Source organism: Tessaracoccus palaemonis (assembly GCF_019316905.1).
In the GTDB taxonomy this organism is placed as follows: Bacteria; Actinomycetota; Actinomycetes; order Propionibacteriales; family Propionibacteriaceae; genus Arachnia; species Arachnia palaemonis.
Genome location: NZ_CP079216.1, coordinates 1,261,325 through 1,316,837, shown reverse-complemented (window position 1 = coordinate 1,316,837; position 55,513 = coordinate 1,261,325). Strand labels below are relative to the sequence as shown.

Sequence of the window (55,513 nt, the reverse complement as noted above, 5' to 3'; positions counted from 1 at the left end):
GTACCTGCTCGTCGAGCTGGGCCGGGGTCAGCTTGCGCGCGAAGATCCCGACCGGGGGCTGCACCGCGTGCACGATCTCCAGCTTGTCCGTGAAGCGCTCGCACTGCTCGAACGCTGCCTCGAGGGTCGCCTCGGAGCCGGGGTCGGTCTGCAGGCCGACGCCGATGATGCCCTTCTGGCCGACGGGGTCAGGGTGCGCGGCCGCGGAGATGACGACGACGGGGCACGAGGCGTTGGCGACGACCGCGACCGATGTGGAGCCGACGAACATGCGCTCGAGGCCGGAGGCGGCGCGGCGACCCACGATGATGAGGTCGGCGACCTCGGACAGGCGTGCCATGACGCCGCCCGGAGAGCCCATCACCACCTCGGTGCGGATGCGGTCGGCGGGCAGGCCCGCCTCAAGGGCGATGCCCTTAGCCTGCTCGTTGGCGGTGACGCCGGCGGCCTGCAGCACCTCCGGGTCGTAGACGACGCCCCAGGCGCCGGCCATCAGCGTGTCGTCGACCGCGTTGACGAGCAGCAGCTCTCCGTCGCGGCGCAGCGCCGCCCCGGTGCCGAACCTGACGGCGCGCAGGCCGTCGTCGCTGCCGTCGACGCCGACGACGATCAGAGGTTGGGTCTTCTCAGTCATGGTGGGGCTCCTCACTCCTCACGGTCCCGGACAGGACACGTCCATCGATGCTGGTCGCGGTCACGGCGATCCCGACGGTGCGGTCGTCGGCCAGCCAGCTCACGCTGTCCGCCTCGACCGGCCCCGTGGTGCCGCGCACGAGCACCGACCAGCCCACAGCCGTCTCCTCGTCGATCTGATCGACCTGGAACGCCACGTCCGTCGGCTGCGTCAACGACGCGAGCACGGTACCGGGTGCGGTGTGGAAGACGATCTGTCGCCCATCAGAGAGGAAGTTGACGGGAACCACGGTGAGGCCGTCCACCGCCGCCCAGGCGAGCCGCCCGACGCGCACGTCGGCCAGCAGCGACCAGCACTCGTCGCCATCGAGCCGGGAGAAGTACGTCACAGGTTCCTGCATGCCCCAACCCTAGCGCTACCGGCCCGCTTGTCAGGAGACCTGGAAGGTGGTGCGTCCGCCCAGCTTGCTGGCCAGCGCGTCGTCGATGCCGTCGGCGATGCGGCTGAGCACCCGCAACGCCTGCTGCAGGTGGGCCGGGACGAAGGGCTGGGTCGGCACGGACAGCTGGACGAACACGCGGTCGCGGTGCAGGGCGAAGCGGCCGTAGCGCGACTCGACATTCAGGTCGTTGAGGACCTCGCACGCCCGGGATCTCCCGACGACGTCGTGGACGATCGCGGAGAAGAGCAGCAGTTCCTGCGCGTCGGGGGTCGTCCGGAGGAAGACCATGGTCGAGCCGACGCGGATAGCGATGTCCCCCTGCTCGTTGCGCAGCGGCGGATGCTTGAACAGGCGGCGCAGCTCGACCTCGACGAACTGGTCGAGCTCCGCCTTGCTGCCCGGCTTGAGCGGCTTCTCGGCCTTGGTAAGGGCGCGGGGCTCCAGCGGCGTCCAGTGCGTCTGCACCTGCAGGATCTCGGCGAGTTGGTCGGGCTCGAGGAAGACGGGGTGAAGCACGTCGAACACGTCGGCGAGCGTCGCGCGGGCCAGCTCCGCCAGCGCCGCGGAGTCCGCCTGGTCCGCCTCGGTGTGGAACGAGGGGACCTCGGCGGTCGGCGCCGCCCAGCCTAGGGCCTCGAGCTTGGCGGCCTGGGCCGCGCCCGCGCCGGAGGCGTCGACGGGGCGCGTCACGAACGCGCTCACCACGCCGGACCGCCGCACGGAGAACCGGATGCCCGGCCTGGGGCTGGGCACCGTCGAGGCAACGGAGATCGTGAGGTCGGCCGTGGAGTCCATCACGGACAGGACCTCGTCCAGGCGGCGCGCGAACTCGTCCCACGCCTCCCGCTGCGTGTCATCGAAGTCGAAGTCGAAGTCCATGTTGTCTGTCACGCGCCACCTCCACACTCAACCTAACGCACCCGGGGCGGCTTCACCGGCGACGTCTGCCCGCGGCAGGACCGGCCCGGCACCCGGCCCGGGAACGACACGACGTAGTATCCAACGCATGGACAGCTCCGCAGTCGAGACCCCCGCCGCGCCCGGACACCCCTTCGGCCACCCCGGCGGGCACCCCGGTGGCCACCCGGGCGGGCACCCCCACACCGCCCGCAAGGGCGTCGTCCGGACGCTGCACCACGATCCGGGCGAGCGCCCGCACGTGCTGGTCTGGGAGGTCACCCGGGCCTGCCAGCTCGCCTGCCGCCACTGCCGCGCCGACGCCTTCACGAAGGCGGACCCGCGCCAGCTCACCACCGCGGAGGGCAAGGCACTGCTCGACGACTTCGCCTCCTACGGGACGCCGCGGCCCATCGTGATCCTGTCCGGCGGCGACGCGTTCGAGCGCGACGACCTGGAGGAGCTCATCGCGTACGGCACCTCGATCGGCCTGCCGATGGCGCTGTCGCCGTCGGTCACCCCCCTGCTGACAGACGAGCGCCTCGCCTCGGTCCGCGAGGCCGGCGTCAAGGCATTCTCCATCTCGCTCGACGGCGCGACCGCCGAGACCCACGACTCCTTCCGCGGCATCGACGGCACCTTCGCCGACTCACTGGAGGCGGCGAAGCTCGTCGTCAAGCACGGCTTCCGGTTCCAGGTGAACACCACGATCTGCCGCAACAACGTCCACGAGCTCCCGCAGATCCTGAAGACGGTCATGGAGATGGGCGCCCACATGTGGTACCTGCTCTTCCTCGTCCCGATGGGCCGCGGATCGAACCTCGAGCCGCTGAGCCCCGAGGAGATGGAGGACGTGCTGCACTGGCTGCACGACGTCTCCGACCGCATCGCAGTGAAGGTGACCGAGGCCCCCAACTACCGCCGCGTCGCCATCCAGCGCGACGACGCGCGCGCCGCCGGGAAGCCGATGCCGCCCACGGGCGAGCTGCACGCACGGCTGGAGGCCGAGACCGAGGCACTGCTGGGCGAGGTGCTGGAGCGCCGTCCCCCGCGCCCGCCGATCGGGGTCAACTCGGGGCGCGGCTTCGCGTTCGTCGACCACATCGGCGACGTCTACCCGTCGGGCTTCCTGTCCTACAACTGCGGCTCGGTGAAGGAGCGCCCGTTCCACGAGATCTACGCCACGGCCCCGATGATGCAGGCGCTGCGCGACCCGTCCGGCTACTCCGGCAAGTGCGGCGTGTGCGAGTTCAACTGGATCTGCGGCGGCTCGCGCGCCCGCGCCAACGCCATGCTGGGCGACCCTCTGGCGAGCGATCCGACCTGCATCTGGCAGCCGGAGGCCTGGCACCCGGAGTCTCAGGAGGCCTGAGCGCCCCTCGCGTCGCACAGCAGCCCGGCCGCCGTCTCGAGCCCCTCGACGGCCTCGTCGGGAGACACGCGCGTGAGGGCGAAGGCCGAGACAACCAGGCCGGTGACGGCGTCGGACAGACGACCGCGGCGGGCCGGGGGCAGCCCCGGGAGGTACGCGTCGACCCCGCGGCCGAGCGCGCCGCGCAGCTCGGCGCGGTACGCGGTCACGACCCGGGCGACTGCCGCGTCGTCGCCGAGCGACCCCGTCGCGGAGTTGATCAGGAGGCAGCCGCTCGCCGAGACGGGTGATCGGCGCAGCGCGTCGGCGAGCCCCGAGAGGTAGTCGAGGATCGCGTCGGGCGCGACCCTCTCCCTCGTCAACGGCACCAGCCGGGGCCGGACGATCTCGTCGAGGTAGCTCTCGACCGCCGCGTCATAGAGGCCACGCTTGGAGCCGAAGGCGTGGTAGAGGCTGGACCTGGCCAGCCCGGTCGCCTCCTCGAGCTCCGGCAGCGACGCGCCCTCGTAGCCCGTGCGCCAGAACACGCCGCGCGCCGCGCGGACCACCTCGCCCCTGTCGTATGTCGGCGTCCTGCCCATGGCCGCCTCCTCACTGCTTTTTGTGGATCGACCGGTTCAGTATATATAGTGGATCGAGCAGTCCACAATCGTGTCCATCCATGGGAGCCATCGTGATCGTCCCCGGCCTCGTGCTCGCCGCCCTTGCGGCGGCCCTGCACGTCTTCATCTTCTACCTCGAGTCGCTGGCCTGGACGACCGCCCGGGCGCGCGCCGTGTTCGGCACCTCCGAGGAGGAGGCTGCGGCCACCCGCGAGCTCGCCTTCAACCAGGGCTTCTACAACCTCTTCCTCGCGGCGGTGACCGGCATCGGCATCGTCGCCTGGGCGGCGGGCAGCGGCGTCGTCGGAGCCTCCCTCATGCTCGCCGGCATTGGCTCCATGGCGGCCGCCGCGCTCGTCCTGTTCCTCTCCAGCCCCGACAAGCGGCCCGCCGCGGTGAAGCAGGGCACCCTGCCGCTGCTCGCCGTGGTTGTGCTGGTCCTCGCACTCACCCTCTGACCCCAGGAGTTCCTTTCATGAGCACCGCAGCAAGCACCCAGATCCACCTCGCCTCCCGCCCCGAGGGGTGGCCGACGCCGGAGAACTTCCGGACCGTCCGCGTCACCCTGCCGGAGCTGGCCCCCGGCCAGGTCCGCGTCGCCAACGCCTTCGTCTCGGTCGACCCGTACATGCGTGGCCGGATGAACGAGGGCCGCAGCTACGTCGCGCCCTACGCGCTGGGCGCCACCATCACCGGCGGCGCGGTGGGCCGCGTCCTCGAGTCCGCCGCCGACGCCGTTCCGGTCGGGGCCGTCGTGCTGCACCAGCACGGCTGGTCGAACGTGGTGCAGGACGACGCCGCCACGTTCCAGGTCATCCCTGAGCTGCCGGGCGTGCCCCTGTCGCTGCGGCTGCACATCCTCGGCATGACCGGCCTGACCGCCTACGTCGGCCTGACCCGCATCGCGTCGCTGCAGCCCGGCGAGACCGTCTTCGTCTCGGGCGCCGCGGGCGCGGTCGGCTCCGCCGTCGGGCAGCTGGCCCGCCTGCTGGGCGCCTCCCGCGTCATCGGCTCGGCGGGGTCGGCCGCCAAGGTCGCCCTGCTGACGGGGAAGTACGGCTTCGACGAGGCCTTCAACTACCACGACGGTGACGTCTCGGAACTGCTCACCCAGGCGGCCCCCGACGGCATCGACGTCTACTTCGACAACGTCGGCGGCGACCACCTCACCGCAGCCCTCGATGCCTTCAACGACGGCGGCCGCGCTGCGCTGTGCGGCGCGATCTCCACCTACAACGCCGAAGGCCCCGTCCCCGGCCCGGACAACATGTCCAACATCGTCACGCGCGGCCTGACGCTGCGCGGCTTCACGCTCGGCAACCACCTCGACCTGGCGGGCGAGTTCCAGCAGCGGATGGCCGGCTGGTTCGCAGAGGGCCGGATCGCCTACGACGAGACCATCGTCGACGGCATCGAGGGCACCGTCGAGGCGTTCCTCGCCATGATGCGCGGCGCGAACGTCGGCAAGATGCTGGTGCGCGTCGGCTGACGCGGCAGGATGGGGTCCATGATCCTGATCCTCGGCGGCACGGTCGAGGGGCGGCTCCTCGCCGACGCCCTCGCCGGCCTCGGCGCACCCCACCTGCTGTCGCTGGCCGGCCGGACCGCCTCGGCCCCGGCCGCCGGCCCGGTCAGGGTCGGCGGCTTCGGCGGGGTCGACGGGCTGACGGACTTCCTCCGGGGGAACGACGTCACCGTGGTGGTCGACGCCACACACCCGTTCGCCGCGACCATGAGCCGGAACGCGGCCGACGCCTGCCGGGCCGCGGGCGTCCCGCTGATCCGCGTCGAGCGGCCCGGCTGGGCGAGCCACGAGGGCGCCGCGGCCTGGACCTGGGTCGACGACCACCCCGCCGCCGCGGCCGCCGTGCTGGGCCTGGGCGCGAGGCGCCCGCTGCTGACGGTCGGCCGGCTGCACACGCTCGACTACTCCCCCGCCCTCGACGCCCTGCCCGTCCTGGCCCGGGTCACCGAGCCGCCCGACGACGACCTGCCCGCCGCCTGGCGGCTGCTGGTGTCCCGCGGCCCGTTCACCCCGGCCGGCGAGGCCCTCCTGTTCGCCCGCGAGGGCATCGACTGCCTGGTCACGAAGGACTCGGGCGGCGGCTCGACGGCCCCGAAGCTCGACGCGGCCAGGGAGGCAGGGGCGGCCGTGGTGATCGTGCGCCGCGCCCCCGGCCCCGCCGGGGTGCGGACCGTCGGCTCGGTCGAGGAGTGCCTGCAGCTGCTTGAAAGATTCACGAGCGCGTAACACAAGCGACGCCGTCGGCTTTGTAGTGTTCGACGCATGCTCGAAGCCGTCGACCCCTTCATCGGCACCGCGGGCGTCTCGCTGCCCGCGCCGACCGGCCTGGCCGCCTCCTGGTGGTGGCCGAAGCCCCAGGTGGGCAACACCCACCCCGGCGCCACCTACCCGTTCGGGATGGTGTCCGCCTGCTCCTACTCCGGCGGCTACCCGACGGGCTACGGCCCGTACGAGCTGGGCACGGAGGGGCGGCCGGTCCCGATGATGGCCGACCTCCGCGCCTCGGGGTTCACGCACTTCCAGCAGTCCGGCACCGGGGCCATCCGCAAGTACTACAACTACTTCCGCGTGACGCCCATGGTGCAGAGCCTCGACGAGCTCGGCCGCTCCTGGGAGATCGTCGAGGAGGAGGCCTCCCCCGGCTACTACCGGGCCGTCCTGTCGTCGGGCATCACCGCGGAGATCACCGTCGGCCCGAAGTCCGCCGTGCACCGCTACACCTTCCCGCGCGCGCAGGACGCCCGCGTCGTCGTCGACCTGTCGCACGGCGGGCTGGGCATCCCCTACGGCTCCACGGTGCCGCTGCGCGCGTCGCTGGAGCTGCTCGCCCCGGGGGTCGCGTGTGGGGAGATCGTCGTCGAGGGCGCACCCCTGGCGGTGCATCTGGAAATCGACAACCCGGCGATGCGCCAGCTGCTCTGGTACGACCGCCGCCTGATGCCCGGCGGCTCGCGGATCGACTTCTCCGACATCAGGCCGACGACGCTGAGGCCGTTCGGGCTGCTGTTCACCGGGCCGGCCGATGCCGGCCAGACCGTGGAGCTCAGGATGGGCTTCTCGCTGCGCGGCACCCAGCGGGCCCGGGAGAACATGCTCGCCGACTGCGGGGACCACGCACCGTCGTTCGAACGCCGCCGGTCGACGACGTCGGCGGAGTGGGCCCGCCACGTCGACGCGGTGCGGGTCGACACGCCGTCCGACGAGCGGCGTACCGTGATGGCCACCGCCGTCTACCACTCGCTGATCAAGCCGTGCTCGGCCCCGGACGAGTCGCCGTTCTGGCCCAACGACGGCCCGTTCATGTACGACATCTCGACGATGTGGGACATGTACCGCACGCAGTTCCCGCTCGTGACGACGCTGCGCCCCGACATCTCGGTCGACCTGGCCAACGCGCTGCTGCGGGTCTGCGAGGAGGAGGGCAACTTCCCCGTCGGCTACCGCATGGCCCGCGGCGCCGACCGCTTCTCCCGGCAGGCCAGCGCGCTCGCCCACACGCTGCTCGCCGACCTGTGCGCGCTCGGCGCGACCGGCATCGACTGGAACTGGGCGCTGGTGCACATGGTCGCCGACCTGCGGCGGACCTACGGCGAGGAGTACATCCTGGGCGGCATCACGCACCCGATCACGCACGTGCTCGACCTCGCGTTCGGCTACTGGTGCACCGCGCTGGTGGCCCGGCGCCAGCGAGACGGGAAGCTGGCCGACGAGCTGGCCGCGCTGTCCAACGGGTGGCCCGCCGCCTTCGACCCCGCGACCGGGCTGCTTCGCTCCTCCACGTTCTACGAGGGCACGACCTGGAACTACTCGTTCAGGCTGCTGCACGACATGGAGAAGCGGATCGCCGACGTCGGCGGGGACGATGCCTTCGTCGCGCTGCTCGACCGGTTCTTCGGCTACGGCGCCGACCCCGTCGCCCAGCCCGGGCAGCGGCCCGGCAGGGCCGAGCTGGAGGCCGGCTACGCGCTGGGCCGCTTCGAGGGCCTCAACAACGAGCCGGACATGGACGCCCCCTGGGCCTACACCTACGCGGGGCGGCCGGACCGCACCGCGGAGGTCGTGCACGCCGGGGTGCACCAGATGTTCGGCACCGGGCGCGGCGGCCTGCCGGGCAACGACGACTCGGGCGGCCTGTCGTCCTGGTACGTGTGGGCCTCGCTCGGCCTGTTCCCCGTCGCCGGCCAGAACCTCGTCCTGCTCAATGCGCCCTCGTGGCGCGACGCCGAGCTCGACGTGCCGGGCGGGACGTTCGCGATCCGCACCCGCGACTTCCGGGAGCCGACGCCGGCCGGCCCGCCGCAGTACGTGCAGTCCATGACGCTCGACGGCAGGCCGCTCGACCGCGCCTGGCTCACCATGGACCGTCTCCACCGGGGCGGCGAGCTCGTCGTCACGCTCGGCGACCGGCCGAGCGCGTGGGCGACCGGCTCCAGACCGCCGTCCAGACCCCTGCCCGTGCCGCCGGCCTCCGTGCTCGGCGACCGTTCCACCGCCCCCCTCGACGCCCCGGGAGAACCCACATGGCCGAAGTGAACCTCGACCGCTACCGCCGCCTCGTGATCGTGGTGCGCGCCGACCCGGTCATCTGCGGGCACTCCGTCGAGGCCCGGAACCTGGCGGAGGCCGCCCTCGTGCGGGGCTTCGAGGACGTGCGCATCGTCACCTGGCCCATCGACCGGCTGGAGGCCTCCGGCCTGCCGCTGAAGCCGCTCGAACACCTGCTGCCGTACAGCCCCGGCATCACCGTCGAGCGGCCCGGGCCCGTCGGCGACTACCGCGTGGTCGACGGCCGCTACACCGGCGGCGTCGTCGGCCGACTCGTCGAGCTGTTCACCGACGGCGTCCCGACGGTGTGCCTGTCGCTCTACCTCACGCCCCACACCATCGCGGTACAGGAGGCCGTCACTGCGGCGCGTCGGACCGGGCTGCCGGTCGACGTGCTGACCATCGCCGAGGCCGTCGGCTCCGACATCACCAACGTCGTGCGCACGGCCGTGGCCGAGCACCGCTACGGCGCCGCGGCCCACGTGCTGGCCACCTACCTGGCCAGCGACTGCTGCCTCGCGGTGTCGCACTACACCAAGGAGGTCATCGTCGCGGCCGCCGAGGAGGTCGACGCCGGGCTCGGCACCTCGTTCGCCGCGCAGTGCGCAGAGCGGGTCGGCATCTCCTACCCGGCCCTCGACGTCGCCAGCTACCTGGGCCACGACCCGCTGGAGGGCCGCGAGGTCCTCACCAGGCGCGGCCTGCCCGGCGGCCCGTACGTGCTGTTCCTGTCCCGCCTGACCGACGCGAAGGGCGTGCCGGATCTCGTCGCCGGCTACGAGCGCAGCGGCATCGTCGGCCGTGCCCGGCTCGTCATCGCCGGGCGCGGGCCGCAGGAGCAGCAGATCAAGGAACTGGCGGCCGCGTCGCCGCTGGCTGACCACATCTCGGTGCTGACCGACGTCGACGACGAGGAGAAGCCGTTCCTGATGGCCGGGGCGCTCGCGTTCTGCCTCCCGACGCTGCCGCGTCCCGAGTTCATCGAGACGTTCGGCATCGCGCTGGTGGAGAAGATGCTCGCCGGCGGCGGACCGGTCATCACGACGACGACCGGCGGCGTGCCGGAGGCCGTCGGCGACACGGCCATGATCGTGCCGGTGCAGGACCCGGACGCCATCGCCGTGGCGCTGCGCCGGGCGGTCGACATGTCCGACGGGGAGCGCTCGGCCTGGGAGGACCGGGCACGCGCCTACGCGCTGCAGTTCGACCGCGCCGTCGTGCTCGACCGGATGCTGGAGCAGGCGCTCAGTCCAGCCCCAGCTTCGCCACGTCACCGATGATGGCGATGGCCGGCGGCTGCACGTCGTTGGCCCGTGCCACGTCGCCGATCGAGGCCAGCGTGCTGACCCAGGCGGCCTGATTCTCGGTCGAGCCCTCCTGCACGATGGCCGCCGGCGTGTCGGCGGGCATGCCCGCGTCCTGCAGGCGGGTCGCGATGGCGCCGAGGTTCTTGACGGCCATCAGCAGCACGAGCGTCGTGTGGCCCTTGGCCAGCGCGTCCCACGCGATGGTGGAGCGGGGGTCGTCCGGCGGCACGTGGCCGCTGACGACGGTGAAGCCCTGCGACAGCGAGCGGTGCGTGACCGGGATGCCGGCCAGCGCCGGCACCGAGACCGCGGAGGTGACGCCGGGGATGACCCGCACGGGCACGCCGGCCTCGACGCAGGCCTGCCACTCCTCGCCGCCGCGGCCGAACACGAAGGAGTCGCCGCCCTTGAGGCGGACGACCTTCAGCCCCTTGCGGGCCCGGTCGATGAGGATCTCGTTGATCCGCTCCTGGGGGGTGAAGGCGCCGCGCGGGATCTTGCCAACGTTGACCCGCTCCGCGCCCTCGGGCGCCTGGTCGAGGACCTCGAGCGGGCCGAGCCGGTCGTGCACGAGCACGTCGGCCTGCTGCACGGCCCGCAGTCCGGCGACCGTGAGCAGGTCGGGGTCGCCGGGACCGCCTCCCACCAGCACGACCTCGCCGGGGATCAGTTCTCGTTGCATGCGTCTTCCTTGATGTCGAGCAGGGCGGCTGTCAGCCCCGCGTGGGTGGATGCGTCCCGTGCCGCCAACCGTAGCCAGGTCGGCCCGAGCCCGGGGAAGGTCTCCCCGCGCCTGACCGCGAACCCGCGTCGGGCCAGCGGCTCCCGGAGCGAGCCGGGGGCGATCGCGGCCGTGTCGACGAGCACGAAGGGCGCCACTCCGGGCACGGGGCGCAGGCCGATGTCCGTCAGACGGGCGACCAGGTCGGCGCGGGCGGCGGCACCCTCGCGGGCCAACCGGTCCGCGTCGCGCCTGCGTTCGTCGGCCAGACACGCGACGGTCGCGGCGACCGCGGGCGTGGAGACGGACCACGGGGCCTGCTGGGCCGCGAGCCGGGTGATGAGCGCCGGGTCGCCGACGACGTAGCCGACGCGCAGCCCGGCGAGCGCCCAGGTCTTGGTGAGCGAGCGGAGCACGAGGCGGCCGGCCATGTCGGGCGCGATGAGCGTCTCGGGCTCTCCGGGGATCGTGTCGCCGAAGGCCTCGTCGACGACCAGAACGCCGGCGTCGAGCGCGAGCAGGTCGCCGCGACGGTGCAGCACGCCGGTCGGGTTGGTGGGGTTGCCGACGACGATCAGGTCGGCGGCCGGCACGCGGGCGGGGTCGAGGCGGAACCCGTCGGCCGCGGCCAGCACGTGGCGGGCGGGGGTCCGCCCGGCGGCGAGCAGCGCGGCCTCCGGCTCGGTGAACTGGGGATGCACCACGAGCGAGGTGCCGGGAAGCGCCCGGGCGACGAGCGTGAAGGCCTCGGCGGCGCCGGCCACGGGCAGCACCATGGCCTCGTCGACGCCGTGGTGGCGGGCGATCGCCGCCCGCGCCGGGGCAGGGTCGGGGTAGGCGGCCCAGTCGGCGTCGCGGACGATGGCCTCGACGAGCCAGGCGGGCGTGCTCGGCTGGCGGACGTTGACGGCGAGGTCCACCAGGCCCGGGGCGGTGTCGCGGTCGCCGTGGTGGAGCAGGTCGGGCGCCGGTCGTTGGGCGTACCCGTGCACGGCGTCGGCGAAGCGCTGCGCGAGCTGCGGAGCTCCGGCCCAGTGGGTGTGGAGGTAGGAGGCGTGCAGGGTGGCGGAGGCGACGCCGTCGGGGCGGCCGTCGAGCAGCCACGCCGGCGGGTCGCCCGCGTCGCAGTGGGTCCGGTGGAACTCGTGGCCCGTCACCGTCTCGCCGACCCGGCCGAGCAGCGTGTCGCGTCCCGTCGTGGCCGAGCGGTAGCCCATGGTCAGTCGTGCGGTCATGGCCGAGGTGTGCGGGAGCGCCCCGACCATCGGGTGGCCGTCGAGCTCGCGGCAGAGGTACAGCAGGCCGGCGCACTCGGCGACGGTCGGCATGCCGTCGGCGACCGCTTCGCGCACAGCCTCGCGCAGCGAGGCGTTGCCGGCCAGGTCCGTGGCGTGCATCTCGGGGAATCCACCGCCGATCCACAGTCCGGCGGCGCCCTCGGGCAGGGCGGTGTCGGTCATGGGGTCGAAGGTGACGGGGAGGCAGCCGGCGGCCCGGAGGAGCTCGTCCGTCTCGGGGTAGCGGAACGTGAAGGCGCGACCACCGGCGACTGCGACGACCGGGCGGCGGTCCGACGGCGGGGAGACGACGGCGGCCGGGTCCCAGGGCGTCGCCTCCAGCGGGCCGGCCGTCCCGGCGATCCGTCGCAGCGCGTCGAGGTCGAGGTGCTCGGCGACGACGGCCCCCATCGCCTGGATGCCGGCATCGTCGCGCTCGGCGGCGGGCACGAGGCCGAGGTGGCGCGAGGGCGCCTCGATGTCGAGTTTGCGGGGCAGCACCCCGAGGACGGGGATGCCGAGCGGCGCCAGCGAGTCGCGGATCTCGGCCTCGTGGCGCGGGCTGCCGACCTGGTTCAGCACCACGCCGGCGATGCGGATCGTGGGGTCGAAGGAGGCCATGCCGAGCACGAGTGCGCCGACGCTGCGGGACGTGTGGCGGGCATCGACCACCAGCAGGACAGGTGCGTCGATGAGGCGGGCGACGTGGGCCGTGCTGGCGAACCCGCCGGTCCCGAGCTGCCCGTCGAACAGCCCCATCACGCCCTCGACGATCGCGATGTCGGCGTCCGCGGAGCCGTGTTCGAACAGGGGCGCGATGAGTTCCTCGCCGCAGAGGAACGGGTCGAGGTTGCGGCCGGGGCGGCCGGCGGCGAGCGTGTGGTAGCCGGGGTCGATGTAGTCGGGCCCGACCTTGAACGGTGCGACGCGGGTGCCGCGCGACGCGAGCGCCGCCATCACGCCGGTCGCGACGGTGGTCTTGCCGTGGCCGGAGGCCGGCGCGGCGATGACGACGCGGGGGATGCTCACCATTCGATGCCCGCCTGCCCGCGCTGCCCGTTGTCGAAGGGGTGCTTGATCTTGCGCATCTCGGTGACGAGGTCGGCGACGTCGACGATGGCCTGCGGGCAGCGCCTGCCGGTGATCACGACGTGCTGCGTGCCCGGCCTGGCCCGGAGCGCCTCGGCCACCTCGTCGGCGTCGATCCAGCCCCAATCCATCGGGTAGGTGAACTCGTCGAGGATCCAGAGGCGGTGGCGCTGCTCCGCGAGGCCCTCGCGGATGTACTCCCAGCCCTCGACCGCGGCCTCCCGCGCCTCCACCTGCTGCCCGTCGCCCCGGCGGGTCCAGGACCAGCCGGTGCCCATCTGCTCCCACGTGACGGCGCCGGAGAGCCCGCCGAGCCGGGTCAGCGCGTCGCGCTCCCCCGTGCGCCAGGTCGCCGACTTCACGAACTGGTAGACGCCCACATCCCAGCCCTGGGCCCAGCCGCGCATCGCCACGCCCATGGCGGCCGAGGTCTTGCCCTTGCCGTCGCCGGTGTTGACGAGCACGACGGGGCGGCGGCGACGCTCGGCGGTCGTCAGGCCGTCATCGGGGACGACGGGGGTCGTTCCTCTGGTCATCGGTCCTCCGTGGTTAGGATCGCATCGTGATCATCGACCGCGACCAGGCCCTGTTCGGCTCCGCCCCCGGGCTGCCCGACGACGCTTTCGCCCACGACGGGCTCATCACCAAGCGCGTGGTGCGCGCCAGCGCCCTCGCCCACCTGCGCCCCCTGCCGGGCCAGCTGCTGTGGGACGTCGGCACCGGCGCCGGTTCGATCAGCGTCGAATGGTGCCGGGGTGCGGACGGCGCGCGCGCCATCGGGATCGAGCGCCGCGCCGAGCGCGCCGAGCGCGCACTGGCCAACGCCGACCGGCTCACCGCGCCCGGCGCGTTCACGCTGGCCGAGGGCGACGCCGAGGAGGTGCTGCGCGAGCTGCCCGCCCCGCATGCGGTGTTCGTCGGCGGGGGTGGCTCCATGAGGGTGCTGGAGATCGCGCACGCCGCCCTGCCCGAGGGCGGGCGCCTGGTGCTGCACGGCGTGACGATCGAGGCCGAGACGCTGGCCGTGGCCGCACAGGAGCGCTGGGGCGGCGAACTCAGCCGCATCCAGGTGGAGACGGCGGCACCGCTCGGCGGCCTGCGCGGCTGGACCCCGGCCCGCACCGTCATCCAGTGGGCGCTGGTCAAGGAGTAGCACGCGCCACCTCCCTCACGGACGCGACGATGTCGTCCACCGTGCGGGGCAGCGGCGACGTCGGCAGGCCGAGGCGGCGGCACAGCTCGAGCTGCCACGGGCTGCGCAGGCGCGCCGCCGCGAGGAGGGAAGCGTCGGCCAGCAGCAGCGGCGACCCCTGACGGACGGTGTGGTCGTGCACCACCGCGACCTCGTCGGCCCAGCTGAGAGCGAGGTCGACGTCGTGCGTGGCCAGCACGACCGTGACGCTGAGCCCCGCGAGGGTCGACATCAGCTCCTCGACGCCCGCGGGGTCCAGGCCGGCCGTCGGCTCGTCGAGCAGCAGCACGCGCGGCCGCATCGCCACGGCCCCCGCGATCGCGACGCGCTTGCGTTCGCCGTAGCTGAGCTGGTGCGTCGGGCGCTCGGCCAGGTGCGTGACGGACAGCAGCTCCAGCGCCTCATCGACGCGGGCCGCGGCCTCGTCGTCGCTGAGCCCGAGGTTGAGCGGACCGAAGGAGACGTCCTGGCGGACGTCGGCGGAGAACAGCTGGTCGTCGGGGTCCTGCAGGACCAGCTGGCAGAAGCGGCGGTGACGGCGCAGGTCGTCGCGGTGGTGGCCGACGGGCTGACCGTCGGCGCGGATCTCGCCCGCGTGCGGCCTCAGCGCCCCCGACAGGGACCTGAGCAGGGTGGTCTTCCCGGACCCGTTCGCGCCGAGCAGCGCGACGCGCCGCCCCTCGTGGATCTCGACGGTCGCGCCGTCGAGCACCGGGGGTCGGCCGTGGAAGCCGGCGACGAGCGCCGAGGCGCTGAGCAGGGCGGTCATGCCGCCGCCCACGTGGCGACCCACACGGCCGAGACGACGGCCAGGGTCATGGCGATGAAGGCCCAGGAGCGTTCCCGGCGGGGGCTGAGCGTGACGAGCGCATCCTCGAAGCCACGGCCCTCGAGCCCCTCCTGCAGCCGGACGGCCCGCTGCCAGCTCCGCAGCATGATGCTGCCGGTGGTTCCGGCGGCGGTGTGCATGCGGCGCCGCCAGGAGGCGTCGTCGCCCAGCCTGGCCCGCTGGGCCTGGTGCACGGCCCAGGTGGTGCCGAGCAGCACGAACAGCATGCGGTAGGTCAGCGAGGCGATCTCCAGCAGCGTGTCCGGCACGTGCAGCGCGCGCATCCAGGTGAGCAGGTCGACCATGGGCGTGGTGGTGGCCAGCACCATGACGGCGAGCGTGCCGGCGATGCCGTGAGCCAGCAGGCCGAGGGCCGTCGCCAGGCCGGTGGCGCTGACCCGCAGGGGCCCGATCCCCCAGCCGTCGGCCCCGATGTGCACGGCGACCGGCAGCGCCCCGACGAGCAGGAACGCGAGCGGGGCGGCCATCACGGTGGCGAGCAGCGCCGGGCTTATCCGGGCGGAGCCGAGGATGAGGACCAGGGAGATGGCGGCGACCAGGGCGCAGCCCGGCCACGGGTCGGTCAGCAGCGCGGTCAGGATGAGCGCGACGCTGAGGGCGACCTTCTCGCCGACGCGACGACGCCGCCAGGGGCTGGCCCAGGCGGCATCGTCGATCGCTGACTCGTGGTTACTGCTCATCGCCCGCGGGGGCAGCCTCGGGCTGCGGGGCCTCCTGCAGCTCCTTCGCCTTGACGGCGCGACCGCGGAAGTTGCCCAGCACGAAGCCGACGATGCCGGCGCCGAGGGCGGCCTGGATGGCGAAGAGGCCGGACTCGATCTCGCCGGAGCCGGGCTCCCAGATCGGGCTGAACCACGGCTCGACGCCGTGCTCCTCCAGCACCTCGGTGACGACGGAGTCGGTCCCGACGAACCCTTCCTCGCCTTCGGCGGGCTGCGGGGCCATCGCGAAACTGAACACGAAGATGACGACGATCACGGCCAGCAGGGCCAGGCCGATGAACCAGTCCTTGCGCTTAAACATGAGCGGCCGCCTTCTCGGTCTGGGGCATGACGCCCAGGCGGATCATCTGGTCGGGCGCGACACGCGCGAAGAATCCGAAGAGCAGGATGCCGAGGACTCCCTCAGCGACGGCCAGCGGGATCTGCGTGACGGCGAAGATGCCCAGGAACTTGGCCGCGGCCCCGAGGAGTCCGGTGACCTCGTCCGGGTACGCGATGGCCAGCTGGAAGCTGGTGACGACGTAGGTGACCAGGTCGGCGAAGAAGAACGCGAGGAAGACACCCAGCCACATGGGGCCGCCGAACTTCTTCACGAGCTTCCAGCACGCGTAGCCCGCCCACGGGCCGGCGATCGCCATGGAGAACACGTTGGCGCCCAGCGTGGTGATGCCGCCGTGCGCCAGCAGCAGCGCCTGGAACAGCAGGACGATGGTGCCGAGGAAGGCCATCACGGGAGGCCCGAAGAGCACGGCTCCGGCTCCGGTGCCCGTCGGGTGCGACGACGAGCCGGTCACGGACGGGAGCTTGATGGCGGACAGGACGAAGGTGAAGGCGCCGGCGGCCGCGAGCAGCAGCTTGTTCTCCGGCGATTCCTTGGCCTTGCGGATCACGGCGCGGGCGCCGTGCACGACGAAGGGGGCAGACGCGGCGTACCACACCGCGCATTCGAGGGGAGGGAGGAATCCCTCAGCGATATGCATCGCCGAACTCCTTTGTCCGGGATTACGCGTCCCGGCGGTCAAGGCTCGGAGAAGGCCAGTTCCTGACTTCCGCCCCGTGGGGCGGCTCACAGTGGCGCGACCGTCCCGGATCATCCCCGGGTTCCTGGCGTCTCTTCCGAACGATTCTGTGGTTGTGGAACCAACTACAGCACGTCGTAATGCGGCCCGCAAGGCGGGGTGGGTTAAGCGTGTTCTAGGGTGGCGCACGTGTCGAACCCCTACCTGCGCACCGGCTCCGAGATCTACGAGGAGTCCTTCCGGATCATCCGCGCCGAGACCGATCTGACCCGCTTCCCCGCCGACGTGAGCCGCGCCGTCGTGCGCATGGTGCACGCCGCCGGCGACCCCTCGATCGCCGACGACGTCGCCTTCACCCCAGGCGTCGTCGCGGCGGCCAACGCCGCCCTCCGAGCCGGGGCCCCCATCCTGTGCGACTCCTCGATGGTGGCGACCGGCATCATCTCGTCGCGGCTGCCGGCGCGCAACGAGGTCATCTGCCACATCAAGGACGAGGCGATCGCCCGCGACGCCGCCTACCGCGGCATCACCAAGACCATGGCCGCCGTCGACGCGTGGGCCCCCCGGCTCGACGGGGCCGTCGTCGCCATCGGCAACGCCCCGACGGCGCTGTTCCGGCTGCTGGAGGTCGTCGCCGAGACCGGCGCCCGACCGGCCGCGGTGATCGGCATCCCCGTCGGCTTCGTGGGCGCCGCCGAGTCGAAGGAGGCCCTGATCGGGTCCCCGCTCGCCCTCGAGTACCTCGTCGTGCGCGGTCGCCGTGGCGGCAGCGCCATGACGGTCGCCGCGGTCAACGCCATCGCGAGCACCGACGAGCTGACCAACACCTCCCGGCAGGACTGAGGGACTCTCAGGACCGCCCGACGGGCTCCGCGATCGCCTGCCGCACGTCCTCGGAGCCCACGATGGCCTCGAGCACGTGCCGGGAGCGACGCGGGTTGCGGTCGCCGACGACCGCCACCGTCAGGTGCCCGACGCCCCGCGACGCGGCCGTGTACGCGGTGCCCTGCACCGCGTCGTCGGCGCGCACGCAGAAGGTGTGGCGCCGCTCCGCCTCGGCCACGACGCGGGCGTTGACGCCCGGATCGTCGGTGTCGGCCAGCACGTACCAGGCGCCCTCAAGGTCGCCCTCCGCGAACTCACGGCGCTCCCACGCGATGTCCCCCGCGGCCGCGAGGGCCGCCAGCGCCCCAGTGGCCGTCGGGGAGACGAGCGTGACCCGCGCCCCGGCCGCGAGCAGCTTCGGCACGCGGCGGGTGGACACGACGCCGCCGCCGACCACGACGACGCGGCGGCCGGTCAGCAGCAGCCCCGCGACGTAGGCGGGCGACCCCTCCGCGGCCGCCTCCGGCATCGCCTCGCGGTACCGGTCGATCACGACCTCGGCGAGCTCGTCGCAGTCCCCGATGACCTCGGCCACGCGGACCCGGGCGTCGGGGTGCGCCGCGGCCCAGGCCTCGGCCTGCTCGAAGGTCCAGGTGCGCAGCCGGCCGGGGAAGATCCAGTGGCCCATCACGAGCAGCTGCCGGTGCCCGGCGGCGTACGCGCGGTCGAGGCCCTCGGGAAGGCTGGGGCGGGTGACCTGGATGAAGCACTCCTGCACGTCGGCCCAGCCGCCCGCCTCGAAGTGCATGCGGGCCAGCCGGACATGGTCGGCGTTCGCGTCGGCCACGACGGCGCCGCGGCCGACGAACACCAGGCACGTCTCGTCGCGCTGCCAGTCCCCCATCGCGGCGTCGATCCGCTGGTTGACGGCGTCGACCAGGCGCGGGTCGGCGCCGAGATGCGCGGCGTAGTCGATGCGCGCCGTGGGTACCTCCTCGAGCGCCTCGGCGATGAAGCCCGGGATGTCGCGGCGGACGTGCGCGCCGGTGCCGAGCATCAGCGGAACCACGACGGCGCGGCGCTCGGCCTCGCCGTCGACGATGTCGGTGAGCGCCTGCGGGATGCCGGGCTGGTTCAGCTCCACGAAGCCGAGGCCCACCTTGACGTCGGGCAGGGCGCGGGCGACGCGCTCGACGAACCGGCGGCAGGTCTGCTCGCCGTCGGCGTCGCGCGTACCGTGCGCGGCGATGATCAGGGGCGTGCTCATCGGGTCTTCTCCTCGAGGTCGGTCTCCGCGGTGTGCGGCATCCACTGGTAGTCGCGCGGGGTCACCATGCGCTGCTCGCCGCCGCCGGAGGTGACGTAGCGGGTGGTGCTGGAGCCGACGATGACGATGGAGTTCATGTCGACCCATTCGGGGCGGAACTCGCCCAGCGTGCTCATGATGACCTTCTGGCGGGGCCGGCAGGCCTGCTGGACGACGGCGATGGGCGTCGACGGCTTCCGGTGAGCGCCGAGGATCTCCAGCGCCCGCGGCAGGTGCGCCGTGCGCTTCTTGCTGCGGGGGTTGTACAGCGCGACGACGAAGTCGCCGACCGCGGCGCCGTGCAGCCGGCGCTCGATGCTGTCCCAGGGCGTGTGCAGGTCCGACAGCGAGATGGTCGCGTTGTCGTGGCCGAGCGCCGCGCCGAGGATGGCCGAGGCCGCCAGGCTCGCGGTGACGCCGGGAACGATGTCGACGTCGATGCCGTCGGTGCCCTGCTCCAGGACGGGGCTGGCCATGGCGTAGATGGCCGGGTCCCCGCCACAGACGAGCGACACGTGCTCGCCGGCGCGGGCGGCGTCGATGGCCCGGGCGGTGCGCTCCTCCTCGGTACCCATCTTGGACGCAAAGACGGTGGTGCCGGGGCGGGCGAGGTCGCGGATCTGCTTGACGTAGGGGCCGTAGCCGACGATCAGGGTCGACGACCTGAGCGCCTCCACCGCGCGCGGGGTGAGCAGGTCGCGGGCGCCGGGGCCGAGGCCGACGACGCTCAGCTTCCCGCGGGCCGGGATGCGGCCGACGGCGCAGGTGGCCTCGGCGTTCTTCTGCTTGGGCACGATCAGGTCGGCTCCGCGGGCGAGCACGGAGGCCTCCGCGACCGACGGCGTGCCGACGGCCTTCAGCGGGGCGTCGCTCGGGGTGGGCACCTCGAAGGTCGCCAGCTCGTCGGCGTCGTAGTCCTTCAGCGGCACGCCGAGCCGGTTGGCGAGCTGGATGAGCCCGATCTCGCCGGCCTTCGCGTCGACGGTGGTCAGCGCGGTCACCGACTCCACGGCAAGGTCGGCGGCCTCGAGGGTCTCGGTGAGCAGCGCGTGCAGCACATCGACGCCGGTGCCGCGGTTGCAGCCCATGCCCACCACGAGGCTGTCCGGGTGCAGGACCACGGTGGGCAGCGGCGAGGGCGACACCGAGACGGTGTCGGTGACGACGATGCGGGCGACCGGATCCTCGGCGCCCACCGCGACGTTGGCGGGCAGCGGCGGCAGCGGCCAGCCATGGGCCTTCTCGACCGCGACGGGGGCGCCGTCGATCAGCGCCCTGGTCACGCCTGCCACGTCTCCCGAATAGGCCCAGCCGAGGGTGTCGAGAGCCGGCAGGTTCAGTGCGTCGGTCGCGGTGGTCAGGACGGGGGTCGCGCCCAGCCCGTCGGCGATGCGGCGGGCCAGCTCGTTGGCTCCGCCGGCGTGGCCTCCGACGAGCGGCACGGCGAAGCGGCCGGCCTCGTCGACGACAACGACGGCCGGGTCGGTCTTCTTGTTCCTCAGGAGCGGCGCGACCAGGCGGGTGGTGGCGCCAAGGGCGAGGTGGCTGACGATGAGGTCGCAGTCCTGCCAGGCGCGGGGCAGCGTGACCTTCGCGGGCCCGTCGTAGCGGCGGGTCTTCTCGCCGAGGACGCGGTCGATCTCGTCGGCGTGCCGCCTGGCGGCGGGCGAGTTGGTGAGCTGCCCGACCACGGGGGTGTGGGGTCCCTCCCCCGTCGCCTCGCCCGAGATGAGGGCGGTGTCGTCGGGGGTGCCGTCGAGGATCAGTACCACGTTCGGCTCCTCGACGTCCGCGACGGCCAGTGCCTCCTGTTCGGTGAAGACGCGGACCCGCTGGTCCGCCTCGCCGAGGCGCTCGGCCAGCACGTAGTGCCTGCCCAGCCCGGCCAGCGCGGCGGCGAGCTCGCGGATCCCGGCGTGCGGGGAGGTGAGGACGCCGACCTTCGGGTGCTTCGAGGCGGCCTCGACCGCCGGGTCGAGGGGCTTGCCGTGCGCCGAGACGACGACGGCGTCGTCCCAGGGCAGCGCGACCGCGGCGAAGGCGGCCGATACGGAGCTGACGGCGGGCGCGACTGTGACGGGGAGCCCGGCCAGCCGCAGGCGGCGCAGGATGCCGTGGAAGCCTGGGTCGCCGCTGGCGATGACGAGGGCCTCGTCGTCGGGGCCGAGGGCGGTGAGGCGCTCGATGGCCGGGGTCAGCGCGCCGAGCACGACCTGCCGCTCGGGCTCGACGCCGAGGTCGGCGAGGTGGCGGCGGCCGCCGACGACCAGCGCGGCGCGGGCCGCGATGGCGTGGGTCTCGGGGCTGAGGCCACCGAGGTAGCCGTGGACGTGGATCATCGCTGCTCCTGGGTGAGGTCGACGGCACCGGCGCCGTGTTCGCGGAGCTCCTGCTGGGCTGCGGGCTCGGCGGCGCGGTACTCGTGGCGGAAGCCGGGGTGGTAGAGGTGGGAGCGGGTGCCGCTGTGGCCCTCGGCCAGCGCGGGGCCGACCATCACGATGGTGTGCTTCCACAGCTTGTGCTCACGCATCCGCTCGGAGAGCTCGTCGAGGCGGCAGCGGATCATCATCTCGTCGGGCCAGCTGACGCGGTAGCCGATGATGCAGGGCGTGGCCGGGTCGTAGCCACCGGCCAGCAGCTCCTCCTGCAGCACCTTGTTGCGCGCCGCGGACAGGTACAGGGCCATGGTCGCACCGTGCGCGGCGAAGGACCTCACGGTCTCCCTCGGCGGCATCGGGGTCCGGCCACCCTCGAGACGGGTGAGGATGAACGACTGGGAGACCTCCGGGATGGTGATCTCCGCGTTCATCCGGGCCGCGGTGGCGGAGTAGGCGGACACGCCGGGGATGGTCTCGTAGTCGAGGCCGAGCTGGCGGCACATCTCGTACTGCTCTCCGGTGGCGCCGTAGATGGACGGGTCGCCGGTGTGCACCCGGGCGACGGTCAGGCCCTCCTCTGCGGCGCGCCGGTAGTGGACGGCGGTGTCCTCCAGCGCCTCGCTGGCGGAGTCGACGACCAGCGCGTCGGGGCGGGCGCCGGCCACGATGCCGGGGTGGACGAGGCTGGAGGCCCAGATGACGATGTCCGCCTGCGCGATGGCGCGGGCGCCGCGCACCGTGATGAGGTCGTCGGCGCCGGGGCCGGCTCCCACGAAGATGACCTTGCCGCGCTTCACAGCCTGCCTCCTGTCTCCTGACCGTCCCGCCTCGCGGGGACGATCACCGTGCTGAAATACCCGACCTTCCGGTCGGCCTCGAGCCTGTCGAGGCCGAACAGCTCCTGCTGCTCCAGGCCGACGTTGATGCCGACGACGGCGTCGCGGCCGCGCTCCCTGAGCTGGCCCGCGACCTCGGGCATCCGCCGTCCGCCCTTGTAGGCGACGACGGTGTCGACGGTGTCGAGGACCCGCCCGAGCACGTCGAGCCCGGCGGTGACGGGCACCAGCGCCAGGGTCTCGGTGCCCTCGACCAGGGGGGTGCGGGACTCGGCGGCCAGCGCCTGCATGGCGGTGATGCCCGGCACGACCTCGATGGCGAGGTCCTCGACGCGGTCGGCGACGTAGGCGGCCAGGTACGAGAAGGTCGAGTAGACGCTGGGATCGCCGACGGTGGCGAAGGCGACGGTGCGGGCGCCACGCGCGTACGCGGCGAGCGCGGCGTCGGCGGAGGTCTGCCAGGCCTCGCGGCGACGGTCGGTGACGCCGCTGCGGTCGGCCATGCTGAACGGCACGCGGACGACCGCGTGCGCGACCTCCGGAGCCGCCGAGACGACGATCTGCTCCGCGCGGCCGGGGCCGTCTCCCGAGACCTCAGTAGCGGGCACCAGGATGGCGTCGGCGGCGCACAGCGCCGAGATGGCCTTGACGGTGATGAGGTCCGGGTCGCCCGGGCCGACGCCGATGCCGATGAGGCGCGGGCGCATGTGCGTGAGCGGCATGTGTGCCAGCCTTCCTGGGTCTCTCGCCCTCAGTGATGGCGCATGCGGGCGAGTGCCTGACTCCCGCGCTCGCGCGCGGTCACAGTGGCGGGACCGTCCCGGACTCACACCGGGTTCCTCGGCACCTCATGCTGGTGTTGGGGCCAGTCTGGCACTGGCCCGCGGGTCACGCCCAGCCGGGGTCTCTCAACGGGCGAGCCCGAGCAGGGCGTCGACGTCGATCCGCGCCTCGATGGCGTCCGCGGTCGTGTCGATCATCGTCTCGCGCAGCCCGGCGAAGCCCACCCCGGCCTCCCGGGGGGTCCAGTCGCGGCCCGCCTCACGGGCGGCGGCGACGAGCCAGGCGCGGCGGAAGTCGTCGCACTCGAAGGCCCCGTGCCACATGGTCCCCCAGACGGTGCCCCCGTGCACCCCGCCGAGGAAGTCCTCGTGGCCGGGGTCGATCACGGGCCGCCCGTGGTGGATGGTGTAGCCGTCCACGGGGATGCCCCGCCAGGAGCCGGACGGCGTGCCGAGCACCTTGTCGGCGTGGAAGACGACGTCGACGGGCAGCGCGCCGAGGCCGTCGGCGATCCCGTCGCCCTCGACGGGGTCGTCGATGGTCCGGGCGAGCATCTGGAACCCGCCGCAGATCCCGAGCACCGGCCGGCCGGCCGCGACCCGGGCCGCGATGACGTCGGCGATGCCGGTCGACCGCAGCCAGGCCAGGTCGCCCAGCGTGGAGCGGGAGCCGGGCAGCACCACGATGTCGGCTCTCTCGACCTCGCGCGGGTCGACGGTGACGACCACGTCGACGCCCGGCTCCTGGGCCAGCGCGTCGACGTCGGTGGCGTTGGAGATGCGCGGCAGCCGGACTGCGGCGACGGTCAGGTCGTCCGGGGTCGTGGCCGCGGCGTCGTGGCGCCAGCGGCCGACCTCGAGGGCGTCCTCCCCGTCGATCCAGACCCCCTCCAGCCAGGGCAGGGTGCCGAAGTCCGCCAGGCCGGTGCGCCGGCTGATCTCCTCGAGGCCGGGCGCGAGGATGGACTCGTCCCCGCGGAACTTGTTGATGATGTAGCCGGCGAGCAGCGCGCGGTCAGCGTCGTCGAGGAGGCCCCAGGTGCCGAAGATGGAGGCGAGCACCCCCCCGCGGTCGATGTCGCCGATGAGCGCGACGGGCAGGTCGAACTGCCGGGCCAGGCCCATGTTCGTGTAGTCCCCGACCCTGAGATTGATCTCCGCCGGCGACCCGGCGCCCTCGCAGATGACGAGCTCATGCTCGCGGGCCAGCTCCTCGTAGGCGGCAAACGCGGCCTCGGCCAGGTGGCGGCGGCCGGTGGTGTACTCGCCGGCCTCGAGCATCCCGTGCGGCTGGCCGCGGAGCACGACGAAGGACCTCCGGTCGGTGCCCGGCTTCAGCAGCACCGGGTTGAGGATCGAGGTGGGCATGACGCCGGCGGCCAGCGCCTGCAGGTACTGCGCCCGGCCGATCTCGGAGCCGTCGGAGCAGACCATCGAGTTGTTGCTCATGTTCTGCGCCTTGAACGGCGCGACGTCGATGCCGCGGCGGCGGGCGACGCGGCACAGGCCGGTCACGAACAGCGACTTGCCGGCGTCCGAGGACGTGCCGGCGATGAGCAGACCGGTCATCTGCGGGCCTTTCCGATGGCGATCAGTGAGGTGGCGACGGCGGCCGTCACGGCGCCGGTGACGAGGGTGACGAGCCGGGATGCCTTCCGCAGCTCGGCCGACCGTGGGCGGGGGCCGTCGCCCAGCAGGGGCCTGGTCTCCTCGCGGCTGAAGTAGACGTTGACGCCGCCCAGCTGGACGCCCAACGCGCCGGCCCAGGCGGACTCGCACCAGCCGCCGTTGGGCGAGGGGTGCCGGTGGGCGTCGCGGCCCATGACGCGCCAGGCCTCGCCCGTCGACCCGCCGACCGCTGGCGCCAGCAGGCAGGCCGTCGCTCCCGTCAGTCGGGCGGGGACGAGGTCCGCGGCGTCGTCGAGCCTGGCTGCGACGGTGCCGAAGTGGCGGTAGCGGTCGTTGCGGTAGCCGATCATGGCGTCGAGCGTGTTGAGGCAGCGGTGCACGACCATGCCGGGGATGCCGGCGACGGCCCCCCAGAGCAGCGACGCGACGGCGGCATCCGCGGTGTTCTCGGCCATGGATTCCGTCGCGGCGCGGGCGACGCCCTCCTCGTCGAGCTGCGCGGGGTCACGCGAGCAGAGGTTGTTCACCCGCGCCCGGGCGCCGTCGAGGTCCTCCGCGTCGAGGCTGTCGGCCATCGCCTCGCCCTCGCGGGCCAGGCTGGTGGCTCCGATCACGCTCCAGGTCACGAGCGCCGTGGCGGCCGCGTGCGCGACCGGGTGCCGGCGGGTGGCCCGTTCCAGCAGGACGGCACCCGCGGCGACGGGCGCGACAACGGCGGCGACGTGCACCGCGCCTGCCCCCGTCGAGTCCCGGTAGGTGTGCTTCTCGACCTTCGCCGCCCAGGTGCCGAACCAGGCGACGGGGTGATGCCGCTTCGGGTCGCCGAGGATCCGGTCGGCCACCACACCCAGCCCGATGCCGACTGCACGGGAGATCAACATAGGCGCGAGGCTAGCACCGGCGCGTCGCGGCGCCCGTGGTGGGCCTCTGCTGCCCCACCCCGGGGCGTAGCGTCGCCGCATCACCTGTCTATCCGGGGGGCGGACATGTTCGACACCACACGGGCGCGGGCGCATCGATGCGTCGCCGCCATCCTGACCGTGGCGCTGGTCACGCTGGCGTCGCTGGTGACGTCCCCGACGGCCTCGGCCGCCGACGTGACCGAGGCCGAGTTCAACGGCTCGGTCTCCACCGCCGATTCCCTCCCCCTCGGCGACACCATGCACGGGACGGGGTACTCGGCGAGTAACCAGTACGACGTGGACACGTTCCGCGTGTTCGTGCCTCAGGGTGGCCGGCTCACACTGGACGTCCGCTTCCCGGCCGGGACGACCGGCGACGCCCTCATGGTCTCGGTCTCCGATGCGTACAGCCGGAACCTGTACACGTTCACGCTCAGTGGCGCGCAGCACGACGGCAGCTGGCTGCGCTCGCAGGCCACCTTCGTCTCCGCCGGGTACTACTTCGTCGCCGTCACGAGCAACGAGTTCTGGACCACCTGGAATCGCGCCTACACCCTCACCCCGACGCTCACCCCCGCGAACCAGGAGGCAGAGCCCAACGGGACGCTGCCCGGCCGGTCCCTCGCCCTCGGTGAGAGGGTGGCTGGCTCGTCGCTGGCCGCCCTGACCGATGAGGACTTCGACTGGTACAGCCTCACCCTGACGTCCAGGACGAGGATCTCCCCGCGACTCACGTTCCAGTCGTCACTCGGCACCGGCGCGGGCTACCAGGTGGGCATCCTCGATTCGACCGGGGCACCCGTGCGGGCGGTGAGCGTCAAGGCGAACCAGAACTCGGGCACCGGCATCCCGGCCGTGGACCTCGGCGCCGGCACCTGGTACCTGCGGCTCGAGGGTCGCGCGGCCTGGGCGACCTGGGGAAAGCCGTACACGCTGAGGGTGCTCGGGCTGCTCACGAAGACGCCCACGCCGTCGATCTCCGGGACCGCCCGGATCGGGAAGACGTTGAAGGCGAAGGCCGGCACCTGGGGCCCCGGCACCGTCACGCTGAAGTACCAGTGGCTCCGCGGAGGCAAGGCCATCACGGGGGCCACGAAGTCCACCTACAAGCTCACGTCCAAAGACAAGGGCGCCAAAGTCAGCGTCAAGGTCACCGGATCCCGCAGCGGCTACGCGACTGTGTCGAAGACCAGCAAGTCGGTCACCGCGCTCTACTCCTTCTCCAAAACCCCGAAGCCGACCATCAGCGGCACCGCGAAAGTCGGGAAGAAGCTCACGGCCAAGGCCGGCACCTGGAGCCCCAAGGCCACCCTCACCTACCGTTGGCTCCGCGACGGGAAGGCCATCTCCGGCGCCACGAAGAAGACCTACACCCTCACCACGAAGGACAAGGGCAAGAAGATCTCCGTCAAGGTGACCGGCAAGAAGAAGTACTACGCCACCGTCGCGAAGACCAGCGCAACCAAGAAGATCAGCTGAGGACGCCCGGGCCGGAATGAGACCGGCTGGTCTCAATAGACCTGCCGCCCATTAGGTTTCTGGCAGGGGGCCATGGGGGACCCCTGTTCTCTGGGGGGATTACTCGACATGCACACCGCTCCGCGCCCGAAACGCCGCCTCGCGACCGGCCTGATCGTCGCCCTGATCGTCGGCCTGCTGCCGATGCTGGCACCGACCACCGCCGCCGCTGCCACCGTCACCGAAACCGAGCCGAACGCCACCCGCGCCACGGCCGACGCGTTCGCCCTGACCGACACCATGAGCGCCTCGTCGCTGAGCACCTCGTCACAGGACATCGACTATTTCGCCGTCGACCTGCCGTCGGCGGGCCGCGTTGCGCTTGACCTCCGGTTCCCGACCGGCCTCGGCGGCGACGCCTACGAGGTCCAGGTGGCCACCTCGGACGGCCACATCCTCTACGACTTCCCCGTGTCCGCGTTGCGCAGCGACGGCAGCTGGCTGCGCTCGAAGGCCACCTACGCTCCCGCCGGCCGGCTCTACCTGCGGGTCTACGGACAGAACACCTGGGAGACGTGGGGCCGGCCGTACACGCTGGCGGTGGGCTTCACCGCCGGCAACGTCGAGACCGAGCCCAACGCCACCAGGACCACCACCGACGTCCTGGCCCTCGGCCAGGCGACCGCCGGGTCCTCGCTGTCGTCCTACAACTACGACGACGACTACTTCGCCGTCGACGTGCCGTCTCCGTCGCGCGTGACGCTCGACCTCAGATTCCCGGCGGGTCTCGGCGGGGACGCGTACGAGGTCACGGTCTACGACTCGTCCGGGAGTTACCTCTACGCGTTCGACGTGACCGCCCTGCGCAGCGACGGCAGCTGGCTGCGTGCCAAGGCGACCTACGCCCCGGCCGGGCGACTCTTCGTGCGCATCCGCGGGAACGAATCCTGGGAGACCTGGGGCCAGCGCTACACCATCCGGGCCGACGTGACGCCCGGCAACGTCGAGACCGAGTCCAACGCCAACTTCTCCACACCCGACGTGCTGACGCTCGGCAAGGCCACCTCCGCGTCGTCCCTGTCCATCTACTCCTACGACTACGACGTCTTCGCCGTCGACCTGGACGCCGCCGCCCGCGTGTCGCTGAAGCTGGCGTTCCCGTCCGGGCTCGGCGCGGGCGACGCATACGAGGTCGACGTCTACAACCCGTCGAAGGCCCGGATCCACTCGTTCGCCCTGACCGGAACCAGGTCCAGCGGGGCCTGGCTGGCCGGCCAGAGCGTCTCCCTTCCTGCGGGCCGCTCCTACGTGCGCGTGTACGGGTCCGAGTCCTGGCCGACGTGGGGCCGCTCCTACCAGCTGAGCGTCACCCGAGCGCTGACGAAGACGCCCACCCCGTCGATCACGGGCACCGCCCGGATCGGGAAGACCCTGAAGGCCAAGCCCGGCACCTGGGGACCAGGCACCGTCACGCTCAAGTACCAGTGGCTCCGCGGCGGCAAGGCCATCTCCGGCGCCACGAAGTCCAGCTACACACTCACGTCGAAGGACAAGGGCGCCAAGATCAGCGTCAAGGTCACCGGATCCCGCAGCGGCTACGCCACCGTGTCGAGGACCAGCTCCTCGGTCACCGCGCTCTACTCCTTCACCAGGACGCCCAAGCCCACCATCAGCGGCACAGCCAAGGTCGGGAAGAAGCTCACAGCCAAGGCCGGCACCTGGAGCCCCAAGGCGACGCTCACCTACCGCTGGCTCCGCAACGGAAAGGCCATCTCCGGCGCCACCAAGAAGACCTACACCCTCACCTCCAAGGACAAGGGAAACAAGATCTCCGTCAAGGTGACCGGCAAGAAAAAGTACTACGCCACCGCAGCGAAGACCAGTTCGACGAAGAAGATCAGCTGAGCTCGAGCGTCTCGACGTGGCCGTTCGGCCACGTCGGGTACGCCTCGAAGTCGACGTCGCGGTGGGACCCGCCGCGCAGCACGGACGCCAGGACGCGCAGGGCGTCGCCGTGGCCGACGAGAGCAAGCTGCGCGTCGGCCGGGTACACGGCGCCCAGCAGCGTGAGCAGCTCGCGCATCCGCACGGCGACGTCGGCCAGCGACTCCCCGTGGCCCCACCGGACCTCGGAGATGTGCGTCCCCTTTGGCACGGCCTGGGGCTCGAGCTCGTCGTAGTGGCGCCCCTCGAGGTCGCCGAGGGCCTGCTCCCGGAGCAGCGGGGTGGGCAGCGGGATGAGGCGGTGCGGTTGCGCCACGATGTCGGCGGTCTGCACGGCGCGGGTCTGGTCGCTGGTGAGGACGGCCGTCAGCGGGACGGTCCGCAGCGCCTCGCGCGCCAGGTCGGCCTGCCGGCGGCCGAGTTCGGTCAGCGGGGGGTGCATGGTCTGCCCCTGGACGCGGTGCTCGACGTTCCAGGTGGACTGGCCGTGACGGACGAGGTGCAGGATCACGGCAACGATCCTAGTGGCCCGTCTATTCCGCGTTCCGCCGGGCGAGATCGGCCTTGGGCCGGCCCGGCCGCGGGTCCTACGGTGACCCTCATGGACACCACCGGGCTGATCATCGTGGCCGCAGTGCTGCTCGTCGCCGCGGCCCTCGGGCTGTGGCGTCGGGCCACGGACGGGCGCGTCCGCGCCGTGAACGGAGGCGCGGCCGGCGCCGCGATCCCCGGGGACGTCGCCGGCGACCTGAGGCTGGTCGTGCAGTTCTCCTCCGAGGTGTGCGCACCCTGCCGCGGGGTCCGGCGCGTCGTGGCGGACGTGGTCGGCGCCCGCGAGGACATCCGCGCCATCGAACTGGATGTGGCCGGGCATCCCGGACTCGCCGAGCGGTTCAACGTGATGCGCACCCCGACGGTGCTCGTGCTCGACGCCGACCGCACCCCACGATTCCGGGCCTCCGGCCCGCTGACCCGCGCAGACCTCTCCGACGCCATCGCCCGGGCCTGCCTCGTCCCGCAGGAGCAGCAGTGACGAACCAGCCCCGCCTCATCGACCCGCGCGGCCCCCGCTTCGGGGCCGTCATCACCACAGTCCTCCTGGCGCTGGCCATCGTGCTCGGCCCCCGCTGGGGAGCCCTGCCGCTGGTCATCACGCTGGCCGCCTTCGCGATGGGCGCCTTCGGCGGGCTCGACCTGCAGCCCTGGGGCATCATCTTCCGCGCCTGGGTCCGGCCCCGGCTCGGCGCGCCGGCGGAACTGGAGGACGAGCGGCCACCCCGGTTCGCGCAGCTGGTCGGCTTCCTGTTCGCCGTCGTCGCGCTGCTGGGCGCGCTGCTCCACGTCGCGCCGCTGTTCTACGCCGCGGCAGGCCTGGCGCTGCTGGCCGCGGCGCTGAACGCGGCCTTCGACTTCTGCCTCGGCTGCGAGATCTGGACGCTGTGGCAGCGCGCCCGCCACCGCGTGACGACCGGCTGAGCACGTCCCACTAAGCTCTACCGCATGCCCAACATGCCCCTGTGGACCGTATCCATCGCGCTCATCCTGATCGTGGTCCTCTCGTGGCTGCTGGGTCGGTTCGCCCGGTTCCTCCTGAAGCGCAGGGCGAAGCTCGCGGCGGCGGCCTCCATGGTCATGTCGATCGTCGGATCGGCGGCAGGGTTCCTGGTGGCCTGGCTGATCCGTCCGAACGCCTCCGTCTGGCAGCCGCTCTCCCTCCTCCTGGCGCTCGCCGGAGCCGTCGTCGCCGTCGCGGCGTATGCGGGCGTCGCCGCCCACTTCCAAACGCCCGTGCGGAAGGGGATCGCCGAGCTGGTGGCGGGTGGCGAGTCCGACCGGGTCGAGTTCAAGTCGACGGCCCGCGTAAACACCCACACGGGCGCGAAGGACGACCGGATGGAACTGGTGATCGCCAAGACCATCTCCGCCTTCCTCAACGCCGACGGCGGCACGCTGATCGTCGGCGTGGACGACGAGGGGACCCCGCTGGGCCTCGACCGCGACCTCGGCACGATGAAGGCCCCCGACCATGACCGGTTCGAGCTGTGGCTGCGCGACCTGCTGAGCACCACCCTCGGCCCCAACGCGGCGGCCTCCGTCCGGGTGGCGTTCCACGAGCTGCCCGACGGCGAGGGCGTGCCGCGGGCCGTGTGCCAGATCACCGCCGAGGCGTCGCCGCGGCCGGTCTACCTGAAGCCGAACAAGAACTCCGCGCCCGAGCTGTGGGTCCGCACCGGCAACTCCACCCGGCAGCTCGCCGTCGACTCGGCGACCGAGTACGTGATGCACCGCTGGCCGCTCTCGGTCGGCTCGGGGCTGGCCGCCCAGTTCCGCGCGGCGGTGCGCTTCTCCGAGGCGAACTGAGCCGAAGTCCCGGGGCCCGGGCTTGCTAAAGTTAGGCTGACCTAATCGAGGAGCGCGAAGTGTTCGACCCCACCACCTGGGAGGCGCCGTATGCCGTCGTCCTCGCAGCGCTCTTCGTGATCGTCTTCTGCCGCACGAACGCCACCTACTGGGTCGGCAGGGCCATGGCCTCCGGGGCCGAGCACACCCGCGCGCGGCGCATCCTGTCGTCGCCGGCCTACCGCAAGGGTGCGGGCTGGCTGAACCGCTGGGGGGCACCCGCGATCTCGGTGTCGTTCCTCACCGTCGGCTTCCAGACGATGATCAACCTCGCGGCAGGGGTCACCCGCATGCCGCTGCGCCGCTACATCCCGGCCACGATCGTCGGGTCCATCATGTGGGCCTTCGTCTACGGCACCGTCGGGTTCGTGAGCTTCATCGCCCTGCAGCGGCTGTGGGACCTGTCCCCCGTCGCGGTCGTCGCGATCGGGCTGGTCGTCGTGGCGGTCGCCGCCTGGCTGCTGCTCAGCCGGGACACCGCCGCCCGCCCAGCCGAGGCGGAGGCGGGCGTCGAGTCCTGAGTCAGATCCCCTCGGGGAGCTTGCGGGCGGCGCCCTTGTCCGCGGACTGCGCCAGCATGCCGAAGATCTTCAGCGCCGGCGACACGACGCGCTCGCGCTGCTTCGGCGCCCACCCCTGGGCGTCGCGCGCGGCGCGACGGGCCGCCAGGGTCTCGTCGTCGACGTCGAGCTGGATCAGGCGCTGCGGGATGGAGATGGTGATCTGGTCGCCGTCCTCCACGAGCCCGATCGTGCCGCCGGAGGCCGCCTCGGGAGAGACGTGCCCGATCGACAGGCCGGACGAGCCGCCGGAGAAGCGGCCGTCGGTGATCAGCGCGCACTTCGGGCCGAGGCCCACGCCCTTCAGGTAGCTGGTCGGGTACAGCATCTCCTGCATGCCGGGGCCGCCCTTGGGGCCCTCGTAGCGGACGATGACGACGTCGCCGGGCTGCAGCTTCTTGCCCAGGATGGCGTCGACGGCCTCCTCCTGCGACTCGGTCACGATCGCCCGGCCGGTGAACTCCCACTGGTCCTCCGGCACGCCTGCCGTCTTGACGATGGCGCCGTCGGGAGACAGGTTGCCCTTCAGCACCGCGAGGCCGCCGTCCAGCGTGTAGGGGTGGTCGGTCGAGCGGATGCAGCCGCCCTCGGCGTCGGTGTCGAGGCTGGCCCACCGGTTGGTGGAGCTGAAGGCCTCGGTCGTGCGGACGCCGCCGGGGGCCGCGTGGAACAGCTCGACGGCCTCGGGCGTCGTGGAGCCGCTGCGGATGTCCCAGTCGGCGAGCCACTGCGCGAGCGAGTCGGAGTGCACCGAGTGGACGGTCTCGGCGAGCTTGCCGCCGCGGGCCAGTTCGCCGAGGATGGCGGGGATGCCGCCGGCGCGGTGCACGTCCTCCATGTAGTAGCGGTGCGAGTTCGGCGCGACCTTCGCCAGGCAGGGCGTGACGCGGCTGATGGCGTCGATGTCGTCGAGGCCGAAGCCGACCTCGCCCTCCTGGGCCGCGGCCAGCAGGTGCAGGACGGTGTTGGTGGACCCGCCCATCGCGACGTCGAGGCGCATGGCGTTGGAGAAGGCGTCCTTCGTGGCGATCGACCGCGGCAGCACCGAGTCGTCGTCCTCGTCGTAGTAGCGGCGGCACAGCTCGACGACGAGCCGGCCGGCCTCCTCGAACAGCCCCTTGCGCGCGGCGGCGGTGGCCAGCGTCGACCCGTTGCCGGGCAGCGCGAGCCCGATGGCCTCCATCAGACAGTTCATCGAGTTCGCGGTGAACATGCCGGAGCAGGACCCGCAGGTCGGGCAGGCGTTGGCCTCGATGCGGCCGAGCTCCTCGTCGCTGACGGAGTCGTCGACGGACTTGACCATGGCGTCGATCAGGTCGAGGGACGTCTCCGCCTCCCCGTCCTTGATGATGGCCTTGCCTGCCTCCATCGGGCCGCCGGAGACGAACACGGTCGGGATGTTGAGACGCAGCGCCGCGAGGAACATGCCCGGCGTGATCTTGTCGCAGTTGGAGATGCACACCAGCGCGTCGGCGCAGTGCGCGTTGACCATGTACTCGACCGAGTCGGCGATCACCTCGCGGCTGGGCAGCGAGTAGAGCATGCCGCCGTGTCCCATGGCGATGCCGTCGTCGACCGCGATGGTGTTGAACTCGCGGCCGATGCCGCCGGCCTCCTTGATCGCATCCGAGACCAGGGCGCCCATGTTGCGCAGGTGCACGTGTCCGGGCACGAACTGCGTGAAGGAGTTCGCCACGGCGACGATCGGCTTGCCGAAATCCGAGTCCGTTACCCCGGTGGCGCGCCAGAGGGCGCGCGCGCCCGCCATGTTGCGACCGTGGGTGGTGGTGCGGGACCGAAGCGCCGGCATGGATGGCTCCTCTGCAGTGTTGCGGAATAACCCTGCAAGCCTACGCTGCGGCCCCCGGAAGTCCTCCTCGAATACGCTGTCGGCCGAGGAGTGGACGGATCAGTCGCCCGTCGCGGCCGGCCGGTCGGTGGCCGCGTACTGCGACCAGCTGCCCGGGAACAGCCGCTTCACGCCGAGGCCGGCGTACTCCATCGCGATGAGGTTGTGGCAGGCGGTGACCCCGGAGCCGCAGTAGGAGATGACGTCGGTGTCCGCGTCGATCTCGGCGAACCGGTCGCGCAGCTCGTCGGGGCTGAGGAACCGCCCGTCGGTGCCGAGGTTCCCGCCGAGCGGGAAGCTGCGGGCGCCGGGGATGTGCCCGGCCCTGGGGTCCATCGGCTCGACGTCGCCGCGGTACCGCTCGGGGGCGCGCGCGTCGATCACGAAGCTGCCGGTTGCGGCCTCGTCGATGGTGGCCAGCGCCTCGTCCGGCCAGGGGCCCGGGGTGAACGTCGCGAGCTCCGGCGTGGGGGTCGCGGTGCTCAGCTCGCCCTCCCAGGCCCTGAGGCCGCCGTCGAGAAGCGCGGCGTCGTGGCCGAGCATCCGCAGCAGCCACACGACACGGCCGGCCATCGCTCCCCCGGCGTCGTCGTAGGCCACCACCAGCGTGTCGTCGCCGACGCCGAGCGCGGCCATCCCGGCGGCGAAGCGCCCGGGCTCCGGGAGCGGGTGGCGGCCACGCCCGGGGCTGCCCGGGTCGGCCAGGACCTCGTCCATGTCGACCCGCACGGCACCGGGCAGATGCCCCCGTGCGTAGGCGTCGGCCGCCGAGCGTCCGTCCAGGTAGTAGCGGGCGTCCAGGATCGCGGCTTCCGGGTGGGCGGCGAGCCAGTCGGCATCGATGACGGGAGGAATCATGGCCCAAGACTAGGCGCCCGGACGCGCGACGGCGCCCGACCTCGGAGGTCGGGCGCCGTCGGTCAAGCCAGGATCAGCTGCAGCCGGAGGTGGAGCCGCAGCCCTCGCAGACGTAGCAGGAGCCGGACGGGCGCATCTTGGTGCCGCAGGTCATGCACAGCGGGGCGTCGACCTCGGCGACACCCATGGCCTCCATCAGCTCGGCCGTCGTGTGGGCGTCGAGCAGGGAGGGCTGGCGGGCGCCGTCGACGTTGAAGTCGTCGCCGGCGTCGTTGCGGAGCTGCTCCGCCTCGGGCATCTCGGCCTCGTCCTCCTCCGAGAGATAGGACCCGGTCTCGACGTAGCGGGCGCGCTCGCCGGCCGTGTAGATGCCGAGCTCGGCGCGGTCGTCGAAGCTCAGGTAGTCGAGCGCCAGGCGGCGGAAGATGTAGTCCATGAAGGACTGCGCGATCCGGATGTCGGGGTCGTCCGTCATGCCGGCGGGCTCGAACTTCAGGTTCGTGAACTTCTGCACGAAGGACTCGAGCGGGACGCCGTACTGCAGGCCGATCGACACCGCGATCGAGAAGGCGTCCATCACGCCGGCCAGGGTCGAGCCCTGCTTGCCGAGCTTGAGGAACACCTCGCCGAGGCGGCCGTCGGCGTAGGCACCCGAGGTCATGTAGCCCTCGGCCCCGCTGACGGAGAAGCTGGTGGTGCGGCCGGCGCGGGACTTCGGGAGGCGCTCACGCTTGGGGCGGTAGACGATCTTCTCGACGACCTTCTCCACGACCTCGGCCTCGCCCTTGCCCGCGGGCTTCTTCTTGCCGTCGGACAGCGGCTGGCCGACCTTGCAGTTGTCGCGGTAGACGGCCAGCGCCTTGAGGCCGAGCTTCCAGCCCTCGAGGTAGACGTTCTCGATGTCCTCGATGGTGGCGCTCTCGGGCAGGTTGACCGTCTTCGAGATGGCGCCGGAGAGGAACGGCTGCACGGCGGCCATCATGCGCACGTGGCCCATGGGGCGGATGGCACGCTGGCCCATGGCGGTGTCGAAGACCTCGTAGTGCTCCGCGGCCAGCCCGGGAGCACCGACGACGTGGCCGTGCTCCGAGATGAACTCGACGATGGCGTCGACGTCCTCGGACTTGTACCCGAGGCGCTTGAGGGCGCGGGGGATGGTCTGGTTGACGATCTGCATCGAGCCGCCACCGACGAGCTTCTTGAACTTGACCAGCGAGAAGTCCGGCTCGACGCCGGTGGTGTCGCAGTCCATCATGAAGCCGATGGTGCCGGTGGGGGCGAGGACGGAGGCCTGCGCGTTGCGGAAGCCGTTCTTCGCTCCGAGGCTGACCACCTTGTCCCACTCACGGGTGGCGACGGCGTGCAGCGCGCGGTCGTCGGTCAGCACGCGCAGGTCGTCGTTGGCGGCCTGATGCTTGCGCATCACCCGCTGGTGGCCCTCCGCGTTGGCCGGGTACCCGTTGTAGGGGCCGACGACCTCGGCGAGCTCGGCGCTGCGGCGGTAGGAGGCGCCCGTCATGATCGAGGTGATGGCCGCGGCCGTCGAATGGCCACCCTCGGAGTCGTAGCCCTTGCCCATCGCCATCAGCAGCGCGCCGAGGTTGGCGTACCCGATGCCGAGCTGGCGGAAGTTGCGTGTGGTCTCGCCGATCGACTCGGTCGGGAAGTCCGCGAAACAGATCGAGATGTCCATGGCCGTGATGATGAGCTCGACGGCCTTGACGAACAGCTCGGCGTCGAACGCGCCGTCGTCGCCCAGGAACTTCAGCAGGTTCAGCGAGGCGAGGTTGCACGACGAGTTGTCGAGGCTCATGTACTCGGAGCAGGGGTTCGACGCGGTGATGCGGCCGGTGGCGGGGTTGGTGTGCCACGCGTTGATGGTGTCGTCGTACTGCAGGCCGGGGTCGGCGCACTCCCAGGCGGCCTTCGCGATCTTGTGGAAGAGGTTGCGGGCGTCGACCTCCTCGATGACCGAGCCGTCCATGCGGGCGCGCAGGCCGAACGGCGTGCCGTCGACGACCGCGTTCATGAACTCGTCGCTGACGCGCACCGAGTTGTTGGCGTTCTGGTACTGGACGCTCGTGATGTCCCTGCCGCCGAGATCCATGTCGAAGCCGGCGTCGCGCAGCGCGCGGATCTTGTCCTCCTCGCGCGCCTTGGTCTCGACGAACTCCTCGATGTCGGGGTGGTCGACGTCCAGGACGACCATCTTCGCGGCGCGGCGCGTAGCGCCGCCGGACTTGATGGTGCCGGCCGAGGCGTCGGCGCCACGCATGAAGGAGACGGGCCCGGAGGCGTTGCCGCCCGAGCTCAGCAGCTCCTTGGACGAGCGGATCCGCGACAGGTTCAGGCCGGCGCCCGAGCCCCCCTTGAAGATGAAGCCCTCCTCCTTGTACCAGTTGAGGATGGACTCCATCGAGTCGTCGACCGACAGGATGAAGCAGGCGCTGACCTGCTGCGGGGCCGGGGTGCCGACGTTGAACCAGACCGGGGAGTTGAACGAGAAGTACTGGTTGAGCAGCATCCACGTGAGCTCGTGCTCGAAGATCTCGGCATCGGCGTCGGTGCCGAAGTAGCCGTACTCGACGCCGGCCTTGGTGTAGGTCTTGACGACCCGGTCGATCAGCGTCTTCAGCGAGTCCTCCCGCTGCGCCGTGCCGAGCGCGCCGCGGAAGTACTTTGTCGTGACGATCGTGGAGGCGTTGACGCTCCAGAAGGACGGGAACTCCACGCCCTTCTGCTCGAAGACCGTCTCACCGGTCTTCCAGTTCGTCTGCACCACATCGCGGCGCTCCCACTCCACCTCGTCGTAGGGGTGCACCCCCTTTGTGGTGAAGACGCGGGAGATCGCGAGTCCCTTGGACCCGGTGTCGGACTTGCGGCGGTTGGAGCGCGCTGCGGTCGCGGTCATGATGTACCCCTTGGTGTCGAAACTCGTTGATCTGAATGGCTGATTGGCAGGAGCTCAGCTGATGAGCGGTTCCTGCGCGAGCCCGGGAGGCGTGGCCTCGAGCCGCGGCTGGGCCCCGTCCTGGCCGAGTCGGATGGCGTCGATCTCGCGCTGGAAGTCGTCGACCGACTCGTAGTTGCGGTAGACGCTGGCGAACCGGAGGTAGGCGACGGCGTCGAGTTCCTCGAGCGGACCGAGGATGGCCACGCCGATACTCTCGGCTGGGATCTCGGCCTGCCCGGAGGCCCTCAGCGACTCCTCCACCCGCTGCGCGAGCGAGGCGAGCTGCGCCGCCGAGACCGGCCTGCCCTTGCACGCCTTGGACACCCCGCGGATGACCTTGTCCCTGCTGAACGGCTCGACGACGCCCGACCGCTTCACGACCGTGAGCACGATCTGCTCGACCGTGGTGAACTTCCGCCCGCACGCCGGGCATACCCGCCGGCGGCGGATGGCGGAGCCATCCTCCGTCGCACGGGAGTCCGACACCTTGGTGTCGGCGTGCCGGCAGAACGGGCAGTGCATGTGCGGTCCAGTCGTCGTAGGTCACGGGCAGGCACACTCGACGAAATAACACAAGTTATGGGGTCAAAGCGCGTCATGGCCACTAGATGTTGTGATCCTACGCCAGGAGGGGCCGGTGGACAACCCGCCGAGCGGGTCGTCACGGCCACGTCAGGGCTGCGTGACGTGCGCCCAGGCGGGGTCTCCGGCCACATACCCGGTGGCCGGATCAGGCTGGGCCATGGCGATGAACGAGGACGCCGAGGCGGCCACGCCGGCGATGGCCAGCGCGCCGACGGCGGCCACCTTGATCTTGAGCCACAGGGTCGACGGGGCGGGCGCCTCGACACGGGGCGCAACACAGGAGGACACGGAGCCGACGCGACCAGGGGCGACGGGGCGCGGCGCGTGGGCGCGGGGCAGGCGGAGGTCGGGCCGGCCGGCCGGGGTGACGACGCGGCGACGGTCGCCGGTGCCGACAACCGTGAACGAGGTGGTGGTCGAAGCGGTCATGGGACCTCTCCCTTCGTGAAGCCTAGAACGTCTGTTCGAATCAAACTATAACCCGCCGGAGGCCACATTGGAACAGCTGTTCGAAGTTTCTTCTCCGGCGTGTCGCTGCTGCGACACGGATCACTCAAACAGGGGCCACCGACAGTTTCTGATCCGACGACACGGCGCGTCTTATCGAACACCTGTTCCGAGCGGGGCTAACATCTGTACATGGCTGACACGAACCCCCGCCGAGGACGCCCGAGTAACGCCCAGCTGAGGACCCAGCTCGGAGACATCTCCGAGCTTCCCGACGGCCCGGAGAACCGACACGGGCTGACGATGCGCCAGGTCGCGATCCTGCGCGTCATCCGCGAATCCATCGAGGCCGTCGGCTACCCGCCGAGCATCCGCGAGATCGCCAAGCGCGCAGGCATGGCGTCCACCTCGTCCGTCAGCCACCAGCTGAAGGTCCTCGAGGACAAGGGCTTCCTGCGTCGCGACCCCAACCGCCCCCGCGCGATGGTCGTGAAGCTGCCCGACGACGAGACCGGCGTCGAGACGCCCGCCCCGGGGCTGGGAGCAGCCCTGACGCCGGAGCAGTCCTACGACTCGACGGCCCCGTCGGTCCCCACACCGCTGGTCGGCCGCATCGCCGCCGGCGGGCCGATCCTCGCCGAGCAGGAGATCGAGGACGTCTTCGCGCTGCCGAAGCAGCTGGTCGGAGAGGGCACGGTCTTCATGCTCGAGGTCCGGGGCGACTCGATGATCGACGCCGCCATCTGCGACGGGGACTGGGTCGTGGTCCGGCAGCAGAGCGACGCCGTCAACGGAGACATCGTCGCCGCGCTCCTCGACGACGAGGCCACCGTCAAGACGTTCCAGCGCAAAGACGGGCACGTGTGGCTGCTGCCGCACAACCCCGACTACTCCCCCATCGACGGCACGCACGCCAGCATCATGGGCAAGGTCGTCGCCGTCATGCGCCGACTCTGAGCGCTACTCCTCGCCGCGGAGCCTGCGCAACGCCTGGACGGCGACGTCGCCGTCGGTGGTCAGCCAGAAGTCGGGCAGGGACGACTTCAGGAACGACCCGTAGCGCTTGGTGACCAGCCGCGGATCCAGCACCGCGACGACGCCTCGGTCCGTCGAGCGTCGGATCAGGCGCCCGGTGCCCTGCGCGAACAGCAGGGCGGCGTGCGTCGCGGCGACCGACATGAAGCCGTTGCCGCCCGCGTCGTCGACCGCCCTCTTCCTGGCCTGCATGAGCGGGTCGTCGGGGCGTGGGAACGGGATCTTGTCGATGATGACGAGCTGGCACGTCTCCCCCGGCACGTCAACCCCCTGCCACAGCGACATGGTGCCGAACAGGCTCGTGTCCTGCTCCGCCGCGAAGCGCGCGGTCAGCTCCGAGAGCTGCGCGTCGCCCTGGCACAGGATCGTCAGGTCCGGCAGCTCACGGCGGCACCACTCGGCAGCCTGCTCGGCCGCGCGCCGCGACGCGAACAGCCCGAGCGTGCGCCCGCCGGCGGCCCACATGAGCTGGGCGATCTCCCTGAGCGTCTCCTCCCGCAGCCCGTCGCGGCCGGGCTCGGGGCCCTTCCTCGCCACGTACAGGATGCCCTGGCGCCGGTAGTCGAACGGCGAGCCGACGTCCAGCCCGCGCCAGGCGAGCGGGTCGGGTGCCTCGGCCCCGGCCGCCACGCGGTCCGCGGCCCTCAGTCCGACGCTTGCGGCAGCAGGCTCGAAGGACCCGCCGAGCGACAGGGTGGCGGACGTCAGCACCGTCGGCGTCTCGGCGAACACCTGCTCACGCAGCAGCCCGGCGACGTTCAGCGGCGCGACATACGCGGCGGCCCCGACGATCTCGGAGTGGGAGACCCACACGACGTCCACGTCGGCCAGCTTGGCGATGCGTTCGGCGACGTCGAAGACCTCCTGCGCTGCGGAGGCGGCCTGCTGCCGGTCGGGGTCGGGGGCACTCTTGTCGCCGTCGCCCTTCCCGAGCGCGCTGACAACCCTGCGTGCGACGTCGCGCAGCGCCTCGGCGGCGCGCACGAGCGGCGCGGACGTGGCCGTCACCCGGCCGGCCTCAGACTCGTCGAGGGCCTCGCGGATGTCGTCGGCCTGCGTCAGGAAGTCCGCACCGAGATCGTCGTCGAGCCAGGCCAGGCAGCGGCGCGCCGTCCGCTCGACCAGTCCGGGCGTCAGTTCGTCGGTCGCGGCGGTGGTGATGCGGCTGACGAGCTCGTGCGCCTCGTCGACGATCAGCGCGGCGTGCTCGGGCAGCACGGTGCCGCCGTGCATGGCGTTGATGGCGAGCAGCGCGTGGTTGGTGATGACGAGGCTGGCGTCACGGGCCTGCTCGCGGGACCGCTCGACGAAGCACTCGTTGCCGAACGGGCAGCTGGCCACGCCGAGGCATTCTCGCGTGGGGATGGACACCTGCGCCCAGCCCCGTGCCGTGTGCGACGGCGCGTCGTCGCGGTCGGCGAGCCCCTCGCGCTGGGCCTCCTCCTCGACCCACTCGCGCAGGGCGAGCACCTCGGCGCCGAACCGTCCGACGTCGTCGCCCCGGCCGGAGGCGGCGGCCTCGACCAGGGACTCGGCTCCGAGCAGCGAGTCCTGCTCGAGCGGGCCGCCCCCGCGCACCTTGTAGAGGCACGCGTAGTTGGTGCGGCCCTTGAGGATGGCGGCCTTCGGCCTCTTCCCCGTGACGGCCTGCGCGGCGTCGAGCGCCGTGGGGATGTCCTTGGTGGCCAGCTGGGCCTGCAGGGCGAGGGTCGCGGTGGCGACGACGACGCGGTCCCGGTCGCCCGAGTCGATGATCCGGGCGAGTGCGGGGGCGAGGTAGCCCAGCGACTTGCCCGTGCCCGTGCCTGCCTGCACGAGGAGGTGGGTGCCGTCGACGATGGCCTCGGCCACCGCGTCGGCCATCAGCTGCTGCCCGGGGCGCGCCTGGCCCCCGATGGTGCCGACGGCGGCCGCGAGGATCGCGCCGGGGTCAGTCACGTCGGTAGGGGGCGAGCTCGTCGGCGAGGTCGGGGCGGACGCGGGCGTGGATCTGGGTGCCCTCGCCGGTGTGCTCCAGGGAGACGATCCGCGCGGTCCTGTGGATGCGGTCCACCAGGTCGCCGCGGTCATAGGGCAGCAGCACGCGCAGCTCGACCTCCGGGCGGGGCAGCCGTTCGTCGATCTCCGCCGACAGCGCGTCGATGCCCTCGCCCGTCTGCGCCGAGACGATCAGCGCGCCCGGGAAGGAGCCGCGCAATGCGAGCAGCGTCCCCTCGTCGGCCAGGTCCGCCTTGTTGAGCACGAGCAGCTCGGGGACGCTGGAGGCGCCGATCTCCGTCAGGACGGTCCGGACGGCCGCGATCTGGCCGGCCGGGTCGGGGTCGGAGGCGTCGACCACGTGCACCAGCAGGTCGGCCATGGCCGACTCCTCCAGCGTCGAGCGGAAGGCCTCGACCAGGTCGTGTGGCAGGTGGCGGACGAAGCCGACGGTGTCGGTGAGCGTGTAGATGCGGCCGTCGGCCGTCTCCGTGCGCCGCGTCGTGGGGTCCAGGGTCGCGAACAGCGCGTTCTCGACCAGCACCCCGGCACCCGTGAGCCGGTTCAGCAGCGACGACTTGCCCGCGTTGGTGTACCCGACGATCGCGACGGACGGCACCTGGTTGCGGTGGCGCTCGGCGCGCTTGCCCTCGCGCGTGGCGTCCATGGCGCGCAGGCGCCGCCGCAGGATGGCGATGCGCGATCCGATGCGCCTGCGGTCCGTCTCGATCTTCGTCTCACCGGGTCCGCGGCCGCCGATGCCGGCGCCGCCGGCGGCACGGCCGCCGGCCTGCCGGGACAGGTTGCCGCCCCAGCCGCGGAGCCGCTGCTTGAGGTACTGCAGCTGCGCCAGTTCCACCTGGGCCTTGCCCTCGGCGCTCTTGGCGTGCTGGGCGAAGATGTCGAGGATCAGGGCGGTGCGGTCGACCACCTTGACCTTGATCCGGTCCTCCAGGTTCCTCAGCTGGGCAGGCTCGAGCTCGCCGTCGCAGATCACCGTGTCGGCGCCGGTCGCGTGCACCACCTCGGCGACCTCCTCGACCTTGCCGCGGCCGACATAGGTGGCGGGGTCCGGGTGGCTGCGGCGCTGGACGAGGGCATCGAGCACCTCGGAGCCCGCGGTCTCGGCGAGCAGCTTCAGCTCGGCCATCGCGTTGTCGGCATCCTCCTGCGTCCCGCTGGTCCACACGCTGACGAGCACGACACGCTCGAGGCGCAGCTGGCGGTACTCGACCTCGGTGACGTCCTCGAGCTCGGTCCGCAGGCCGTCCACGCGCTTCAGCGAGTGACGGGCCTCGAGATCGAGCTGTTCTTCTTCAACGTCTGTGTCGACGTGTACATCGGGGTCATGAGTCATGATCCGCCCATTCTCCCAGGCAGCACCGACGAGTCAAAGCTCAGAGCCAGAGTTCTCCGCGGCCGATGATCACGGCGGGCCCGGTGAGGGTGGCCTCGTCGCCGTCGAATGTGACCTCGAGGTCTCCCCCGGGCACGTGCACCTGGACCGGTCCCTCGTGTCCGCTTGCGGCCCGGTAGGCGGCGGCGGACGCCACGACCCCGGTGCCGCAGCTCCGGGTCTCGCCGACGCCGCGCTCGTACACGCGCATGCCGAGCCGGCCCGGCCCGTCGACGTGCACGAATTCGACGTTGACGCCGTCGGGAAAGGCGGAGGCCGGCTCCCAGGCGGGTGCCTCGTGGAGGGGCAGGTCGTCGAGGACCCCGTCGTCGACGAAGGCGACGGCGTGCGGGTTGCCGACGCTGACCTTCCTGGCATTCCAGGTGCGACCGTCCGCGGTGACCTGGACGGGCTCGTCGAGGAGCGTCACGCGCCCGACGCCGACGCTGATGAGGCCCTGGTGGCCGATCTCGACATGCTTGACCCCGGCCCGGGTCGCGACGTCGAAGGATCCGCTTGTCACCAGTTGCTCGTTGATGAGGTGCCGCGCGAAGACCCGCAGCCCGTTGCCGCACATTTCCGCGATGGAGCCGTCGGCGTTGTAGTAGTCCATGAACCACAGCTGAGGGTCGCCGTCCCAGCAGCCGATCTGGCCGGCGCGGATGACGCGAAGCACGCCGTCGGCCCCGACACCGGCGCGTCGATCACACAGGTGGGCGATGAGCTCCGGTTGCATGTCGTGCAGGCCGTAGGAGTCGTCGAGGATGATGAAGTCGTTCTCGGTGCCGTGTCCCTTGTGGAAGCTGTATCTGCGCATGTCAGTCACCTCGTCTCGGCTTCCGAGTCTACGACGGCGGCCACCACCTCGACGTTGCCGGGGTCGCCGGCGTCCAGCCACTGGATGCGGGGATCCCGGCGGTACCAGCCCAGCTGTTTGCGGAAGAAGCGCCGGGTGAGCGCCTGGATCCGCACGATCGCCTCCTCGCGCGTCAGCTGCCCGTCGAGCAGGTCGACGACCAGGCGGTAGCCGATGGCGCGCACGGCGGTCGTGCCGTCGCGCAGGCCTCGATCCAGCAGGCCTCGCACCTCGTCGACGAGGCCGTCGGCGAACATCTGCTCGACGCGCGCCTCGATCCTGCGGTCCAGCTCGGCCCGTTCGAGGGCCAGGCCGAAGATATGCACGTCGTCCAACTCGTAGGTCCAGTCGGGAACGGTGGGTCGGTGGCCACCGGTCAACTCGAGCACCTCCAGCGCCCGCACGGTTCGGCGCCCGTTGCCGGGCTCGATCTGGGCGGCGGAGTCCGGCGCCACCTCGGCGAGGCGCGCGTGCAGCGCCGGGGCACCGACGCGGTCCAACTCATCCTCGAGGCGGGCGCGCACCCCGGGGTCCGAACCCGGGAAGTCGAAGTGGTCGGTGATCGCGCGGGTGTAGAGCGCGGATCCGCCGACGAGGATCGGCACCACGCCGTCGGCCCGCAGCCGGGCGATGGTGTCGCGGGCGAGCGTCTGGAAGTCGGCGACGGAGGCCAGCTCCGTGACCTCGAGGATGTCGATCAGATGGTGCGGAACCCCTCGCCGCTCCTCCGGCGTCGGCTTGGCCGTGCCGATGTCCATGCCCCGGTAGACGAGCATCGAATCGGCGTTGACGACCTCAGCCCGCCGGCCGCGGCGGCCCAGTTCCAGCGCCACGTCGACGGCCAGCGCGGACTTGCCGGTCGCCGTCGGTCCGACGAGCACGATCAGTGGGGTTCCCACCCGCCTCGACCTCTGCCTACCGCGGCCGACCGACGGCCGGCATGCCCAGGCCGACGCCCGCCGGGGCGGGAGGCGCGGAGGTCGCGGCCTCCCACGCGTCGCCGCCGCGGGTGCGGCGCAGGTCGCGGAACCCGGAGTCGGAGTTCAGGTGGTGCGGTGCGGCGTGGGTGACGGTGACGGTGGCGATGTCGCCGGGTCGGGGCCTGAGCTCCGGCTCGTCGGGTACCGCGACGTGTACCAGGCGGTTGTCGCGGGCGCGGCCGCTCATCCGGCGGGTCTCGGAGTCCTTGCGACCCTCGCCGGTCGCGAACATCACCTCGACGTCGCGGCCCTCGAGCCTCAGGTTCTCCTCGTAGGACAGCTCCCCCACCAGGTCGGTCAGCCGGTCGTAGCGCTCCTGCACGACCTGCTTCGGCACCTGATCCGGCATGGTCGCCGCCGGGGTGCCCGGTCGGATCGAGTACTGGAACGTGAAGGCGGCGGAGAAGCGCGACTCGCGCACGACGTCGAGGGTGGCCTGGAAGTCCTCCTCGGTCTCGCCGGGGAAGCCGACGATGATGTCGGTGGTGATGGCGGCGTCGGGCATGGCGGTGCGGACGCGCTCGAGGATCCCGAGGAACTTCTGCGACCGGTACGAGCGGCGCATGTGCTTCAGCACCCTGTCAGAGCCGGACTGCAGCGGCATGTGCAGCTGTGGCATGACGTTGGGCGTCTCGGCCATGGCGGCGATGACGTCGTCGGTGAAGTCCTTGGGGTGTGGGGAGGTGAACCGCACGCGCTCGAGGCCGTCGATGGTCCCGCAGGCCCGCAGCAGCTTCGCGAACGCCTGCCGGTCGCCGAACTCGACGCCGTAGGCGTTGACGTTCTGGCCGAGCAGCGTGATCTCCTGCACGCCCTGGTCGACCAGCATCCCGATCTCCTGCAGGATGTCGCCGGGGCGGCGGTCCGTCTCCTTGCCCCGCAGCGCGGGCACGATGCAGAACGTGCAGGTGTTGTTGCAGCCGACGCTGACGCTGACCCACGCGGAGTAGGGCGACTCGCGGCGGCTCGGCAGATTACTGGGGAAGGTCTCGAGGGCCTCGGCGATCTCGACCTGTGCCTCGCGCTCGATGCGCGCGCGCTCCAGCAGCCGCGGCAGCGCCCCGACATTGTGGGTGCCGAACACCACGTCGACCCACGGCGCCTTGCCGATGATGGTGTCGCGGTCCTTCTGGGCCATGCAGCCGCCGACGGCGATCTGGAGGCCGGGGTGGGTCGCCTTGATGCTGGCCATGTGGCCGAGGTTGCCGTAGAGGCGGTTGTCGGCGTTCTCCCGCACCGCGCACGTGTTGAAGACCACGACGTCCGCGCCCGCGCCGAGCGCGTCGCTGCCGGGGGCGACGCGCTCGAGGCCCGCCTCCTCCAGGAGGCCGCTGATGCGCTCGGAGTCGTGGACGTTCATCTGACACCCGTAGGTGATGACGTGGTATGTGCGGGGATTGGTCATAGCCCGACCATGCTAATCGGCTCCGATCCCCCCTCCAAGCGCGCCCCGGGTCGGCCGTTAGGATCTGCTGCATGACGACTCTCCCCACCGGGCTCCAGTACTCCATCGCCGCCGGCCGTTTCGGCGCCGTGGTCACCGAGGTCGGCGCGACGCTGCGCAGCCTCACCATCGACGGCGACGAGGTGCTCTCCACCTTCGCCGAGGACCAGGCACCGTTCGGTTCGCGTGGCCGTCAGCTCGTCCCGTGGCCCAACCGCATCAGGGACGGCCGCTACAGCTTCGACGGGGTGGACTACCAGCTGCCCATCACCGAGGTGCCCCGGAACACGGCGCTGCACGGCCTCGGGGACGGGGTCGGGTGGCGGCTCGTGAAGCGCTCGACGGACGAGGTCGTGCTCGCCGGCGTCATCTTCGCGCAGGCCGGCTGGAACGCGGTGCTGGAGGTGGAGATCGGGCACCGACTCGACCCGGCGGACGGGCTCATCGTCACCGTGACGACCACCAACATCGGCGGCACCCGCGCGCCCTACGGCTACGGCGCCCACCCCTACATCCAGGCTGATCTGGCGACGGCGAAGCTGACGCACACCTTCTCCAGGGAGCTGATCGTCGACCCGGTGCGTCTCCTTCCCATCGAGCTGGCCCCCGTCAGCGAGAGGTGCGACTTCCGCGGCGGGCGTGTGATCGGCGACACCGAGCTGGACACTGCCTTCGCGGGCGTCGAGGGCGCGTGGTCGGTCACGCTGGAGACCGGCGACCGCAGGGTGGAGTTCTGGGCCGACGGGACTCAGGACTGGGGACAGATCTACACCGATCCGTCGCGCCAGGCCATCGCGATCGAGCCGATGACCTGCGGCCCTGACGCCTTCAACGATGGGCCGACGCACGACGGGGTCATCGTGCTGGAGCCGGGCGAGACGACGTCCTGCTCCTGGGGCATCATCGTCAGCTGACCCACACCGTGGCGCGGACGGTCAGTGGGCCGTCTGCGTCGCCCGGGACTCCCGCACCACCGTGATGCGGATCTGCCCCGGGTAGCTGAGGTTCTCCTCCACCTCTCGCGCGATGTCGCGGGCGAGCGCCTGTGCCCCGATGTCGTCGACGGCCTCGGGGTTCACCATCACCCGAACCTCTCGACCCGCCTGCATGGCGTAGGCGCGCTGCACACCCTCGTGCGCGATGGCGAGGTGCTCGAGGGTCTCCATCCGTTCCACATACGCCTCCAGCGACTCGCGCCGGGCTCCGGGGCGGGACCCCGAGATGGCGTCGGCCGCCTGCGTGAGGACCGCCTCGACCGTGTGGGGCTCCACCTCGTTGTGGTGGGCCTCGACGGCATGCACCACGTCCTCGCTCTCGCCATGGCGGCGTAGCAGTTCCGCGCCGATCAGGGCATGGGGACCCTCGATCTCGTGGGTGAGCGCCTTGCCGATGTCGTGCAGGAAGGCGGCGCGCTTGCAGCTGGCCACGTCCAGGCCCAGCTCGGCGGCCATCACGCCGGCCAGGTGCGCGGACTCAACCAGGTGGCGCAGCACGTTCTGCCCGTAGGAGGTCCGGTAGGCCAGCGAGCCGAGGATGGGGATCAGGTCCGGGTCGAGGTCGGTGATGCCCACCTCGAGCAGCGCGTCCTCCGCCGCCCTGTCGATCCGCTCGGTGATGCGGCGTTCGCTGCGCTCGTACACCTCTTCGATGCGCACCGGGTGAATGCGCCCGTCGGCAACGAGGTCGACGAGGGTCAGGCGCGCGATCTCGCGGCGGACGGGGTCGAAGCTGCTCAGCAGGACGGACTCCGGCGTGTCGTCGATGAGGATGTTGACGCCTGTGATCTGTTCGAAGGCACGGATGTTGCGGCCCTCGCGGCCGATGATGCGTCCCTTCATCTCGTCGCTGGGCAGCTGCACCGTGCTGACGACCGACTCATTGGTCTGCTCGGATGCGACCCGCTGGATGGCAGTGACCACGATGTTGCGGGCCCGCCTGTCGGCGTCGCGCTTCGCTCCGGACTCGATGTCACGGGCGATCTGAGCGGCGGACAGCCTGGCCTGACGCTCGGCCTCACCGATCACCTCGGCGCGGGCGTCCTCGTGGCTGAGCCCCGCGACCCGCTCCAGCTCACGGGAGGTTTCTTCGCGGGTCGCCGCGGCGCGGGCCTCCTGCTCGCGGACCTCGGCGCGCCTCTCATCGAGCCTCTGGACGCGTACCTCGAGGCCCTCGAGGTCGGCGGCGAGCCGGTCTTCACGCTCGTGCAGCCGCGCCTCACGGCGCTCCTGGCTGGCTCGCTCCTCGCGCAGCTCTGCACGCTGGGTCGAGATCGACGAGTCCAGTTCCGCGCGTCGCCGGGTCAGGTCCTCCCGTTCCTCCTGCAGCCGCTCGCGGGACTGGTTCAGCACGCGTTCCGCGTCCTCGCGCAGCGTCTCCGCCGCCGCCCTGGCAGATTCCTTCACCGATGCGAGGTCGGCCGTGGAGCGACGCTCCCAGTTCTCCCGCTCCGCCGCGACCTGCGCGCCGCGCCGCCACAGCAGCACGGCGAGGACGACGACCACGATCGTCAGGATCGCAGCGGTCAACCATCCAAGCCAGGGCACCATGAAAGCCTATTGTCCTCCCGTGTCCAACTCAATCGACATCCGACCCCAGTACCTCGCCGAGGACCCGGGTCACGACATCTGACGGGAAACCGCGTCGGGCCAGGACGCCGGCCAGGCGGCGGCGGGCCACCTGAGGCTCCAGCCCTGCCAGTGACCTGGCGCGCTTGGCCGCCACCGCCCGCGCGGACTCCAGCTCGTCGCCCGGGTCCAACGCCTCCAGAGCGTCGGCCGCGATGTCGCGGTCCACCCCCTTGGCCTGCAGCTCCTGACGGATCCGGGCGCGGCCGCGCTGGCTGTAGCGCGACCGCGAGGCCACCAGCGAGGCGGCAAAGGCGGAGTCGTCGACCAGCCCCACCTCGCCGAACCGCTCGAGGACCTCGTCGGCCACGTCGGCGGGGACGTTGCGCTTCGCCATGGCGTCACGCAGCTCCTTGATGGACCGCTGGCGGGTCGTCAGCAGGTCGAGCGCGATCGTGCGCGCGACCTCGAGCTGACGCTCCCGCGGCTCCGGGGCCTCAGAAGTCAACTTCGCCGGTCTCCGGGTTCACACCCTCGGGGACGTCCTCCTTGTCGACGCCGAGGTGCAGTCGGATGCGCTTCTCGAGCTCCTCGGCAACATCGGGGTTGTTGCGGAGGAAGCTGCGTGCGTTCTCCTTGCCCTGGCCGAGCTGGTCAGTGCCGTAGGTGAACCAGGCCCCAGCCTTGCGGACGAGGCCGGCGTCCACGCCCATGTCGATCAGGCTGCCCTCGCGGGAGATGCCCTCGCCGTAGATGATGTCGAACTCCGCCTGCTTGAAGGGCGGGGCGACCTTGTTCTTGACGACCTTGACGCGGGTGCGGTTGCCCACCATCTCGGAGCCGTCCTTCAGGGTCTCGATGCGGCGCACGTCGAGGCGCACGGACGAGTAGAACTTCAGCGCGCGCCCGCCCGACGTGGTCTCGGGGTTGCCGAACATGACGCCGATCTTCTCGCGCAACTGGTTGATGAAGATCGCGGTGGTGTTGGCGTTCTTCAGGCCACCGGTCATCTTGCGCAGGGCCTGACTCATGAGGCGCGCCTGCAGGCCGACGTGGCTGTCGCCCATCTCGCCCTCGATCTCGGCGCGGGGGGTGAGCGCGGCGACCGAGTCGATCACGATCAGCGCCAGCGCGCCGGAGCGCACCAGCGTGTCGGCGATCTCGAGGGCCTGCTCGCCGTTGTCCGGCTGCGAGACGAGCAGCTCGTCGGTGTTGACGCCCAGCTTCTGCGCGTAGTCGGGGTCCAGCGCATGCTCGGCATCGATGAACGCGCAGATGCCTCCCCCGGCCTGGGCGTTGGCGATGGCGTGCAGCGCCACCGTCGTCTTGCCGCTGGACTCGGGTCCGTAGATCTCCACGATGCGGCCGCGGGGCAACCCGCCGATCCCCAGGGCCACGTCCAGCGCGACGGAGCCGGTGGGAATGACGTCAATGGGCTGGCGGTTGTCCTCTCCCAGCCTCATGATGGAGCCCTTGCCATGGGCCTTCTCGATCTGGGCAAGCGCTGCCTCGAGCGCCTTGTTCCGGTCCGCAACGGCCATCGGATTTCCTCTCCTCGACTGGCACTGGCGCCAGGTGGTCTCGGTCAGTGTTCACTGTAGGAAGCCCCACCGACAGTTTTGTCGGCGCGCCGACACCTGTGGAGAACTACCCCTCCACCGTAGCGAACATCCGTTCGAATGACGAACGACACGCGGGGCGTCAGCGCAGCGATTCCGGCAGTTCCAACTGCTTCCACACGGCCCGCCAGATCCGCTTGCAGGCGACTCCCGCACGCAGCGCGTCGTGAACCGTTCGGCTGCCCAGCTCCTCGAGCACGACGTGCTCCGCCCAGGTGGCCGCGTACCCACCGGGCAGCACCTGGTCCATCCGCTGCCACAGCTCAACCTCACGCACCCGGCCAACCGTACTCCGTCCGGCCACCCCGCATCCCGGCGCTGCAGACTGCACGGCTAGATTGTCCATATGGTCAACCCGGCTGTGTCCACCCAGAAGCGAAGTGAGCGAATGGTCGCTCTGCTGAGTGTGCTCCGCGAGCGGGGCCAGGTGCCGCTGTCCGACCTTGCCGCCGAGTTCGGCGCCTCCGCCGCGACGATCCGCCGCGACGTCGCCCTCCTCGCGGCACAGGGGCTGCTCGAGCGCACGCACGGCGGGGCACGGCCCGGCAAACGCGGAGGCGAACTGCCGGTCCATCTGCGCGACGGGCACAACCAGCTGGCGAAGCAGTACATCGCCCGCGAGGTGGCCGCCATGATTCCCGCAGGGAGACATGCGATCGGCCTGACCGGGGGCACGACCGCCGCCGAGGTCATGCGTCAGCTGAGGAACCGGGGGGATCTGACGATCATCACCAACTCCCTCACCATCGGGCTGGAGGCCGCAGATCTCGGGATGGCCCGCGTGCTGATGGTCGGCGGGGTGCTGCGCCGCAGTTCGCTGGAGCTGGTCGGCTCGCTTGCGGAGCAGACGCTGAAACTGGTCAACATCGGCACGGCCATCGTCGGCGCCGATGGGCTGTCGGTCGATGCAGGGCTCACCACGCACGACGAGGTGGAGGCCCGCACGAATCTGGCGCTGATCGAACGGGCGCAGCGGGTGATCGTGGCCTGCGACTCGTCGAAGATCGGCCACGCCATGCTGGCCAAGATGGCCGATCTCTCGCAGGTTCAGGTTCTCGTGACGGACTCGGGCGCAAGTGACGCGCAACTGGAACAGTTGCGCGTCACAGGGCTCGAGGTGCGGGTCGCACAGCTACCCGCCCAGTAGTGACCGGCTCAGGCGGCCACGACCATCCGACCGCGGGGCGCGCGCTCGGCTTCGAGGACCGCCAGCTTGGCGCTGATGGCGCTCATCAGGTCGGACAGCGACAGGCCGAGAGCCGTCGCGATGGAGAAGAGGACCTCGCTGGAGGCCTCCTTGTGGCCGCGCTCGATCTCGGAGAGGTAACCGAGCGAGACCATGCTGGCCAGGGAGACCTCACGCAGGGTCATGCCCGCGGCCATCCGGTGTTCCCGGAGCGTCTCACCCATCACCTTGCGAATCAGAATCGTCTTCACGGTCCTACCACCTGTTCCCGGCGTGCGATCTGCCCGCCTCACACAGGTGCAACCATAAGGCCTGCGTGTTTGTTCCCGGAAAGCGAAAAAGAATATCAGGGCATCCCTGGACACCCTGGGCGGGGTCAGTCAAGGATGCGCAGCAGCATCCCGAGCGCGTGCGCGATGGCCTGTTCGCGGATCTCCCGGCGGTCTCCCTCGAAGTGCTTGACCTCGGTGAACTGGGGCGCCTGGGACATCCCCATCTTCGGCCCGACGACGGCGAACCACACCGTGCCGACCTCGACCCCGTCCTGCAGCGTCGGCCCCGCGACGCCGGTGGTGGCGACGGCCCAGTCGGCGTCACACCGGGTCTGCGCGCCGATCGCCATCTGGATGGCGGTCAACTCGTTGACGACGCCCTCGTGATCGATGAGGTCCTGGTCCACGCCGGCCAGGGTGTTCTTCAGCTCACGGGCGTAGGTGACCAGCGCCCCCATGAACACGGCGGACGCGCCGGGCACCGACGTCAGTTCGGCGCCGAGCCCGCCCCCCGTGATGGACTCGCACGTCGCCAGCGTCACCGAGCGACCCTTCATCTTCGCGATCACATCTTCGGCCAGCGACATGATTCCTCTTCTCAGCTCGGTAGGGGTGGGGCGGTTCAGGCGGCGCTGTGGGCGTCTCGGCGGACCTTCCAGGCGGCGCGCAGGTAGTCGATGCCCGTGACAACCGTGAGGATCAGCGCGGCCAGCATCAGGATCCAGGCGATCACCTGGACCGGGCCGGGCAGGAACACCAGGCCGATGTTGAACAGGATCAGCGCGATGGTCTGCGTGACGGTCTTGGCCTTGCCGCCCTTGTTGGCCGCCATCACCACGCCGTACTTCTTGATGGCGGCCCGCACCCAGGTGATGCCCCACTCGCGCACCAGGATGATGATCGTGATCCACCAGGGCAGCTCCTGCAGGATGCTCAGGCAGATGAACGCGGCCCCGGTCAGGGCCTTGTCCGCGAACGGGTCCCAGAGCTTGCCGAAGTCCGTGACCAGGTTGTACTTGCGGGCGATGTGGCCGTCGGCCAGGTCCGTCAGCATCGCGACCGTGAAAACCGCGGTCGCGGCGAGCCGCCACGAGAGCTCATGCGGACCCATGAACAGCACCACGATGTAGACCGGGACCAGGATGATCCGGATCACCGTGAGGACGTTGGGAACATTCCAGTTGCTGACGGGCATGTCCTGGTTCTGAGTCACTGCGCCTCCGCGATGAGATCGATTCCTGCCGCGTCGACGACGACGGCGCGGACCAACTCCCCCACCCTACCGGCGAACCCGGAGAGGGTTGTGGATCCGTCGGTCTCCGGGGCCTGGTGGGCGCCTCGGCCGACCGATTCGCCGTCCTCGTCCGACTCGACCAGCACGACGATCTCCTCGCCGATGCGGTCGGCCGCGCGCGCCTCGCAGACCTCGATGGCCAGATCGGCGAGCATCGCGCGGCGCTCCTCCACCTCTGCAGGCTCGAGGTGGCCCGGCAGCGTGACGCCCTCGGTGCCCTCCTCGTCGGAGTAGCCGAACACGCCCATCACGTCGAGGTTGGCCTCGACGATGAAGTCGCGCAGGATCTCGACGTCGCGCGCGGTCTCCCCGGGGAACCCGGCGATGACGTTGCTGCGGATGCCGGCGGCGGGTGCGGCGTCGCGGATGGTCGAGATGAGCGAGAGGAAGCTGTCCGGGTCGCCAAACCGACGCATGGAGCGCAGCACGGTCGGGGACGCGTGCTGGAAGCTGAGGTCGAAGTACGGCACGACCTTCTCGGTGCCCAGCATGGCGTCCAACATGGAGGGGCGGATCTCGGCGGGTTGCAGGTAGCTGACGCGGATCCAGTCGATCCCGTCGACCAGCGACAGCTCCGGCAGCAGCGCCTCGAGCCGGGTGTCCGGCCCCAGGTCCTTGCCGTAGGACGACGTGTTCTCGGAGACGAGGAACAGCTCCCTGACGCCCTGCTCCGCGAGCCACTGCGCCTCGGCGATGAGCTCGTCGATCGGGCGGGAGAGATAGGAGCCGCGGAAGGCCGGGATGGCGCAGAAGGCGCACCGCCGGTCGCAGCCCGAGGCGATCTTCAGGTTGGCGGACGGGCCGCCGGACAGCCGCCTGCGCAGCGCCCTCGGGCCGGTGGCCGGGGCCAGCCCTGCGGGCAGCGGCTCATGCCGGTGGCCGGGCGTCGCGATGCGGTCAGCGGCCGCCTGTCGGGCCATGGGGGTCAGCGGCAGGAGCGTGCGGCGGTCGCGCGGCACGTGGGAGATGTGGCGGTCGCCGTCGAGGATCCCCTTGAGGCGGTCGGCGATGTCGGCGTAGTCGTCGAAGCCGAGCACCGCGTCGGCCTCCGGCAGCTCGTCGGCGAGCTGCACGCCGTACCGCTCCGCCATGCATCCCACTGCGACGACCGAACGGACGGTGCCGCCGTCCTTCAGGTCGGCGGCGGCAAGCAGGGTGTCGATGGAGTCCTTCTTGGCCTGCTCGACGAACCCGCATGTGTTGACGACGACGGTCTCGGCGCTCGTCGGGTCGTCGGTGAGGGTGAACCCGCCGAGTTCGAGACGGGCGGCGAGTTCCTCGGAGTCGACGTCGTTACGGGCGCACCCGAGGGAGGCGATGTGGACGAGATGCTGAGTCATATCCCGTCCATTATCCGCCCCGCCGGTCGTCAGCCCGCAGCCAGGCTTGCCAGGACGTCGTCGAGGTCCTCGGGCTTGACCAGCACGTCGCGGGCCTTCGAGCCCTCGGACGGCCCGACCACGCCCCTGGACTCCAGGATGTCCATGAGCCTGCCGGCCTTCGCGAAACCGACGCGCAGCTTGCGCTGCAGCATCGAGGTCGATCCCAGCTGGAGCTCGACGACGAGTCGGCAGGCGTCCAGCACGAGTTCGAGGTCGTCGCCGATGTCGTCGACGACCTTCTTCTCGGCGCCCGCCCCCGCCGTGACGTCCTCCCGGTAGTTGGGCTGCAGCTGGCCGGTGATGAACTCGACGACGTCACGGATCTCGTGCTCGTTGACCCAGGCGCCCTGCACGCGGACCGGCTTGGAGGCGCCCATCGGGAGGAAGAGGCCGTCGCCCTTGCCCACGAGCTTCTCGGCTCCCGGCTGGTCGAGGATGACCCGGGAGTCGGTCATCGACGAGGTGGCGAAGGCGAGCCGGGAGGGCACGTTGGCCTTGATCAGGCCGGTCACGACGTCGGTGGAGGGACGCTGCGTCGCGAGCACCAGGTGGATGCCTGCGGCGCGCGCCAGCTGCGTGATGCGGACGATGGACTCCTCCACGTCGCGCGGCGCGACCATCATGAGGTCGGCAAGCTCGTCCACGACCACCAGCAGGTAGGGGTACGGCGAGAGCACCCGCTCGGACCCTTCCGGCGCCTTGACCTGGCCCGCACGCACGGCCTTGTTGAAGTCGTCGACGTGCCGGAAGCCGTAGAACGCCAGGTCGTCGTAGCGCATGTCCATCTCGCGCACGACCCAGGCGAGCGCCTCGGCCGCCTTCTTCGGGCTCGTGATGATGGGCGTGACCAGGTGCGGGATGCCCTCGTACTGGTTGAGCTCGACCCGCTTGGGGTCCACAAGCAGCATGCGCACCTCGTCAGGCGTGGCGCGCATCATGATCGACGTGATGAGCGAGTTCACGAAGCTGGACTTGCCGGAGCCGGTGGCGCCCGCCACGAGCAGGTGCGGCATCTTCGCCATGTTCGCGAGCACGAAGCCGCCCTCGACGTCCTTGCCCAGCCCCATGGTCATGGGGTGGTGGTCGTTCTTGGCGGCCGCGG

The 55,513-nt window shown here is 71.4% G+C and carries 54 protein-coding genes and 2 riboswitches (2 of these 56 cut by a window edge); of the genes, 17 read left to right on the top strand and 37 right to left on the bottom strand.

The features are described 5' to 3' along the window. The 3 genes in view from KDB89_RS05925 to KDB89_RS05915 are tightly spaced (at most 30 nt apart) and all read right to left on the bottom strand, a layout consistent with a single transcriptional unit that may run on beyond the window. Positions 1 to 634: the 5' portion of a universal stress protein gene (locus KDB89_RS05925; RefSeq protein WP_219083914.1), read on the bottom strand. 242 nt of this gene lie to the left of the window's left edge; the window shows 634 of its 876 coding nt (coding positions 1–634); its start codon is at positions 632 to 634; the stop codon falls past the left edge of the window. Continuing rightward, complete coding sequence (locus KDB89_RS05920) at positions 627 to 1,034, bottom strand: pyridoxamine 5'-phosphate oxidase family protein (protein WP_219083913.1); 408 nt, start codon at positions 1,032 to 1,034, stop codon at positions 627 to 629. Before KDB89_RS05920 ends, KDB89_RS05925 begins: the two co-directional genes overlap by 8 nt. A 30-nt stretch (positions 1,035 to 1,064) precedes the next feature. Beyond that, entirely contained in the window at positions 1,065 to 1,967 is a 903-nt protein-coding gene (locus KDB89_RS05915) for a T3SS (YopN, CesT) and YbjN peptide-binding chaperone 1 (RefSeq protein ID WP_219083912.1), read from the bottom strand. A gap of 115 nt (positions 1,968 to 2,082) precedes the next feature. On the opposite strand from KDB89_RS05915, the gene KDB89_RS05910 reads away from it, so the two are divergent. Beyond that, entirely contained in the window at positions 2,083 to 3,345 is a 1,263-nt protein-coding gene (locus KDB89_RS05910; RefSeq protein WP_219083911.1) for a TIGR04053 family radical SAM/SPASM domain-containing protein, read from the top strand. Here the strand turns inward: KDB89_RS05910 and KDB89_RS05905 are convergent. Beyond that, positions 3,333 to 3,926, bottom strand: coding sequence for a TetR/AcrR family transcriptional regulator (locus KDB89_RS05905; protein ID WP_219083910.1), 594 nt, complete (start codon positions 3,924 to 3,926; stop codon positions 3,333 to 3,335). The genes KDB89_RS05910 and KDB89_RS05905 overlap by 13 nt on opposite strands. Before the next feature lie 80 nt (positions 3,927 to 4,006). Between KDB89_RS05905 and KDB89_RS05900 the strand changes: the two genes are divergently transcribed. Genes KDB89_RS05900 through KDB89_RS05880 form a run of 5 tightly spaced genes read left to right on the top strand, consistent with a single transcriptional unit; the run spans position 4,007 to position 9,797 of the window. Beyond that, entirely contained in the window at positions 4,007 to 4,405 is a 399-nt protein-coding gene (locus KDB89_RS05900; protein ID WP_255556267.1) for a DUF1304 domain-containing protein, read from the top strand. Between the two features lie 17 nt (positions 4,406 to 4,422). Next, on the top strand, positions 4,423 to 5,436 hold the full coding sequence (locus tag KDB89_RS05895; RefSeq protein ID WP_219083909.1) for an NADP-dependent oxidoreductase: 1,014 nt from the start codon (positions 4,423 to 4,425) through the stop codon (positions 5,434 to 5,436). An 18-nt stretch (positions 5,437 to 5,454) separates the two neighbouring features. After that, positions 5,455 to 6,198, top strand: a complete 744-nt coding sequence (locus KDB89_RS05890; protein ID WP_219083908.1) for a cobalt-precorrin-6A reductase — start codon at positions 5,455 to 5,457, stop codon at positions 6,196 to 6,198. Positions 6,199 to 6,234: 36 nt separating this feature from the next. Beyond that, positions 6,235 to 8,505 carry a glycoside hydrolase domain-containing protein gene (locus tag KDB89_RS05885; protein ID WP_219083907.1) on the top strand — a complete coding sequence of 757 codons (2,271 nt, stop codon included), beginning with the start codon at positions 6,235 to 6,237 and terminating at the stop codon, positions 8,503 to 8,505. Then, on the top strand, positions 8,493 to 9,797 hold the full coding sequence (locus KDB89_RS05880; protein ID WP_219083906.1) for a glycosyltransferase: 1,305 nt from the start codon (positions 8,493 to 8,495) through the stop codon (positions 9,795 to 9,797). Before KDB89_RS05885 ends, KDB89_RS05880 begins: the two co-directional genes overlap by 13 nt. On the opposite strand, the gene cobA is transcribed toward KDB89_RS05880, so the two are convergent. Genes cobA through cobO form a run of 3 tightly spaced genes read right to left on the bottom strand, consistent with a single transcriptional unit; the run spans position 9,763 to position 13,447 of the window. Then, the gene (cobA, locus tag KDB89_RS05875) at positions 9,763 to 10,506 is read right to left on the bottom strand and encodes a uroporphyrinogen-III C-methyltransferase (protein ID WP_219083905.1); all 744 of its coding nucleotides are present in this window, start codon (positions 10,504 to 10,506) and stop codon (positions 9,763 to 9,765) included. The genes KDB89_RS05880 and cobA overlap by 35 nt on opposite strands. Continuing rightward, on the bottom strand, positions 10,491 to 12,854 hold the full coding sequence (gene cobBC / locus KDB89_RS05870; RefSeq protein WP_219083904.1) for a bifunctional hydrogenobyrinic acid a,c-diamide synthase/histidinol phosphate aminotransferase CobBC: 2,364 nt from the start codon (positions 12,852 to 12,854) through the stop codon (positions 10,491 to 10,493). The genes cobA and cobBC overlap by 16 nt, the downstream gene beginning before the upstream one ends. Further along, positions 12,848 to 13,447, bottom strand: coding sequence for a cob(I)yrinic acid a,c-diamide adenosyltransferase (cobO, locus tag KDB89_RS05865; RefSeq protein ID WP_219083903.1), 600 nt, complete (start codon positions 13,445 to 13,447; stop codon positions 12,848 to 12,850). The genes cobBC and cobO overlap by 7 nt, the downstream gene beginning before the upstream one ends. Before the next feature lie 26 nt (positions 13,448 to 13,473). Between cobO and cbiT the strand changes: the two genes are divergently transcribed. Next, a complete protein-coding gene (cbiT, locus tag KDB89_RS05860; protein WP_219083902.1) occupies positions 13,474 to 14,064 on the top strand; it encodes a precorrin-6Y C5,15-methyltransferase (decarboxylating) subunit CbiT in 591 nt (196 codons plus the stop codon). On the opposite strand, the gene KDB89_RS05855 is transcribed toward cbiT, so the two are convergent. Genes KDB89_RS05855 through KDB89_RS05840 form a run of 4 tightly spaced genes read right to left on the bottom strand, consistent with a single transcriptional unit; the run spans position 14,054 to position 16,655 of the window. Continuing rightward, positions 14,054 to 14,872 (bottom strand): energy-coupling factor ABC transporter ATP-binding protein, encoded by an 819-nt coding sequence (locus KDB89_RS05855; RefSeq protein WP_219083901.1) that lies wholly within the window; start codon positions 14,870 to 14,872, stop codon positions 14,054 to 14,056. The genes cbiT and KDB89_RS05855 overlap by 11 nt on opposite strands. After that, a complete protein-coding gene (gene cbiQ / locus KDB89_RS05850; protein ID WP_219083900.1) occupies positions 14,869 to 15,633 on the bottom strand; it encodes a cobalt ECF transporter T component CbiQ in 765 nt (254 codons plus the stop codon). Before cbiQ ends, KDB89_RS05855 begins: the two co-directional genes overlap by 4 nt. After that, the gene (locus KDB89_RS05845; RefSeq protein WP_219083899.1) at positions 15,623 to 15,976 is read right to left on the bottom strand and encodes an energy-coupling factor ABC transporter substrate-binding protein; all 354 of its coding nucleotides are present in this window, start codon (positions 15,974 to 15,976) and stop codon (positions 15,623 to 15,625) included. Before KDB89_RS05845 ends, cbiQ begins: the two co-directional genes overlap by 11 nt. After that, a complete protein-coding gene (locus KDB89_RS05840; RefSeq protein WP_219083898.1) occupies positions 15,969 to 16,655 on the bottom strand; it encodes an energy-coupling factor ABC transporter permease in 687 nt (228 codons plus the stop codon). The genes KDB89_RS05845 and KDB89_RS05840 overlap by 8 nt, the downstream gene beginning before the upstream one ends. A gap of 36 nt (positions 16,656 to 16,691) precedes the next feature. Further along, positions 16,692 to 16,835, bottom strand: a riboswitch (cobalamin riboswitch). 48 nt (positions 16,836 to 16,883) lie between these two features. On the opposite strand from KDB89_RS05840, the gene KDB89_RS05835 reads away from it, so the two are divergent. Then, a complete protein-coding gene (locus KDB89_RS05835; RefSeq protein ID WP_219083897.1) occupies positions 16,884 to 17,537 on the top strand; it encodes a precorrin-8X methylmutase in 654 nt (217 codons plus the stop codon). 7 nt (positions 17,538 to 17,544) lie between these two features. Here KDB89_RS05835 and KDB89_RS05830 read toward each other — a convergent pair whose 3' ends face one another. The 6 genes from KDB89_RS05830 to KDB89_RS05805 all read right to left on the bottom strand — a co-directional run bounded on the left by KDB89_RS05830 (position 17,545) and on the right by KDB89_RS05805 (position 25,331). Beyond that, positions 17,545 to 18,786 (bottom strand): CbiX/SirB N-terminal domain-containing protein, encoded by a 1,242-nt coding sequence (locus KDB89_RS05830; protein ID WP_219083896.1) that lies wholly within the window; start codon positions 18,784 to 18,786, stop codon positions 17,545 to 17,547. Next, positions 18,783 to 21,164 carry a precorrin-3B C(17)-methyltransferase gene (cobJ, locus tag KDB89_RS05825; protein WP_219083895.1) on the bottom strand — a complete coding sequence of 794 codons (2,382 nt, stop codon included), beginning with the start codon at positions 21,162 to 21,164 and terminating at the stop codon, positions 18,783 to 18,785. Before cobJ ends, KDB89_RS05830 begins: the two co-directional genes overlap by 4 nt. Then, the gene (cobM, locus tag KDB89_RS05820) at positions 21,161 to 22,000 is read right to left on the bottom strand and encodes a precorrin-4 C(11)-methyltransferase (protein ID WP_219083894.1); all 840 of its coding nucleotides are present in this window, start codon (positions 21,998 to 22,000) and stop codon (positions 21,161 to 21,163) included. Before cobM ends, cobJ begins: the two co-directional genes overlap by 4 nt. Further along, positions 21,997 to 22,761, bottom strand: coding sequence for a precorrin-2 C(20)-methyltransferase (gene cobI, locus KDB89_RS05815; protein WP_255556254.1), 765 nt, complete (start codon positions 22,759 to 22,761; stop codon positions 21,997 to 21,999). Before cobI ends, cobM begins: the two co-directional genes overlap by 4 nt. 30 nt (positions 22,762 to 22,791) lie before the next feature. After that, a riboswitch (cobalamin riboswitch) is annotated at positions 22,792 to 22,924 on the bottom strand. A gap of 23 nt (positions 22,925 to 22,947) precedes the next feature. Further along, positions 22,948 to 24,390, bottom strand: a complete 1,443-nt coding sequence (locus KDB89_RS05810) for a cobyric acid synthase (RefSeq protein ID WP_219083893.1) — start codon at positions 24,388 to 24,390, stop codon at positions 22,948 to 22,950. Beyond that, positions 24,387 to 25,331, bottom strand: coding sequence for a cobalamin biosynthesis protein (locus KDB89_RS05805; protein ID WP_219083892.1), 945 nt, complete (start codon positions 25,329 to 25,331; stop codon positions 24,387 to 24,389). The genes KDB89_RS05810 and KDB89_RS05805 overlap by 4 nt, the downstream gene beginning before the upstream one ends. Before the next feature lie 105 nt (positions 25,332 to 25,436). On the opposite strand from KDB89_RS05805, the gene KDB89_RS05800 reads away from it, so the two are divergent. Both KDB89_RS05800 and KDB89_RS05795 read left to right on the top strand, forming a co-directional pair. Further along, the gene (locus tag KDB89_RS05800; RefSeq protein WP_219083891.1) at positions 25,437 to 26,831 is read left to right on the top strand and encodes an immunoglobulin domain-containing protein; all 1,395 of its coding nucleotides are present in this window, start codon (positions 25,437 to 25,439) and stop codon (positions 26,829 to 26,831) included. A 108-nt stretch (positions 26,832 to 26,939) separates the two neighbouring features. Then, positions 26,940 to 28,715 (top strand): hypothetical protein, encoded by a 1,776-nt coding sequence (locus KDB89_RS05795; protein ID WP_219083890.1) that lies wholly within the window; start codon positions 26,940 to 26,942, stop codon positions 28,713 to 28,715. Here KDB89_RS05795 and KDB89_RS05790 read toward each other — a convergent pair. Beyond that, on the bottom strand, positions 28,708 to 29,265 hold the full coding sequence (locus tag KDB89_RS05790) for a histidine phosphatase family protein (RefSeq protein ID WP_219083889.1): 558 nt from the start codon (positions 29,263 to 29,265) through the stop codon (positions 28,708 to 28,710). The two genes, KDB89_RS05795 and KDB89_RS05790, sit on opposite strands and share 8 nt — an antisense overlap. Positions 29,266 to 29,355: 90 nt before the next feature. Between KDB89_RS05790 and KDB89_RS05785 the strand changes: the two genes are divergently transcribed. The 4 genes from KDB89_RS05785 to KDB89_RS05770 are packed head-to-tail and all read left to right on the top strand — an operon-like array spanning position 29,356 to position 31,675. Next, positions 29,356 to 29,787 carry a thioredoxin family protein gene (locus KDB89_RS05785; protein ID WP_219083888.1) on the top strand — a complete coding sequence of 144 codons (432 nt, stop codon included), beginning with the start codon at positions 29,356 to 29,358 and terminating at the stop codon, positions 29,785 to 29,787. After that, the gene (locus tag KDB89_RS05780; protein WP_255556253.1) at positions 29,784 to 30,230 is read left to right on the top strand and encodes a DUF4395 domain-containing protein; all 447 of its coding nucleotides are present in this window, start codon (positions 29,784 to 29,786) and stop codon (positions 30,228 to 30,230) included. Before KDB89_RS05785 ends, KDB89_RS05780 begins: the two co-directional genes overlap by 4 nt. A 24-nt stretch (positions 30,231 to 30,254) precedes the next feature. Then, a complete protein-coding gene (locus tag KDB89_RS05775) occupies positions 30,255 to 31,115 on the top strand; it encodes an AlbA family DNA-binding domain-containing protein (protein ID WP_219083887.1) in 861 nt (286 codons plus the stop codon). A 59-nt stretch (positions 31,116 to 31,174) separates the two neighbouring features. After that, positions 31,175 to 31,675 (top strand): DedA family protein, encoded by a 501-nt coding sequence (locus tag KDB89_RS05770; RefSeq protein ID WP_219083886.1) that lies wholly within the window; start codon positions 31,175 to 31,177, stop codon positions 31,673 to 31,675. 1 nt (position 31,676) lies between these two features. Here the strand turns inward: KDB89_RS05770 and ilvD are convergent, their stop codons facing one another. The 5 genes from ilvD to KDB89_RS05745 form a co-directional block, all read right to left on the bottom strand. Beyond that, positions 31,677 to 33,524, bottom strand: a complete 1,848-nt coding sequence (gene ilvD, locus KDB89_RS05765; RefSeq protein WP_219083885.1) for a dihydroxy-acid dehydratase — start codon at positions 33,522 to 33,524, stop codon at positions 31,677 to 31,679. Between the two features lie 99 nt (positions 33,525 to 33,623). Beyond that, on the bottom strand, positions 33,624 to 34,421 hold the full coding sequence (locus tag KDB89_RS05760) for a sulfurtransferase (RefSeq protein ID WP_219083884.1): 798 nt from the start codon (positions 34,419 to 34,421) through the stop codon (positions 33,624 to 33,626). A gap of 73 nt (positions 34,422 to 34,494) precedes the next feature. Beyond that, positions 34,495 to 37,332: a vitamin B12-dependent ribonucleotide reductase gene (locus KDB89_RS05755; RefSeq protein WP_219083883.1), complete on the bottom strand. Its 2,838-nt coding sequence runs from the start codon at positions 37,330 to 37,332 to the stop codon at positions 34,495 to 34,497. A 54-nt stretch (positions 37,333 to 37,386) separates the two neighbouring features. Continuing rightward, entirely contained in the window at positions 37,387 to 37,896 is a 510-nt protein-coding gene (nrdR, locus tag KDB89_RS05750; protein WP_219083882.1) for a transcriptional regulator NrdR, read from the bottom strand. Between the two features lie 150 nt (positions 37,897 to 38,046). Further along, a complete protein-coding gene (locus tag KDB89_RS05745; protein WP_219083881.1) occupies positions 38,047 to 38,388 on the bottom strand; it encodes a hypothetical protein in 342 nt (113 codons plus the stop codon). Between the two features lie 210 nt (positions 38,389 to 38,598). On the opposite strand from KDB89_RS05745, the gene lexA reads away from it, so the two are divergent. Next, complete coding sequence (gene lexA, locus KDB89_RS05740; RefSeq protein ID WP_219083880.1) at positions 38,599 to 39,363, top strand: transcriptional repressor LexA; 765 nt, start codon at positions 38,599 to 38,601, stop codon at positions 39,361 to 39,363. A gap of 3 nt (positions 39,364 to 39,366) precedes the next feature. Here lexA and KDB89_RS05735 read toward each other — a convergent pair whose 3' ends face one another. From KDB89_RS05735 to miaB, 5 genes are read right to left on the bottom strand one after another with little or no spacing between them, the layout of a single operon-like run. Further along, positions 39,367 to 41,379 carry an ATP-dependent DNA helicase gene (locus tag KDB89_RS05735; protein ID WP_439654872.1) on the bottom strand — a complete coding sequence of 671 codons (2,013 nt, stop codon included), beginning with the start codon at positions 41,377 to 41,379 and terminating at the stop codon, positions 39,367 to 39,369. Next, the gene (hflX, locus tag KDB89_RS05730; RefSeq protein ID WP_219083879.1) at positions 41,372 to 42,775 is read right to left on the bottom strand and encodes a GTPase HflX; all 1,404 of its coding nucleotides are present in this window, start codon (positions 42,773 to 42,775) and stop codon (positions 41,372 to 41,374) included. The genes KDB89_RS05735 and hflX overlap by 8 nt, the downstream gene beginning before the upstream one ends. Positions 42,776 to 42,815: 40 nt before the next feature. After that, positions 42,816 to 43,631 carry a diaminopimelate epimerase gene (gene dapF / locus KDB89_RS05725; RefSeq protein WP_219083878.1) on the bottom strand — a complete coding sequence of 272 codons (816 nt, stop codon included), beginning with the start codon at positions 43,629 to 43,631 and terminating at the stop codon, positions 42,816 to 42,818. Positions 43,632 to 43,636: 5 nt separating this feature from the next. Then, positions 43,637 to 44,569 carry a tRNA (adenosine(37)-N6)-dimethylallyltransferase MiaA gene (gene miaA, locus KDB89_RS05720; RefSeq protein WP_219083877.1) on the bottom strand — a complete coding sequence of 311 codons (933 nt, stop codon included), beginning with the start codon at positions 44,567 to 44,569 and terminating at the stop codon, positions 43,637 to 43,639. Between the two features lie 16 nt (positions 44,570 to 44,585). Continuing rightward, positions 44,586 to 46,055, bottom strand: coding sequence for a tRNA (N6-isopentenyl adenosine(37)-C2)-methylthiotransferase MiaB (gene miaB, locus KDB89_RS05715; protein WP_219083876.1), 1,470 nt, complete (start codon positions 46,053 to 46,055; stop codon positions 44,586 to 44,588). A gap of 71 nt (positions 46,056 to 46,126) precedes the next feature. Between miaB and KDB89_RS05710 the strand changes: the two genes are divergently transcribed. Then, positions 46,127 to 47,008: an aldose 1-epimerase family protein gene (locus KDB89_RS05710; protein WP_219083875.1), complete on the top strand. Its 882-nt coding sequence runs from the start codon at positions 46,127 to 46,129 to the stop codon at positions 47,006 to 47,008. A 21-nt stretch (positions 47,009 to 47,029) separates the two neighbouring features. Here the strand turns inward: KDB89_RS05710 and rny are convergent, their stop codons facing one another. From rny to KDB89_RS05690, 4 genes are all read right to left on the bottom strand, one after another. Continuing rightward, positions 47,030 to 48,637, bottom strand: a complete 1,608-nt coding sequence (gene rny, locus KDB89_RS05705) for a ribonuclease Y (protein WP_439654871.1) — start codon at positions 48,635 to 48,637, stop codon at positions 47,030 to 47,032. A gap of 31 nt (positions 48,638 to 48,668) precedes the next feature. Then, positions 48,669 to 49,166, bottom strand: coding sequence for a regulatory protein RecX (locus KDB89_RS05700; protein WP_219083873.1), 498 nt, complete (start codon positions 49,164 to 49,166; stop codon positions 48,669 to 48,671). Beyond that, entirely contained in the window at positions 49,156 to 50,199 is a 1,044-nt protein-coding gene (gene recA / locus KDB89_RS05695; protein ID WP_219083872.1) for a recombinase RecA, read from the bottom strand. Before recA ends, KDB89_RS05700 begins: the two co-directional genes overlap by 11 nt. A gap of 160 nt (positions 50,200 to 50,359) precedes the next feature. Next, positions 50,360 to 50,554: a DUF3046 domain-containing protein gene (locus tag KDB89_RS05690; protein WP_219083871.1), complete on the bottom strand. Its 195-nt coding sequence runs from the start codon at positions 50,552 to 50,554 to the stop codon at positions 50,360 to 50,362. Positions 50,555 to 50,665: 111 nt separating this feature from the next. Here KDB89_RS05690 and KDB89_RS05685 point away from each other — a divergent pair, with 111 nt between their 5' ends. Further along, complete coding sequence (locus KDB89_RS05685; protein WP_219083870.1) at positions 50,666 to 51,424, top strand: DeoR/GlpR family DNA-binding transcription regulator; 759 nt, start codon at positions 50,666 to 50,668, stop codon at positions 51,422 to 51,424. Positions 51,425 to 51,432: 8 nt separating this feature from the next. On the opposite strand, the gene KDB89_RS05680 is transcribed toward KDB89_RS05685, so the two are convergent. From KDB89_RS05680 to KDB89_RS05660, 5 genes are all read right to left on the bottom strand, one after another. Further along, on the bottom strand, positions 51,433 to 51,714 hold the full coding sequence (locus tag KDB89_RS05680; protein WP_304650875.1) for a helix-turn-helix domain-containing protein: 282 nt from the start codon (positions 51,712 to 51,714) through the stop codon (positions 51,433 to 51,435). A gap of 125 nt (positions 51,715 to 51,839) precedes the next feature. Continuing rightward, positions 51,840 to 52,322, bottom strand: coding sequence for a CinA family protein (locus tag KDB89_RS05675; protein WP_219083869.1), 483 nt, complete (start codon positions 52,320 to 52,322; stop codon positions 51,840 to 51,842). 35 nt (positions 52,323 to 52,357) lie between these two features. After that, positions 52,358 to 52,948, bottom strand: coding sequence for a CDP-diacylglycerol--glycerol-3-phosphate 3-phosphatidyltransferase (pgsA, locus tag KDB89_RS05670; protein ID WP_219083868.1), 591 nt, complete (start codon positions 52,946 to 52,948; stop codon positions 52,358 to 52,360). Continuing rightward, complete coding sequence (rimO, locus tag KDB89_RS05665) at positions 52,945 to 54,369, bottom strand: 30S ribosomal protein S12 methylthiotransferase RimO (protein ID WP_219083867.1); 1,425 nt, start codon at positions 54,367 to 54,369, stop codon at positions 52,945 to 52,947. The genes pgsA and rimO overlap by 4 nt, the downstream gene beginning before the upstream one ends. Before the next feature lie 29 nt (positions 54,370 to 54,398). Then, a protein-coding gene (locus KDB89_RS05660) for an FtsK/SpoIIIE family DNA translocase (RefSeq protein ID WP_255556252.1) crosses the window boundary here: on the bottom strand, positions 54,399 to 55,513 show its 3' end. The gene runs 1,249 nt beyond the window's last position; 1,115 of the gene's 2,364 nt are visible here — the last part of the coding sequence; its start codon lies beyond the right edge, outside the window — the gene reads right to left on this strand; its stop codon occupies positions 54,399 to 54,401.

Coding starts and splice junctions, on each gene's coding strand:
- KDB89_RS05840 (WP_219083898.1), bottom strand. CDS start 16,655: ATGCATATCGCTGAGGGATTCCTCCCTCCCCTCGAATGCGCGGTGTGG.
- KDB89_RS05800 (WP_219083891.1), top strand. CDS start 25,437: ATGTTCGACACCACACGGGCGCGGGCGCATCGATGCGTCGCCGCCATC.
- KDB89_RS05905 (WP_219083910.1), bottom strand. CDS start 3,926: ATGGGCAGGACGCCGACATACGACAGGGGCGAGGTGGTCCGCGCGGCG.
- KDB89_RS05880 (WP_219083906.1), top strand. CDS start 8,493: ATGGCCGAAGTGAACCTCGACCGCTACCGCCGCCTCGTGATCGTGGTG.
- cobBC (WP_219083904.1), bottom strand. CDS start 12,854: ATGGTGAGCATCCCCCGCGTCGTCATCGCCGCGCCGGCCTCCGGCCAC.
- cobJ (WP_219083895.1), bottom strand. CDS start 21,164: ATGATCCACGTCCACGGCTACCTCGGTGGCCTCAGCCCCGAGACCCAC.
- KDB89_RS05745 (WP_219083881.1), bottom strand. CDS start 38,388: ATGACCGCTTCGACCACCACCTCGTTCACGGTTGTCGGCACCGGCGAC.
- KDB89_RS05710 (WP_219083875.1), top strand. CDS start 46,127: ATGACGACTCTCCCCACCGGGCTCCAGTACTCCATCGCCGCCGGCCGT.
- lexA (WP_219083880.1), top strand. CDS start 38,599: ATGGCTGACACGAACCCCCGCCGAGGACGCCCGAGTAACGCCCAGCTG.
- KDB89_RS05785 (WP_219083888.1), top strand. CDS start 29,356: ATGGACACCACCGGGCTGATCATCGTGGCCGCAGTGCTGCTCGTCGCC.
- nrdR (WP_219083882.1), bottom strand. CDS start 37,896: ATGCACTGCCCGTTCTGCCGGCACGCCGACACCAAGGTGTCGGACTCC.
- KDB89_RS05890 (WP_219083908.1), top strand. CDS start 5,455: ATGATCCTGATCCTCGGCGGCACGGTCGAGGGGCGGCTCCTCGCCGAC.
- cobI (WP_255556254.1), bottom strand. CDS start 22,761: ATGCCGCTCACGCACATGCGCCCGCGCCTCATCGGCATCGGCGTCGGC.
- KDB89_RS05895 (WP_219083909.1), top strand. CDS start 4,423: ATGAGCACCGCAGCAAGCACCCAGATCCACCTCGCCTCCCGCCCCGAG.
- KDB89_RS05755 (WP_219083883.1), bottom strand. CDS start 37,332: ATGACCGCGACCGCAGCGCGCTCCAACCGCCGCAAGTCCGACACCGGG.
- KDB89_RS05920 (WP_219083913.1), bottom strand. CDS start 1,034: ATGCAGGAACCTGTGACGTACTTCTCCCGGCTCGATGGCGACGAGTGC.
- cbiQ (WP_219083900.1), bottom strand. CDS start 15,633: ATGAGCAGTAACCACGAGTCAGCGATCGACGATGCCGCCTGGGCCAGC.
- rimO (WP_219083867.1), bottom strand. CDS start 54,369: ATGACTCAGCATCTCGTCCACATCGCCTCCCTCGGGTGCGCCCGTAAC.
- miaB (WP_219083876.1), bottom strand. CDS start 46,055: ATGACCAATCCCCGCACATACCACGTCATCACCTACGGGTGTCAGATG.
- KDB89_RS05805 (WP_219083892.1), bottom strand. CDS start 25,331: ATGTTGATCTCCCGTGCAGTCGGCATCGGGCTGGGTGTGGTGGCCGAC.
- KDB89_RS05855 (WP_219083901.1), bottom strand. CDS start 14,872: ATGACCGCCCTGCTCAGCGCCTCGGCGCTCGTCGCCGGCTTCCACGGC.
- hflX (WP_219083879.1), bottom strand. CDS start 42,775: ATGACTCATGACCCCGATGTACACGTCGACACAGACGTTGAAGAAGAA.
- cobO (WP_219083903.1), bottom strand. CDS start 13,447: ATGACCAGAGGAACGACCCCCGTCGTCCCCGATGACGGCCTGACGACC.
- KDB89_RS05795 (WP_219083890.1), top strand. CDS start 26,940: ATGCACACCGCTCCGCGCCCGAAACGCCGCCTCGCGACCGGCCTGATC.
- KDB89_RS05900 (WP_255556267.1), top strand. CDS start 4,007: ATGGGAGCCATCGTGATCGTCCCCGGCCTCGTGCTCGCCGCCCTTGCG.
- KDB89_RS05845 (WP_219083899.1), bottom strand. CDS start 15,976: ATGTTTAAGCGCAAGGACTGGTTCATCGGCCTGGCCCTGCTGGCCGTG.
- KDB89_RS05910 (WP_219083911.1), top strand. CDS start 2,083: ATGGACAGCTCCGCAGTCGAGACCCCCGCCGCGCCCGGACACCCCTTC.
- KDB89_RS05685 (WP_219083870.1), top strand. CDS start 50,666: ATGGTCGCTCTGCTGAGTGTGCTCCGCGAGCGGGGCCAGGTGCCGCTG.
- dapF (WP_219083878.1), bottom strand. CDS start 43,631: ATGCGCAGATACAGCTTCCACAAGGGACACGGCACCGAGAACGACTTC.
- KDB89_RS05775 (WP_219083887.1), top strand. CDS start 30,255: ATGCCCAACATGCCCCTGTGGACCGTATCCATCGCGCTCATCCTGATC.
- KDB89_RS05675 (WP_219083869.1), bottom strand. CDS start 52,322: ATGTCGCTGGCCGAAGATGTGATCGCGAAGATGAAGGGTCGCTCGGTG.
- KDB89_RS05810 (WP_219083893.1), bottom strand. CDS start 24,390: ATGACCGGTCTGCTCATCGCCGGCACGTCCTCGGACGCCGGCAAGTCG.
- recA (WP_219083872.1), bottom strand. CDS start 50,199: ATGGCCGTTGCGGACCGGAACAAGGCGCTCGAGGCAGCGCTTGCCCAG.
- ilvD (WP_219083885.1), bottom strand. CDS start 33,524: ATGCCGGCGCTTCGGTCCCGCACCACCACCCACGGTCGCAACATGGCG.
- KDB89_RS05830 (WP_219083896.1), bottom strand. CDS start 18,786: ATGAGCACGCCCCTGATCATCGCCGCGCACGGTACGCGCGACGCCGAC.
- cobA (WP_219083905.1), bottom strand. CDS start 10,506: ATGCAACGAGAACTGATCCCCGGCGAGGTCGTGCTGGTGGGAGGCGGT.
- KDB89_RS05760 (WP_219083884.1), bottom strand. CDS start 34,421: ATGATTCCTCCCGTCATCGATGCCGACTGGCTCGCCGCCCACCCGGAA.
- KDB89_RS05885 (WP_219083907.1), top strand. CDS start 6,235: ATGCTCGAAGCCGTCGACCCCTTCATCGGCACCGCGGGCGTCTCGCTG.